The sequence below is a fragment of the Xanthomarina sp. genome (assembly GCF_035306705.1).
Classification (GTDB): domain Bacteria; phylum Bacteroidota; class Bacteroidia; order Flavobacteriales; family Flavobacteriaceae; genus Xanthomarina.
Window position 1 is genome coordinate 1 of sequence record NZ_DATGNO010000084.1, and the last position, 44,309, is coordinate 44,309.

Below are 44,309 nucleotides of genomic sequence, written 5' to 3' on the forward strand. Positions count from 1 at the left end.
CTTTTAAAAAGAGGTTCAGCCGGATTTTTATAACTGTCCCAGAAATCTTGGGTTTCCTGATAGTTTTTTAAAATCCCTTTATTTATGGTTTTTAAAGTTTCGAAATATAGTTCGCTATCCCGTTTGTAAATTTCTATCAAACAGTGTTTCAATAAAAATGTGTATCCACTATAATTAAAATAAATGTTTGGGTGATTAATGGCTGCTAATCCACCTATAAAATTAGCTTCATTTTCTTTGGCATAACCTAATTGATGTGCCACTTCATGCGATCCAACCACAGGAAATCTATAAGGGACAATCAAACTATTAATTTGAGCTTCGTTGGTTAAAGGATTTAAATAACCACTAAAACCCATAAAGGTTAATGGTAAGCTAAATAACGATTTTTTAATGCTTTTTGGATGGTATTTTAAATGTGGAAATTCTTGTTCTAAAGCTTTAAAACCAATTGGAATTAAAGATATAATCTCGTTCTTGGTAAATGGTATATCTATTTTAATGGAATCGTTTTTAGCCAATTCGGAATGCAGTGCATTCGATTTTTCTATCAAATTTTCAGTCACCAACATTAATTGTTCCGTGGAATAATCTGCTTCTAAATGTAAACTTTCATGTAAAGGCAGTCTGTGGTAGTTCATGGCCCAAAACAAATGGAAGGCAAAATAAATAATTGAAATGGCTGCAAAAACATCCATTAACCAATGCTTGGTGTCTTTTATAATGCGTCTTCTGTTTAAAATTAGCCATCTTAGTATGTATATTATAGCAATTCCATACAACAGATCTCCAAACGAAAATGGAATCCATCCTAAGGTATAACGAAACAATCTGGAAAAAAACGGATAAATGCCAAGGCTGTAGTAGGTTTCAACAACTTCAGGGAATTGCTTTAAGAGTTTCACTATTAGAAATAATGGAACTATGGAAAAGGCTATGTATGGTTTTGGGTTTTTAAGCATCCTTCAAAAATAATCAAATGTTTGTAATTCTTCCCTGTAGGCTTTAAAAACCTGCAAGGTATTTGTATCTTTGCGTTTTCAAAAAACAATTAGATGAATTCAGAAATTAGAAACCTAGAGCCAAAAGAACTTTGGAATAAATTTGCCGACTTAAATGCTGTGCCAAGAGCTTCAAAAAAAGAAGAGCAGGTTATTGCCTTTATGAAAGATTTTGGTAAAAAATTAAACCTTGAAACTATTGAAGATGAGGTTGGAAACGTAATTATCAAAAAACCTGCAACATCGGGAATGGAAGATCGTGTAACTATTGTTATGCAGTCGCATTTAGATATGGTTCACCAAAAAAATTCTGACACTAATTTCGATTTTGCTACCCAAGGAATCGACATGTATGTAGATGGAGATTGGGTTCGTGCAAAAGGAACAACTTTAGGGGCCGATAATGGTTTAGGAGTGGCAACTATTATGGCCATTTTAGAAAGCACCACTATTCCTCATCCAGCTATTGAGGCTTTGTTTACTATAGATGAAGAAACAGGAATGACAGGTGCCATGGGTTTAAAAGGAGGTTTGCTTGAAGGCGAAATTCTTTTGAATTTAGATACGGAAGAAGATGATGAGATTGGTGTAGGTTGTGCTGGAGGTATTGATGTAACAGCAACTAGAACTTATACCGAAGAAGAAACTCCTGAATTTAAAACAGGCTTTTCTATTGTAGTACAAGGATTGCAGGGAGGACATTCAGGGATGCAAATTCACGAAGGTTTAGGTAATGCCAATAAAATAATGAACCGTTTGTTATTTGATGGTTTTGAGAATTTTGGCTTGCGTATTTCTGAAATTGATGGAGGTAGTTTAAGAAATGCTATTCCAAGAGAAAGTAAGGCCATTGTTGCTATAGATGCGGTGCACGAAGAAGCTTTTGAAGCGGAAATGGCCGACTATGCCAATGAGATAAAAACTGAGCTAAAAACCATGGAGCCCGATTTGGACATTGTGGTAACTAAAATAGAAACTCCTAAAAACATTATGGATTTAGGTGTTCAGGAAGGTTTAACTAGAGCGTTGTATGCCGCATTAAATGGGGTATATAGAATGAGTGCAGATATCCCGAATTTGGTAGAAACATCTAACAACATTGCTAGAGTAATTGTAAAAGATGGCGAAATTACAATAGGTTGTTTAACACGCTCATCGGTAGAAAGTTCTAAATGGGATTTAGCCAACATGCTTCGTGCAACTTTTGAATTAACCGGATGCGAAGTGGAGTTTTCAGGAGATTACCCAGGATGGAAACCAAATATGGATTCAGCTATTTTAAAAGTCTTGGATAATTTATACGAAAAAATGAATGGACATAAAGCACATGTTGCTGCTTGCCATGCAGGATTGGAATGTGGTATTTTAGGACAGAATTATCCAGACATGGACATGATTAGTTTTGGTCCTAACATTAAAGGAGCACATTCTCCAGATGAAAGAGCTCAAATATCTTCAGCTCAAAAATATTGGAAGTTTGTTTTAGAGATTTTGAAACAGATTCCTAAGAAATAAAGGTAGATTTCCTTTTAAGAATTTAGCCACGATTGCACGAATGTTCTTGTATTTGTGGCTTTTTTATTTTTTGATGTCCAGTCGGTGTTTTCAGAGAATCAATCTCGATTGAGATTTTAGGAGTTCAGCGCTGAATGGACGAGTGCCTAATTATTCGAGTATTTGTGGCTTTTCATTTTATAATAAAACTTATAATAATTATTTCAAAACTCTATCCACAAAAAAACCACAAACCCACAAATGTATTTTTATTTGTGGGTTTGTGGCTTATTACTTATGGTTTATAAGCTTACAGCTTATAAAATATTATTCAGCTATTCCAACAATTTCCAATACAAAAACCAGATTGGTGTTTGGAGGAATTGGACCCATTCCATTTGCTCCATATCCTAAGTAACTTGGAATAAACACACGTGCTTTATCTCCAACATTCATATTAAGCATAGCTTCTCTAAAACCAGGAACAAGACTAGCTGTTTCGTTATAAATCATAGGAAACGGTTTGTAACCTCCTTGTGTATCACGTTGCTCGTTGTATTGGTTGTTTTCTTTTGCTACATCAGCCCATGAAGTATCAAATAAACGTCCATCCTCAAAAAATCCAGCATAATCCACAAGAACTCTCTGGGTAGAATTAGGTTTTACTGCAGCAGCATCTTCCTTTGTGAAAATCATAACAACTCCAGTATCCAATTTCTTAACTGTTCCAGTTAAATCGGCATTTTTGGTTAAAAAAGATTCAGCAGCTACTTTAGCACTTTCCTTAATTTTTTGGTTTTCTTCCTCTTTTAATTGGTTTTGTCTTTCTTCAACTTTAGAAAGGTCTTCCGTATAAACTTTGGCAGCATCAAAAGCTTCAGCATCTTTTCCTTTTCTAATAATGTTGATAGTTTCTATAATTACTGGATCAACCGGTTTGTTGTCAGATCTGTTAACTTCTACATTAGAAATACTGTCTTGAACATCCAATCCAATTACCAACTCTCCAAAAACAGCGTGTTTGTTGTCTAGGTTAGGCGTAGGGATTTCGGTAATAAAAAATTGACTTCCATTAGTAGCAGGACCAGCATTGGCCATAGATAAAATACCAGGTTTGTCGTGTTTTAAACTTGGGTGAAATTCATCTAAGAACTTATACCCAGGACTTCCAGCGCCTGTTCCTGTTGGATCACCACCTTGAATCATAAATTGATCAATAACTCTATGGAAGGTCGTTCCATCGTAATATCTTTTCCCTTTTAAAGAATCTGGAAGGTTAGGATGGGTTCCTTCAACTAAAGCTACAAAATTAGCTACAGTAACAGGAACTTCTTTGTAATGTAATTTAGCTACCATAATACCTTTGTTGGTAACAAATTCAGCGTATAATCCGTCTTCTAAATCAGGATATTTTTGCTGTTCGCAAGATGTGAAACTTACTAAAAGCGCAAGAAATAAAATTTTCATAGTATGTTTTAAAATGTTCATTTGTAAAAAGTTTTTCGGTTGTAAAAATAGTGTTTTATTAAAAATATAATTGAAATTATTTGTCAATAATTGAATTTACAGAAACTTCGCATAGTAAGGGCACATTGATGCCAATTCTATTTTCGTCTCCATAATACCCATAAGCTTTTTGTGAAGGAAACATGAAAGTGACGGTTTCTCCTGTTTTCATAAGTTTTAAGCCCTCCCTTAAACCCGAAAAAAGTTCTTGCTTATCCATAACGTAGGTTTGGTTTTTAAGATCTTCTTGGGAGTAGATAAGTTCGTTGTTTAAGGTTTTTATATTGTAATTGAAGTTGACAATATCACCAAAATCTGGAGATATCAAGCTGTCTGCTTGTTTTACATTGTAGTAATACCAAAATCCATTTTCTGAAGCGATGTAGTTTTGCTCAGGGTTTTCGGACATAATTTTTTTAATATAGGCTTCTTCCCGCTCTTTTAATTTAATGTTCCTTTCAACAGATTCGTCGATAAACGATCCGGATTTTGACGAAACTGGTCGTCTGGCTTCGGGCGATTTGCAAGCTACCAGAAGCAGGGTGCCTATTAATATGGTAAGAATTCTACTCATTGTTTAGGGCATTTTTATAGCGGGACAAGATACTAATAAAATTTTCAACTGTAGATTTTAAATTTAAATTGCTTTTTCCACCTGCGGCATTTGTGTGACCTCCACCTTCAAAATGGGTTCTAGAAAACTCGTTAACAGAGAAATTTCCTTTAGAACGTAACGAAATTTTTACAATGTTATTTTGTGAATCTTCAATAAAAATAGCAGCAAAAATGATGTTGTTTAAGGAAAGGGCATAGTTAACAAAGCCTTCTGTGTCACCTTTTTTATAGTTGAATTGGTTCAGTTCCTCTTGAGATAATGTTATGTAAGCAGTTCTATATTCTGGCAAGATTTTTAAGTTGCTTAAAGCACAACCTAGAAGCTGCATGCGTTCATAACTATTATTATCGAAAATCTGATTGTAAATTTCTGAGTGATTAGCTCCTTTTTTTATTAAATTTCCAGCAATTTGATGGGTTTTGCTCGTGGTTGAAGGAAATCTAAACGAACCTGTATCCGTTAAAATTCCTGCATATAAACAACTTGCTATGTCTTGGTCTATGAGGTTTTTGTCTCCAAGCATTTCAATGAAATTGTAAACCATTTCACAAGTGGAACTCATGCTAACATCCGAGTACATATAAGTAGCATAATTGTCTGGTTGTTGATGATGGTCTATCATGATTTTTAAAGCTTTACTCGAGGTTAAAGCTTCTTCCATGTCTCCTGTTCTGTTTAGCGCATTAAAATCTAAAGTAAAAATCACTTCTGCTTGTGAAATTAAGATATCACTTACTTCTTTTTGAAATTCATATTTTAGAATTTTAGACTCTCCAGGCATCCATTTTAAAAAATCTGGATAATCGTTAGGAGCAATAACCGTTACGTTTTGCTTATGCTTTAAAAGATATAAATACAAGCCTAAAGTAGAACCAATAGCGTCTCCATCTGGGTTTTTATGAGGAACAATAACTATTTGTTTAGGTGTTTTTAACAGCTGGTTTATCTTGATGATATCGTCTTTTTTCATAGGAAACAAAGATACAATTATTTAATATGAGATTTTAAGGTTTTTTTATAGAAAAGCATTACTTTTGCAGCCACATTAAAAAAAAATAAAATGGCAACTAACAGAACATTTACAATGCTTAAGCCAGATGCAGTTGAAAAAGGGCACATTGGCGCAATTTTAGAGAAAATCAATGCTTCAGGTTTTAGAATCGTAGCAATGAAATTAACACAAATGACAAAAGCTGATGCTGAAGCATTTTATGCAATCCACAACGAAAGACCTTTCTTTGGAGAATTGATAGAATACATGACTCGTGGTCCAATTGTAGCTGCAATTTTAGAAAAAGACAATGCTGTTGAAGATTTTAGAACTTTAATTGGTGCTACTAATCCTGCAGATGCAGCTGAAGGTACCATAAGAAAATTATACGCTGCTTCTATTGGAGAAAACGCTGCTCACGGAAGTGATAGTGATGAAAACGCCGCTATTGAAAGCGCTTTTCATTTTTCTGGAAGAGAGATGTTTTAAATAAAACAAACTTAACATAAGTTACAGATTAAGCCTGAAAAATTTATTTTTCAGGCTTTTTTTTATTTTTTTATTTTACATTCGCCCATCTAAAAAAAAATCCCATGAAAAAAACAACCATGCTTTTGGTTGGTTTTGTGTTAGTTGGCTCTATGGCTTTTGCGCAAAATATGCAAAAAGCTATTAAGAAACTTGAAGCGCAAACCCAAGCTTCAATTACTGTAAATACCAATGGAGTTGCCGAATTTGTTAAATTTCCAAGAAACAAACCTTTGGAATTGCAAGGCTCAAGCCTTCAAGCTAAAGTTATTTTCTTTTTGGAAAGTAATAAAGAATTGTTTCCTTTTCAAACAGTAGAAAGCACATTTAAATTTGGAACTGTTAAAACGGATAATTATGCTTTTAAGCAGATTACTTTAACTCAACATAAAAATAATATACCGGTTTTCGATGGGCAATTACGCTTTCATTTTAACACGAATAACCAATTGACTGCTATTAATGGAAACTATATTCCTAACATCAAAAACAGTACAGAGCCTTCCATTAGTGCTTCACAAGCAAATGCTACCGCTATTGATATTGTAAATAAACAAGATATTAATTATTCTGGAATTTCATTATTCGCTTTTGAAACCACCTTGTATTTATTTCAAAAAGGATTAGTTAATAATGCTTTTGGTGCTACTTCTTTGGTTTATAAAGTGGAAGTTAGAAACGATGCAGATGTTCGGGAGTACGTTTTTATAAATGCACATTCAGGTGAAATTACAGAGCAATTTACAGGAATGGCTCATGCAATAGATAGGATTGTCTACGAAAACAATACCTCAAATATTGTTTGGCAGGAAGGTGATGCTTTTCCAGGACCTTTAAATATCTGGCAACAAAACGAAGTTATGGCATCTGGACATGTGTATAATTTTTTTAATAATGCTTTTGGTTATGTGTCTTACGATGGTGCAGATGCACAAATGCGAACGATAAATAATAACCCAAATATTTCTTGTCCTAATGCCAACTGGAATGGTGTTACGGCAAATTATTGTAATGGAACAGCTTCTGATGATGTGATTGCCCACGAATGGGGCCACGCCTATACAGAATATACAAGTGGCTTAATTTATGCCTACGAATCTGGCGCCATGAACGAATCCTTTTCTGATATCTGGGGAGAAACGGTGGATTTATTAAATAATTATGAAGATGAAGATGAAGACTTCTCACTTAGAACTGGATGTTACAGTTCGGATAGATGGCGAATGGGAGAGGATGCTACCGCTTTTGGTGGTGCTATTAGAGATATGTGGAATCCAAATTGTAATGGCGATCCTGGAAAAGTAACCGATGGTCAATATTATTGTGGCACTGGAGATGGCGGAGGAGTTCACTCTAATTCGGGAATTCCTAACCATGCCTATGCACTTTTAGTGGATGGTGGGACGTATAACGGTCAAACTATTTCAGGGATCGGCTTTACTAAAGCTGCACATATTTTTTGGAGAGCTCAAAGTAGCTACTTAACTGCAACAAGCGATTTTTATTCATTGGCAGATGCTTTAGAAGCTTCATGTTCGGATTTATTAGGGATTAATTTAGAAGGTTTAAGTACTTCTGCGCCAATTGGACTCTCGGGTGAAATAATTACAACATCAGATTACAACCAATTGGTAAACACCTTATTGGCTGTGGAGTTGCGTACGGAGAATAATTGTGGATATCAGCCACTTTTGTCCGCTACTGTAGATCCATGTAATTCTGCTTTAAATGCTCCTATATTTTTTGAAGATTGGGAGTCTGGAATGTCGGGTTGGAATGTTTCGCAAATCCCAACGGATCCTGCAACTTGGGAAGAAAGAGATTGGATAGTTGCTTCTGGTTTACCAAATGATAGAGCGGGGCACGCTATTTTTGCAATAGATCCTATTAATGGAGATTGTTATACGTCACTTCAAAATGGTATTATTAGATTAGAAAGCCCTGTTATAACGATTCCAAACCAATTAACAGGAACTTTCGAGATGACCTTTGTTCACTATGTTTCTACTGAACGTACTTGGGATGGTGGTAATATTAAATACAGTTTGGATGGGAATGCATGGATGTTTTTGCCAGCAAGCGCTTTTACAGCAAATCCGTATAATACCTTCTTAAGCATTGATGGAAGCGATAACCCCATGCAAGGACAAATGGCTTTTACAGGTTCTGACGAAGGTTCAACTTCTGGAAGCTGGGGAAGAAGTTATATAGATTTGTCGTCTATAGGAGTGGTGGCAAATTCAACAATCCAACTGAGATGGGAGCTTGGAACAGATGGATGTAACGGTAGAGAAGGTTGGTATGTAGATGATATTTCTATTTACAATTGCGATATGTTTCTTTCAGTTTCAGAATTTGAAAGTTTGAAGAATAACATTAAAATATTTCCAAATCCATCAAACGGAAAGTTTACCCTTAAAAACACCAATAATATAGACTTACTAAAAGCTGATATTTTTGATATTAATGGAAGGATAATTAAAACAATCGATCTCTCTAATAGTGAAAATCTTCAAGTTATAGACCTTACACAGGTTATGTCTGGAATCTATTTTATGAATGTGCACACTAAAAATGCAACTCAGGTTATTAAGCTAATTAAACAGTAAAACAGAGTTAAATACATTTAAAAAGCCTTGTAATTTAGATATTACAAGGCTTTTCATTTTATGTGGTTCAAAATGCTCTTAGGTACAGAAACGAATTGAAGGTTGGGCTTGTGTGTTGTATAAACCTTGGTTATTACTAATTTTATCGCAGGACTAATTTCTTAATAATGTCTTTTCCAAGAGATTCATTGAGCATGTTGATTATTTTGTCTTTACCATAACTAAGCTCTTCTCTTAAAACACTGGAACTTAATTGCACAAAGAGGGTGTTGTTTTTTAGTTGGATGTCTGTTGTGTAATTATTTACACCATTCCCCATCATATCTCTCCATGTTTCCTGTACCTTAACTACATCCAAACCGTATTCAAGCTTGTTGGTTTCAACAAATTCTTTTAAGGCATCTCCTATGCTAATATGTTCGTTGTTTCGTTTTGCCATGTTTTATGAGAATTTTATTTAGTAACATTTATAGGTGTAAATTTCTTATATAAAAATACCGCTTTATTCTTATTAGTAACTTTAAGTTGCTCATTAGTTGCTAACAAAACGGTTTCTTTCCAAGTGTCGTAAGGGGTTTCGTAATATAAGTTTAAACTGTCGTTTTCAATCTTAATGGTAAATTGCTCCGTGTCGTGAGAGGTTTCATAAGTACCATCGAAACCAGGTTTTAATTTAATTCTGAAACCAACCAAACTATCTGAAATGTTAATATAATCTACCGTATCGTTATAGGTGTATTTTTTCTTGGTACCGTCGGGTAAAGTTACTTCTTCAATTTCCCAATAACCTTCAAGATGTTCAATATAAGTTTCTGGATTTTTAGAGCAGCTACTCAAAACGAGCATGCTTAGAATTAAGATGAGGTATTTTGAATTCATGGTATTTGTTTTTATGGTTTTGAGTGTAAGATTCAAGGATTAAGAAAATAGTTTAGATTATTTTTTAGTCTTGTTTCTCTTTTCTATTCTTTTAGCTTAAAGTTTAAAAATCTCATAAGACTGATGTACTTGTTTTATGGCTTTTTCTGTTCTATCTGCATGTGTATCGCTAATAAACAACTGACCAAAATTTTCATCATCCACTAATTTTATTATTTGCGACACCCGATTTTCATCTAATTTATCAAAAATATCATCAAGTAACAAAATAGGATTTTCACCACTTTGAGCTTTTATAAAGTCGAATTGAGCCAGTTTTAAAGCAATTAAAAAGGATTTTTGTTGCCCCTGACTTCCAAATTTCTTGATGGGATGCTGTTCGATTTCAAAAACTAAATCGTCTTTATGGGTTCCAACACTTGTATAGTGCAAAGCCTTGTCTTTATTGATGGATTCCCTTAAAAGAGTCTCTAATTGTCCGTTTAGCAAATCGCTGGTGTAAATTAAGTTAACATCCTCATTTCCATTGCTTATGGCTTTGTATCGTTCTTTAAAAATTGGAATAAAAGTCTCTAAAAAGGCCCGTCTTTTTTCAAAAATAACATGTCCATAATTGTCCAATTGTTTGTTGTAAATATCTAAAGTATCGGCATTAAAAGTGTTATTTAAAGCGAAATATTTTAACAGTGAATTTCTTTGAACAAGAATCTTATTGTAATTTATTAACGTGTCTAGATAGAGTTTATCGCTTTGCGAAATCACACTATCTATAAATTTCCTTCTAGTAGTACTGCCTTCGATAATTAAATCTCGGTCTGCTGGCGAAATAATAACAAGAGGTAAAAATCCGATATGATCGCTAAATCTATCGTAATTTTTCCCATTGCGTTTAATAATCTTTTTCTGGCCTTTTTTTAGGCTGACTACAATTTTTTCGGTTTTATCAGCTTTTTCATAATCGCCATTAATCACAAAAAAACTTTCATTATGTTTGATGTTTTGTGAAGAAATGGGATTGAAATAACTTTTTCCAAAGGACAAATGATAAATGGCATCCAGAATATTGGTTTTTCCGACACCATTGTTTCCAACAAAACAATTGATCTTGTGATTGAACTCAAAAGATTGACTTTCAAAATTTTTATAATTGAGTAATGAAAGTGATTTTAAAATCATAAAAAAGCGGCTTAAATACAGTTTTAAATTATTAAATGTATATGTTGCGCAAATTATTGAAAAATAACAAATAATAGGCTTTTAAATATGAAGAAAAATCATATTTTTGCCACGCATTAATTAAAAAAATATGGCGACTTACAAGAAAAGAGGTTACAAACCAGCTACGAAAGAAGAGAAAGAGCATGAGATTGTTGATAATTCAACAACTGCTGAAGTTTTTAACACCTTAGATGAGACTGCTTCTAAAGCAGAAGATTGGGTAATTACAAACCAAAAATACATTTTTGTAATCATTGGTTTGGTTGCTGCTGTGGTGTTAGGCTATTTAGGCTTTAACGAATTTGTGGCAAAACCAAAACAAAATGAAGCTATGAACGAAATGTTCCAAGCTCAAAAATATTTTAGTCAAGCTGTTACTGGCACACAAAAAGACTCGCTTTATACTTTAGCCTTAAATGGTGGTGAAGGAAAGTTGGGAATGCTTGATATTACTTCGGAGTACAGTGGAACTCCTGCAGCTAATTTAGCTAATTATTATGCTGGAATGGCTTATTTAAACTTGAAGGACTACAAAAATGCTGTCACTTACTTAAGCGATTTTTCTAGTAAAGACTTAATCTTGGCTCCAGTGGCGAAGGGAAGTATTGGCGATGCGTTTGTACAATTAAATCAACCAGAAGATGCGTTGGATTATTATACACAAGCTGCTAAATTAAGAACCAATAGTTTTACAACTCCATTATACTTGTATAAAGCTGGAATTATAGCTATGGATTTAGGAAAGGCTGATAAAGCACTTACTTATTTTACAGATATTAAGGAAAACTATGCATCTTCTACCGAAGCAGAAAATATTGATGTATTTATAGGTAAAGCGCAAGCCTTGTCAAACAAATAATTTCCCCGATTTCTCGGAAAAACACATGGCAACAGAAAATAAAAATTTATCGGAATACGATAAAGCTACAATCCCAAGCGTGAAGAATTTTCGGTTTGGGATTGTTGTTTCAGAATGGAACGACAAGATTACAGAAGGTTTGTTTGAAGGCGCACATAGCGCTTTAATAGACAACAAGGTTTTACCAGAAAATATTTTACGATGGAATGTTCCTGGTAGTTACGAGCTTATTTTTGGCTCTAAAAAAATGCAAGAACAAGGTGTAGACGCTGTTATTGCCATAGGAAGTGTTATTCAAGGCGAAACAAAACATTTCGATTTTGTATGTGAAGCAGTTTCACAAGGCATTAAGGACTTAAATATACTGTATGATGTTCCAGTTATTTTCTGTGTTTTAACAGATAATAATTTACAACAAGCTATTGATCGTTCTGGCGGAAAACATGGTAACAAAGGAACTGAAGCTGCTATTGCTGCCATAAAAATGGCGGCCTTGAATAAGTAGTAAATAAACAATTTTCCCGACTGAACGCGTGCTTGACTGATGAAGTTGGGTAGGTTCCATCGGCAAATTTCAAACTCCAAATTCCAATAATCTTATTTTGAGGAAATAGTTAAAGCTAGATGATAGCTTATAATGTTAACAATTTTTGGCACTTCAAAGCCTGTTTTTCTATGTTTTTTGAGTATTTTTGAAAGATATCAAAGGATAGCGATTTTGGCATTATTCAAGAAACACAGACAATTTAATATCAAACCTAAGCATTCAATTGAAATTGATGAAAATAGGGAGGAGCATATTCAGTCAAAATGGCACGAATTAAAGCAAGGTAGAAAGCGAAAGAGTAGCATTTTAACCTCTCCATGGTATATGGTCTTGTTTTTGATAGCTATTTTAGTGCTTTGGTATTATTTAAGCGGATATGAATAGAAGATATTATGGGGATTTTTAAAACGAGAAAAAATAAAAAATACAGCTACACACCTAGATTCTATAAAGGTGAAGGCAGCCCATTTGAAATAAAACACCCATTCGACGACTTTAGAAGTACTGTTGGAAGTAATAAAGGACTAAAAAACAAGCTAGTTTCAGCACTTAACGATTATAAACACAATCAGAATCATACCGCAAATAAACGTGTTTTAATAATTATTGGAATATTAATTTTAATCTTCCTCTTTATTATTGAATTCGATTTATCCATTTTCTTTTAAAAAGGCTCATGTCAGATATTATTCAGTTATTACCAGATCATGTAGCGAATCAGATTGCGGCAGGAGAAGTTGTTCAACGACCGGCTTCCGTAGTTAAAGAACTTATGGAAAATGCCATAGATGCCAAGTCAAGTATTATAAAACTTTTAATTAAGGATGCTGGAAAAACCTTGGTTCAGGTAATCGATAATGGCTCTGGAATGAGCGTTACCGATGCTAGATTAAGTTTTTCGCGTCATGCTACTTCTAAAATACGTTCTGCAGAAGACTTATTTCAAATACATACCAAAGGTTTTCGAGGGGAAGCTTTAGCAAGTATTGCTGCTATTGCCCATGTAGAATTAAAATCTAAACAAGAAGAAGATGAAGTTGGCATCCAATTAATTATTGAAGGAAGCGACGTGATTTCTCAAGAAGTTGTGGTAACGCCAAAAGGAACTTCTATATCAGTTAAAAATTTATTTTTTAATATTCCGGCCAGACGAAATTTCTTGAAATCGAATCAAGTAGAAACGCGCCATATTATTGACGAATTTCACAGAGTAGCCTTAGCGCATCCAAGCATTCAATTTGTTATGTACCACAATGGAAGTGAGATTTTTAATCTTCCAGAAAGTAATTATAGACAACGTATTGTTAATATTTTTGGAACAAAGACCAATGAGAAACTAGTTCCTGTAAACGAAGAAACCGAAGTGGTTAAAATTTCAGGTTTTGTTGGAAAACCAGAATATGCTAAGAAAACCAGAGGCGAACAATTCTTTTTTGTAAACGATAGATTTATAAAAAGCGCTTATTTAAATCATGCCATTACTTCGGCATTTGAAGGACTTTTAAAAGATAATACACATGCCAGTTATTTTTTAAATCTAACGGTAGATCCACAAACTATTGATATAAACATTCATCCCACTAAAACAGAAATTAAGTTCGACGACGAGCATACGCTTTATGCCATCTTAAGAGCGTCGGTTAAACACAGTTTGGGACAATTTAATATTGCGCCTGTTTTAGACTTTGATAGGGATGCTAATTTAGATACGCCGTATAATTATAAAGACATTCAAAATCCAAGTGTGCCAAATATAGAAGTGGACAGAAGTTTTAATCCCTTTCAAGAACGACAGTTTTCTGGAAAGCAAACTACCGCATTTAGAAAGCAAACACCTTCAAATTGGGATAGTTTGTATGTGGGATTAGAATCTAAAGGAACCCAAACCCAACAAGATTTTACGAGTCTCCAATTTGAAAGTGAAGAACAAACAAGTTCTGTTTTTAAAGATCAATCTCAAGTTGAAACTAAACAATCAACATTTCAAATTCAGAATAAATACGTAATTAGTACCATTAAATCCGGGATCTTGGTTATTGATCAACATCGGGCACATCAACGGGTTTTATATGAGGATTTTCTGAAAAACATGACGGTTAAGCAAAGTATGAGCCAACAGTTATTGTTTCCTATAAAACTGCATTTTTCACCTCAAGAAATAGATATTTTAAAACAAGTAAAAGATGATTTGGAATACACAGGATTTTTATTTTCAGAAATTTTAAAAGATAGTATTGAAATTTCTGGTGTACCTATTCATGTTCCCGGAAGTGAGGTTTCTGTTATTTTAGAGCAGTTAATCAACGATATTGAAAATGAAGTTCCAGATAGCAATTTTAGTCCAACAGATTTATTGGCAAAGTCCATGGCAAAAAGTTTAGCTGTAAAATCTGGGCAATCGCTTTCCGTACCAGAACAAGAGCATTTGGTGAATAGCTTGTTTGGTTGTAAAGAACCAAATATGTCGCCAACAAATAAAACGACGTTCGTAACGTTAAGTGTGGACGAATTAGAAAGAAAATTTATATAAATATTTTATGTTAAATAGAATTACAGATACCGTAAAACATTTGATTATTATAAACGTGATTATGTTTATAGGAACCATAGCCATTGGCGGTCAGGCTCTTGGAGATAATACGTTATTTTACGATTGGTTTGCTTTGCATTTTCCTAAAAACGAAGCCTTTCAACCTTGGCAAATTATTACACATATGTTTATGCATGGAGGTTTTATGCATATTCTTTTCAACATGTTTGCCCTTTGGATGTTTGGGACGGCTGTAGAACAACAGTTTGGAGCTAAGAAATTTTTATTTTTTTATATTTCATCTGGATTGGGTGCCGCTCTTTGTATGATTGGATTTTATTATTTCCGTTTTTACACAGGGATGTCAATTTTAAACGAATCCGGTTTCGATGAAGCTCAAACGCTACAAACTCTAAAATCTGGTTATAGCATGTACGATAGACGATGGAGCGAATTCTTAAATCAGGAACAATTACAACACTTTGTGGGTGTTTTTAATAGCACAATGGTGGGAGCTTCTGGCGCTATTATGGGTGTTTTAGTAGCTTTTGGAATGTTGTATCCAGAGTCTAAACTCATGCTTATCTTTTTGCCTGTGCCTATTAAAGCAAAATATTTTATTCCTGGAATAATTGCCTTGGATTTAATTTCGGCTGTTACTGGTCAATCATTCTTTAGTCCAAGCAACACGGCATACATAGCCCACGTTGGAGGTGCTTTAACAGGTTTCTTGATTATGTGGTATTGGAAAAAAACACAATTTAATAAAAACCGTTGGAACTAAATATGACCTCTTTAAATAAAGACATACAAGAAAAACTTCAAAACCTGAATGTGTTTGAAAAAATAATAGGAGTCAACCTTATTATCTTTTTCATTGGCTTGTTTATTCGAGTTGTTTTTAATTTTAGTGCAAGTTTATCTTGGTTAGAATTGCCAAGTGGTTTTTTGGACGCTATTTTGCAACCATGGGGCATTATTAGTTACGGATTTACACATTACGATTTTTGGCATATTCTGTTTAATATGCTTTGGCTTTATTTTATAGGCAAAATGTTTATGAACCTGTTTTCCGTGAAAATTGGTTTAAATGTATATTTTTTAGGAATTATATCTGGAGGTCTCTTGTTTCTATTAGCTTATAATGTACTTCCAGATTTATTTGAAGGGAAAACCCGTTTGGTTGGGGCTTCGGCAGGAGTTCGCGCTTTACTTATTTTTTTATGTGCATATATGCCACATACGGAAGTGCGTTTTTTCACGTTTAACTTAAAACTATGGTATCTTGGTGTTGCCATTGTAATTATAGATGTTTTGGGGCTTTTTGGAGTAAATTCCGGAGGTAATCTAGCTCATATTGGAGGTTCTTTGTTGGGGTATTTTTATGCGGTGCAATTAAAGAAAGGTACAGATATAGGAAAAGGTTTTGAAAGTTTATTGGATAGAATAGCGCGCATATTTAAAAAGTCTGGTAAATCACCATTAAAAACAGTTCATAGAAAAAAAGCTGAAAAATTTGCAGGCTACTCCAAATCGGAGTTTAACGAATTGAACAAACAGAAAAAGATTGATGTTATTTTAGATAAAATAAGTAAAAGTGGTTACGATAGTTTAACTAAAGAAGAAAAGGAGTTTTTATTTAAAGTGGGTAAATAGTAGCTTATATATGAAAAATCTAAAGCTTATCGATAAATTAATCTATGTTGTTAATGCTTTGGTGGCTACAATGCTTTTACTATCTTATATACTTCCCTATTTTCCGCCTAAAAACTTCGCATTGCTTTCAGTTTTAAGTTTAGGGGTGCCTTTTTTAATATTAACCAATGTCCTTTTCTTTATTTATTGGCTGATAAAGTTGAAAAAACAACTCATTTTGTCGTTTGTCGTTTTAACTATCGGATATTTTACCTTGGGGTCGTTTTATAAGTTTACCTCATCGGATGTTGAACCAGATAAAAGCGATCTTTCTGTAATGAATTATAACGTCCGGTTATTTAATATTTACAACTGGATTCCAGAAAAAGGCATAGAAATACAAGCAGTAGATTTTATAAAAGCCAAGGCTCCCGATGTTTTAAGTTTGCAGGAATATCATCCACACAAAAACGTAGACTTATCTTTTTTTAAGTATAAATACGAAAAGCTTTCTGGAAACAAAATAAAGTACGGACAAGCTATATTTTCACAATATCCCATAATTAATTCTGGTTCAATAGAATTTCCAAAGTCTTCTAACAATGCTATTTTTGTAGATATAGTTAAAGAAAAAGATACGCTTCGTATTTATAATGTGCATTTACAATCTCATAGAATAGATGCAAATTTCAATAAATTAACAAAAGAAGACTCTAAATGGATATTTAAACGTGTAGAAGAAACCTTTAAGATGCAACAAATCCAAGCTGAAATTTTCTTGAAACATAAAGCGGCTAGCCCTTATAAAATGATTATTTGTGGCGATTTCAACAACTCGGCTTTTTCTTATGTCTATAAAGAAATTAAAGGTAATTTAAAAGATGCATTTAAAATGGGAGGAAATGGTTTTGGTAGAACTTACGATTTTAAATTTTTCCCCGTGAGAATCGATTTTATCTTTGCCGAAAAGGAGTTTGAAGTTACCGATTTTAAAACCTTTGACAATTTGTACTCAGACCATTATCCACTTTTAGCAAGCTTTAAGCTTCATCCATAACTTTTATAAAATGAATTGGATTTTATTAATTATTGCAGGTTTATTTGAAGTGGCTTTTGCTGCTTGTCTTGGCAAGGCGAAGGAAACCACAGGAAATGAAATGATTTCTTGGTACGCAGGCTTTTTAATTTGCTTAACCATTAGCATGTATTTACTAGTTAAAGTTACTCAACAATTACCTATTGGAACTGCTTATGCTGTTTGGACGGGAATAGGAGCAGTAGGCACGGTGCTTGTTGGCATTTTTGTATTTAAAGAACCAGCTAGTTTTTGGAGAGTTTTCTTTTTGTTTACTTTAATTGCCTCTATTATTGGTTTGAAATTTGTTTCAAACTAAAATACTACATCAAAATACAATCTACAGTATCTGCCACAATATGAATGACCAAGCCTAAGCCAATTAATCTGGTTTTTTTTGAAAGTAGTAATAATACATAAAGGCCTATGGCGTAATAACTATGCAAGGGATGAAAATTGATACTACATCTATTTGGGTCAAACATGGGGTTAGCTAGTAGATGGTCTAAATCTATCAACATACCACAAATCATGATAAAGTATGCTATTTTCCATTGCGTTTTGAAAAATAAAAGTGCAACAGCTAATGGTAATAAAAAATGTATGCCATAATGTAAAATAGGCTGTAGCATTATAAGTGTTTGTATTGGTTTTTCAAGTAATTTAGAGCATTTGGACCTTCATTAAACAGTAAATCCAGAATACTTAAATTAGGAATAAAACCATGTTTGCTGTTAAACACTTGCATATAATTGTCAAAGTTATAAGCGGGTTCTTTTCTAGCGTTTGCCAAATACCTATAATCTAATTGGTCTTCTACTTTTTTTTGATAGATTTTAGTTTTGGAACTATTTAGGTTCCATTGTAAACAATCTAATACAGTTTCTAAACATTTTAAGTTAAAATCTAAAAGATACTCTGCTTTTTCTGTAAATAAAGGCTGAAGCTCGTCTTCATAAAACTCGAAATAGGGTGAAGTTCTATAGGCTGTTTCTAAAGATTTCCAATGGATGTCTTGCCAGTTTTCGGCGTGATAAATTTTAATATCGCGATATTTTTGTCTTTCTTTTTGCGTATGAATAATAGGAATACTCAACTGTAATTTCCCATTGGCTCCATAGATATAAGTTCTATTTCTATAGGTTTGCTTCTGATAATTATCGTCCATTTCAAACGTAACTTCGTTTGCATAAAGCATGGCCGATGCATGCGCTATGTTTGGAAAATAGGTTGGATGAATAAGGACGTTCATTTGTTTGGTTGTTTGTTCCTCCTTCGCAAATGCTACGGATCTATAAATGTTAAGTAGACAAAATTGTTTTAACTAAACCACTTTACGATTTTACAACTAACTATTTTGCTTTTTTACGTTTTCTCCATTGGCTAAACCCAAACAATCCAGCAATTACTATTAGAAATGGAATAAAATAAGAAACAGGTTCTCCACTTCCATGAACTGTTGTAAAGAAACGTTCCCAACGTGGTTTTCCAAATCTATCCCAACTCATCCAGATAAGTACTGGTTTTCCTACTACGTGATCGAAGGGTACAAACCCCCATGTTCTTGCATCTTGGGAGTTATGACGGTTATCTCCCATCATCCAGTAGTAATCATTTTTAAACGTGTAGGTATTCGCAACTTCTCCATTAATATAGATTTGATTGCCTTTTATTTTAAGCGTATTATTTTCATATTCAGAAATAACACGTTTATATAATGGTAGCACATTTAAATTCAAATCGATAGTTGCTCCAGCTTTTGGAATGTAAAGAGGACCAAAAAAGTCGTTGTTCCATGGGTAATTTGGATCGTGAGGAAATACGCTAGATTCGCGCTCTCCTTTTTCACGTTTTAAAGATTCTACACTTGCAACATTTGGATGATCTTTAAACTGATTCAAGGTTTCGTCTGTTATTCCTGGAAAATAGCTTAAAGAATAATCTTGATTGTATTGTGGCAAATCGGTAATATCATATCTTTTGGTTAACTGATCGTTGTTGAAGGGCCCACTTTTGGTTTCAATTTTATATGAAAACTGAAGTTTTGCTCTATCTGGCAATTCGTTTTGTTTGCCATTAATATATACAAAGCCGTTACGAACTTCCAGAGAATCTCCTGGTATACCTACGGCACGTTTTACATAATTGGTTTTCTTATCGATGGGTTTGTAGTGGTTTCTATCAGTAAAACGCATGTTTAACATGGTATCTACTGGCCAGTTAAAAACAACAATATCGTTGCGCTTTATGTTTTGAAAACCAGGAATTCGTATATAAGGCAACGACAATTTATTTATAAAGGCTGTATTTTTTTTCTCTAAATGATCGTTGTACAAATAGGATTTCTTATTAATAAAAGGAATGGTATCATGAACCATTGGCGCGGCAATAGTAGTCATTGGTACCCGAGGTCCATAATGGAATTTACTTACAAATAAAAAGTCTCCAACCAATAATGATTTCTCTAAAGAAGAGGTTGGAATGGTATAAGGTTGAATAAAATACGTGTGAACAATGGTAGCCGCAACAATAGCAAAAAGAATGGAACTTATCCAATCTCCAGCAGCAGTTCTTGGATGTAAACTCCTGTCTTTTATATGTTCTAAATCCAATCCGTAATTAAGATAGTAATTGTAGAATCCTAGACTTACTATAGCTAAAATGGTATCTGTAGTTGCATGTTTTCCAAAACTTCTAGCTGTTTCCACCCAAACTACAGGAAACATAATAAGGTTCACAATTGGCAGGAAAAGTAAAATAGTCCACCACCAAGGTCTATTGATTATTTTCATTAAAATAACAGCATTGTACACAGGAACAAATGCTTCCCAAGCTTGTCTGCCAGCTTTAATGTATAGTTTCCAAGTTCCTAATCCATGAATTATTTGAATAACTATAAGGAAAATAAACAATTGTGTTAAGGTCATAATCTTGTCTTTTGTTTTTTTATTAGTGCAAAATCACTAAAAAATGTTACTTGTTTTATACGTGTTAACCAATATTTAACACATCTTTCATGGTGTAAACACCTGTTTTGCCCAGGATCCATTCGGCAGCGATTACGGCTCCAAGAGCAAAGCCTTCTCTGTTATTGGCTGTATGGGTTATGGTAATGCTGTCTGCGTCGCTTTTATAAGTTATCTCGTGTGTGCCAGGAACTGTATCAATGCGTTTGGCAGTAATAGGTATGGCCTTTTCTTCATCTTTGTTTAAAAGCCATTTATTATAATTTGGATGCAGGTTAATTATTCCCTCGGCTAAACTAATAGCTGTTCCGCTTGGAGCATCGAGTTTTTCGGTATGATGGACTTCTTCCATGGAGACGTCGTATTGGCTTAGTTTACTCATCATTTTTGCTAAGCTTTTATTTAGTTCAAAAAAGATGTTTACGCCCAAACTATAATTTGGAGCATAAATAAAAGCGCCCTTATTCTCCTCACAAATTTTTACAGCACTATCATAATTTTCAAGCCAACCTGTGGTTCCCGATATAACTGGAACTCCTAATTTTAAACATTTCGCAATATTAAAAAATGCTGCTTTTGGAACACTAAAGTCAATAGCAACATCTGCCGAGTTGAGGTCGTAACCATCTTCCTCATTTGTTTTTATAACTATTTCATGTCCGCGTTGTAGGGCAACTTGCTCTATGGTTTTTCCCATTTTTCCGTAACCAAGTAATGCTATTTTCATATTAAAACTTAAAATTAAGAGTTAGTCCTAGATCTCCTTTATTATCCATCTCATTAATTTTATAATGTGGTGTTATCGATAATTTATCATCGACATTATATTGTAATAAATGTGCGTCTACGTTAGCGTCTATAATGTTTAATGCATAAATACCAATAATTACCAACATGGAGATTTCTCGGTTTCTACCATAGGTTTTTTGTGCTTGTTGAAGTCCGGAGGTAGTTACTGTTCCAAAAAACTCGTCGTCTTCAAAGCCAGCTAAACGGCTTTTGTAAGCATCTCGATATCTATGGTATTCGTTGTTGTTGTTGATATAAAAATATAGACCTACACCTAAACCGGCGTAAACAATTGGAATTTTCCAGTATTTTTTATTGTAAGCTTGACCTAATCCGGGAAGTACGGCAGAGTAAAAAGCAGCTCGAGCTGGAGCCAAAGGATCGATAGGATCTTGAATAATAGCGCCTGCTTCAACCACCAACTCTTCAGTTGGAATATTGTTTTCGTTCTTTTTTTTGTCTTCGTTTTTGTCTTCTTGAGCCAGGGTCGATAAACAAAATGCAAGTAAAAAAACAGTTAATATGACCTGTTTATTTGGCACCCTTAATAAGTTTTAACATGCGATTAAAGTCTTCTTCCGAATGAAATGGAATAGATATATTCCCTTTCCCATTCTTAGAAACCTTAACGTTAATTTTTTGTCCAAAGTATTCTGAAAAGTCTTTAACTCCATTTTCTATATAATTTGGAATTTCTACTTTTTCAGGAACTTTTACTGATTTTTTTTCTTGGTAGGATTTAACCAAAGCTTCTGTATCTCTAACAGAAAGTTTGTTACTTATTATTTTTTCGTAAATATCCAACTGAATGCCTTGGTCTTCAATGGTTATTATGGCTCTTCCATGGCCCATGGAAATAAACCCATCGCGCATACCTGTTTGAATAATTGGATCTAGTTTTAATAAACGCAAGTAGTTGGCAATTGTAGAACGTTTTTTTCCTACACGGTCGCTCATTTGCTCTTGGGTTAAATTAATTTCGTCTATTAATCTCTGGTATGATAGAGCAATTTCTATAGGATCTAAATCTTGACGTTGAATGTTCTCAACCAAGGCCATCTCTAAAGATTCTTGATCGTTAGCAATACGAATGTATGCTGGAATCGTTGTTAGTCCTATTAATTTTGAAGCTCTAAAACGTCGTTCTCCAGAAACCAATTGAAATTTATTGAATTCTAATTTTCTAACGGTTATAGGTTGAATAACGCCAAGCTCTCTTATTGATGAGGCAAGTTCTAAAAGGGTTTCTTCGTTGAAATTGGTTCTAGGTTGAAATGGATTGATATCTATGGTATCAATATCTAATTCAACAATACTACCAATAACTTTATCTGCATTTTTATCTTGTACCGACGAAATGTCGTTTGATGGATCTTTTAAAAGAGCCGATAATCCTCTGCCTAAAGCCTGTTTTTTTATTGCCTTCGCCATTTTTAGGAGTTTTTAATAATAAGTTCTTTAGCCAAACTTAAGTAATTACTTGCGCCTTTACTACTAGCATCGTAGTTTATTATGTTTTCGCCATAGCTAGGAGCTTCGCTTAATCTAACATTTCTTTGAATGATGGTTTGAAACACCATATCGTTAAAATGTTTTTGAACTTCCTCTACCACTTGATTGGATAAGCGCAAACGCGAATCGTACATAGTTAGTAATAAGCCTTCAATATCCAAGTTTTGGTTATGTACTTTTTGCACACTTTTAATGGTGTTTAAAAGTTTTCCTAAACCTTCCAAAGCAAAGTATTCGCATTGAATAGGAATAATTACAGAATCGGCAGCTGTTAAAGCATTTAACGTTAAAAGTCCTAGAGATGGTGCACAATCGATTAAAATAAAATCGTAATCGTCTTTTATGTCCTGCAAGGCTTTTTTAAGCATATACTCGCGTTCCTCTTTGTCAACTAATTCAATTTCTATAGCTACTAAATCTATATGAGAAGGAATTATATCTAGATTTGGAGTGCTTGTTTTTAAAACGGCTTCTCTTGCTTTTATTGTATGCTCTACAAGTTGGTAGGTTCCAATTTCTATAGTATCCAGATCCAAACCTAAACCAGAAGTTGCATTGGCTTGTGGATCTGCATCTATTAAAAGCACTTTTTTTTCAAGTACGCCAAGAGAAGCAGCTAGATTAATTGATGTGGTCGTTTTTCCAACACCTCCCTTTTGGTTAGCAATTGCTATGATTTTACCCATTAATGATTTGGTTTTTTGTAGCTGTAAAAATACAATTATTTGTGAGTTTAAAAAACGGAACTTGTTAACAAAAATAACCCATTTATTTAATAGGTCTTTTTTGTTAAGGGTTTTGACTAATAATTAAAAAACGTAAGTAGCTTTTAATTGAAAACCAGAACTTTTGTAGTAATTATTATCTTTGTGTAAAATATTGGTGCTTAGAAGTAGAAATTTGACTTCTGGTTGATAGGTTAGATTAAAATCTATTTTTTGTTTTCCAATGTGAACATAAGTTCCTGCACCAAAACTACAGGTTGGTTTATTGGTAGATTCAAAATTGTATAATTCAGAATCTGGAGAGTTTTGCTGATTTGAAACTGAAGACATACTATTAACTATAATACCTCCATTAAAACCTAAGTAGGGAGTTAATGTTTTATTGATGTTGTTAAAAGTGTATCGCGCACCAATCATGGTGGTTAAATAAGATAAATCTGTTTTTAAAATCGTCGAATTTTGTGTGGATTTAAATTCGTTAGGAAAAGAGTAATCGACTAAAAGCACAAAGACGATATTCTTTTTTAACATATTTGTGTTAAAATATACCTGAGCTCCAATAACAGGTGTGCCATAACTATTAGTAACTCCCGATGATAAGTTATCAAAGGAATTATTTAAAAAGTTGTATCCCACGCTTACACCTACTTCAATAACTTCTTTGGGTGCATTTGAAAGTTCAATAACGTTTGATGCAAATTGAACATCATCACTTAAATTACAAGAATTATAAGCTTCTACAATGGATTTTAAGACACTATATGAGATGGATTCACTCTTATTGTAAGTCTGCTCTTGTGCTGCCTTACATTTATTAACAAAAATAGATAGCGTAGCATGGTCAAATTTATTCAATTTCTTTCCGTTGTTTACAACCTCTAAAATCTCTCTAAAACCATGTTCTTCATTTTCTAAAAAATAATGCGATCCACTTTTATAAACAGATAAAGATCCTTTTATAACTTCTTCAAAAAGGTAGGTGTTGCTTTTGTATTGTTTGATTATATAATTTGTACCATCATTTTTAAAACTAGAAATTTCCGATATATTATAACTGGAATTATCATTATTCGATGTTTTTGTTTTTATTCCAATAATATAGTTTTCATTATTATAATTAAAGCTGGCTCTTTTAAATTGCTTTTGGGAGCTATCTTTAAAAGTAATTGTAGGAAGGTTGTTCTGGGCGGAAATAAATGTTGCAAAAAAAACAAATATCAGAAAGATTGGGAATTTCATGTTTTCTTTTTTAGTTTTAGCTCTCAAAGATATTATTTTTAAAAACTATTTTACTGACTAAAGTCATGTTTTTGTTTTAATAGGAATTATATATTTGCATTGTAACATAGAGGATAGATTAGTCCGAATTATAGTATCTAAAATAGAAAACCAAAAAAAATCACTAAAAAATTTATTCATGAAATCAAACCAAAAATCAAAAAGAACCTTAGTAAAAAGCCTTGCCTTACTAATAGCGCCTGTATTTTTTATAGCGTGTTTTAACGACAAAAAGGAAGTGGCAAGCACAGCCGACATTTCGGTAAATCAAGAAATGATTGCAGAATTAACTTCTCCGCCCCACGTACCAACTCCAATTGGTAAAAGAAAAGCAAAAAAATTAATTGTTAAAATGGAAATCCTTGAAAAAGAGGGTGAATTAACAAGTGGCGTAAGATACAATTACTGGACATTTGGTGGTTCTGTTCCAGGAAGTTTTATTAGAGCGCGAGTGGGAGATGAGATAGAGTTTACACTATCTAACCACCCAGACAATAAATTACCACACAACATCGATTTACATGCTGTAACTGGACCAGGAGGTGGAGCAGAGTCTTCTTTTGTTGCACCAGGCTTTGAAAAGACTTTTTCATTTAAAGCGTTACACCCAGGACTATTTGTTTACCATTGTGCTACAGCACCTGTTGGAATGCACATTGCAAATGGTATGTATGGTTTGATTTTGATAGAACCAGAGGGAGGTTTATCGCCAGTAGATAAAGAATACTACATCATGCAAGGAGATTTTTATACCAAAGGGAAGAATGGTGAAAGAGGATTACAACCTTTTGATATGCAAAAAGCAGTTGATGAAAATGCAGATTACGTTGTGTTTAACGGAAGTGTTGATGGTTTAACAGGAGATAATGCTCTTAGTGCTAAAGTTGGAGAAACTATAAGACTTTTTGTTGGTAACGGTGGACCAAATCTGGTATCATCTTTCCATGTTATTGGTGAAATATTTGATAAAGTACATGTAGAAGGTGGAGATTTAATTAATGAAAACATTCAAACAACACTCATACCTGCTGGTGGAGCCGTTATTGTTGAGTTTCGTGTAGATGTACCAGGATCGCTTGTATTAGTAGATCACTCCATTTTTAGAGCGTTTAACAAAGGAGCTTTAGGTATATTAAATGTTGAAGGCCCAGAGGATAAGAAAATTTATTCTGGAGAAATTCGTGAAGGTATTTATTTACCAGAAGGACCAGGAATACAAAGCATGCCTACTGTTGATGAAATTGTAGAATCGGATATCCCTGCGAAATCTTTTGAAGAACAAATGAAATTTGGTAAGCAAGTATATATGCAAACCTGCTTTGCTTGTCACCAAGGAGAAGGTCAAGGTATTCCAAATGCCTTTCCTCCGTTGGCAAAATCAGATTATTTAAATGCTGATGTAGAACGTGCAATTAGTGCTGTAGTACATGGACTTAGTGGTGAGATTACAGTAAATGGAAATAAATACAATAGTGTTATGACCAGACAGATGATTTCGTCTGAAGAGGTTGCCAATGTATTGACTTACGTTTATAATAGTTGGGGCAACAATAAGCAAGTTGTTACAACAGAGATGGTTAATAAAGTAAAAAAGAAATAAATTATGAAAACCAGAGTCTTTAGCTTGTTTTTAATGTGTTTAGTGTTTCAAACTTTTATGTTTGGGCAAGCTAAAGACATGGTTCTTATAGAAGGAAGTCGCTATTTACCTTTATACGGTCGAGACTCTACAGTAGTTGCCGTAAAGGATTTTAAAATGGATGTTTATCCAGTAAGTATTGCAGACTATCAGAAGTTTCTAGGAGAAAATCCTAAATGGAGACGATCTAATGTCAAAGGATTATTTGCAGACAAAAGCTATTTGTCTAATTGGGAATCGGATTTAAAAATGAACAATTCTTTTAATCCTAACAGTCCAATTACAAATGTATCCTGGTTTGCAGCAAAAGCCTATTGCGAATGTCAAGACAAACGTTTACCAACTATAGACGAATGGGAATATGCAGCAATGGCAGACGAAACCACAAAAGATGCAAGAATTAAACCCGAGTATAACGCGCAAATTTTAGCATGGTACGAAGCACCACGTAAAGAACCAATTATTGGGGAAAGCCCGAAAAACATTTGGGGAGTGTACGATTTACATGGTTTGGTTTGGGAGTGGACTCTAGATTTTAACTCAGTTTTAATTACTGGAGAATCTAGAAAAGATACCGATAAGGATAGCAATTTATTTTGTGGCAGTGCTTCTATTAATGCAACCGATTTAATGAATTATGCTGCCTTTATGCGCTATGCCATTAGAGGAAGTTTACAAGCAAAGAATTCTATGAAAAACCTAGGTTTTCGCTGTGTACAGGATATTAAAGAAAATATGTAAATGAAATATTTAAAAACAATAGTGTCAGTAATGATGTTGCTTATAGTAGTGACATCCTGTAATTCAGATAAATCTAAAAATTCTGAAAATGAATTAGCTGTTTATCAATGCCCTATGCAATGCGAAGGAGATAAAACTTATGATACAAACGTAAGTTGTCCTGTGTGTAAAATGGACTTGGAACTAGTTGAAAGCCAAAAGTCTAAAACTGAAGCTAGTGGAGAGATTTCAGACGAGTCTATTTTTAACCTTACCAGCAAATGGAATACAGAAGAAGGTGAAAATATTGAGCTTAAAGAATTAAAAGGAAAAACCTTAGTAATGGTTATGATCTATACTTCATGTAAAGCAGCATGCCCTAGACTTGTTGCAGATATGCGAAATATTGAAGCTAAAATCCCTAAAGAAAGATTACAGGATTTAAACTTTGTACTAGTTAGTATAGATCCCAATATAGACACGGCAGAACGGTTAAAAGCTTTTGCCATAGAAAATGCTATGGACGACGAACATTGGACGTTTTTACAAGGTACTGAAAGTGGTGTAAGAGAATTTGCCAATGTACTATCTGTAAAATACAAAGAGATTTCGCCTATAGATTTTTCGCATTCAAATATCATTAGCGTTTTTAATGCTGAAGGAGAATTAATGCACCAACAAGAAGGTTTAGGCGTAGATAATAAAGAAACCATAGCAGCTATCTTAGACTTAACACAATAAAAATTGTTGTCAATATAAGTTTTAAAAGCCTTTTGTAAGGCTAAAAAATCCTTAATAATATCTTTATGAAAAAAACACTAGCAATCCTATGTATAGGACTTGGCATGGCAACCTATGCTCAAGAATTTGAAATTTCGGCCGAGTTAAGGCCAAGGTTTGAATACAGACATGGTTACAAAACTTTAGCCGACGACTCTTTAGATCCAGCGGTTTTTGTATCTCAAAGAACACGTTTAAACTTTGGTTATAAAAGTGAAAAACTAAATGCATATTTTAGTGTTCAAAACGTTAGAGTGTGGGGAGATGTAGCAACATCTGCCATATCGGATAAAAATGGAACAGCCATTCATGAAGCCTGGGCAGAAATCTTGTTAAACCAACAGTTTTCATTAAAATTTGGACGTCAAGAAATTATTTATGACGATCAACGTATGTTTGGAAATGTAGGTTGGGCTCAACAAGCCAGAAGTCATGATGCTTTAATAGCCACTTTTAAACCTAACGAAAACAACAGACTGGATTTAGGTTTGGCCATTAGCGCAGAAAGCGAATCTCTTTTTGAAATAGATTATAATGTGAATAATTATAAATCGTTTCAATATCTATGGTATCATACCAATTTAAATGCCGTTGGATTAAGCTTTTTAGCCTTAAATAATGGCTATGCTTTTGAAGATGTAAATAATGAGCAGCAAGTGGATTACAACCAAACTTTTGGAACACATGCCACTTATGGTGAGAACAAATTAAAGGCAGATGCTTCAGTTTATTTTCAAACGGGAAAGATTGCCGACACAAAGGTAAACGCTTATAATTTGGCTTTAAATGCACATTATACCATAAACCAAGATTTTAGTATTGGTTTAGGAGGGGAGTATTTGTCGGGAACAGACATGAATACTACTAGCAATAAATTAGAATCATTTAATCCTTGGTACGGAACCAATCATAAATTTAATGGATGGATGGATTATTTCTATGTTGGAAATCACATCAACTCTGTAGGATTAATGGATTTTAATGCCACATTGGCTTATAAAAAAGATAAGTTTTCAGTTCAATTGGTTCCACATTTCTTCTCTTCAGCTGCAACAATAGTTGATGGTTTGGGGAATGAAATGAGCAATACTTTGGGTACGGAAATCGATTTAATGCTTGGTTATAATCTTTCCAAAGACATTCAGTTTCAAGTAGGTTACTCTCAAATGTTTGCAACAGAAAGTATGGAAATTATAAGAGGAGGAGATAAAAATGCTACCAACAATTGGGCTTGGGCCATGATTACTGTTAAGCCATCCTTATTTAAAACATCCTTTAAGAAAGAGGAAACTAAAGAATAGTTTAATTGCATCTAACCATCTTGAGCTTCAGGAATTAAAACCTGGTAGGTTTAAATATTCTATTAAAAATTATTTCCAAAATTCATCTTCCAGATTGTCTTCAAAAGGCTCTGATTGATGAATTTTTTCTATTTGTACTAATTGTTCTTCGGTTGCTGCTTTTTGAATCTCAGGAAAAAGAACACGTTCTTCAAAACGAATGTGTTGTTCTAATTCTTCTTCTATTTTACTTAAGGTTTTGGGTTCAGCGTCGGTTTCAGAAAATAGGCGCTTAAGCCGTCTGTGTTCTGCTAAAGCACGTTTTATTAGTTCATTGTTTTCATCTAAAATAGAAAAAATATGGGCTTCTTCCATTTCAAAATGTGGTATTAAATGAGTTTCAAAAAACCAATCGGCATAAATTTTTATGCGTTTTGGATCGATGTTTTTATTAAAACCACTCCTTATTTTCCATGATAAAAGCAAGCCATGATGATGTTCTCTACTTAAAGGTTGTAAGGCTTTATGGCGTTTTTGAGGTTTGGTTTTCATACTAATTTGGTTTTATAAATATTAAAAATAAGACTAAAAACTCCTAAAGGAAGTAAGATACTACTTAAAAACAGCAAGACATAATAGTTGGGTAACATTCCTATTCCAAAGTAAAATAAACAACCTTGAACTATAATAATAACTTCTGTTAAAATAAAACCTAAAATAAAAACATACATGCCTGAAGTTAAAATCCTGCTAGGAGAGACAAGTTTGCTTTGCAAAATATAAGCAAACAAAAACCCACTAATAACACCAAGCATGGTTAAATGGATAAATCCGATGACTAGATTTCTATGATGAAATGCCATATTAGAAATTTCTGGGATTAGGGACATTGTTTGTAAACCTATTTTTAGAATAAAGCACAACATGGAAAAGTGATACAAGAACTTTGTAAGTTTAGAACTTGTATTGAGCAGTTCGTTAAATGGTTTTTTTATTAATTTTAAGAACAAGTATAAACTTACAATTTGAAGTAGAACTCCTAGCGCGTTAATCCATAATAATGAGATGTGTGGGGCAAACCAATTTACCGGTAAGGCAAATGTTAGGATAGTTGAAATAATCAATAAGTTGAAAAATCTTCTAAAATCCTTGGAGTCTTTAATTTGTAATTTATGAAATAAAACAGCTAGAACGGCAATTAAAAACCAACCATTAAACTGAAAATGCAAAAAGAATTGAATAGCAATTTGAAAAAAGGCAGAAGCTTGCCCAAGGACACTAACGGCTGGACCTAAACACCAAACTCCAGCAGTGGAAATAGCCATAAAAATTAGCGAAGCTTTTAACAAATAACCAGAAACTACGGAATCTGTTTTATGGTTTTTCCAAATAAGTCGTACAAAATAATAACTACAAAATATATGAAGGGTGGAGAAGCTTATGGAAAGTGCAGCATAACCTTGAAATGGAAAACTAAGCATCATGCCTACCACAGACAGTTCTGTTATCCAAAACAGCTTGTTGTAAACAGGTTTTTTCTCGGGAATAAAATAGTGGACAATAAGTACATAAAGCATTAAATATACCCAACCCAACATGGCTACATGCGAATGAGCATGAGTTAAAAATCTAAAATTAAAAGGAATGGGGAAGATGTAAGTATAACGTAACGCCAAGCCCATAAGAGCGGCAATAAAGAAATTTAATAAGCAGGTGAGTACAAGCTTTTTGGGCATAGATTATAATAAATAGCTGAGTTGTAAAAGTAAAGAAATAATTAAAAAAAACACTCCTCTTGTATGACAAACTAAAGAAATCATAAATTTACTCCTCAACAAATTTAAACTATTATTAGTAACAGGAGAAGTGTTTTTATTGAACAACTATTATTAACATTAAATTTTATAAAACCTGGAAGCTTTTGGGGAAACTCCCAGATTTAGTTTAGAAAATATCATTTGCTATTAATTCTTACTGAATAAGTTTTTCTAACTTTTCAGCTTCAGGGAATAAGATGTTATTTTCTAGGTGTATATGTAAATGTAAATCTTTTTCAAATTCGTCCAACATGGCGAAAGTAACTCGGTATGTGTTACAGCCATCTGCTGGTGGGGTGTAGTTATCCGATAATTTTGCAATTTCTTCAAATCGATCCCCTTCATTTTCATGTTCTTGCATCATCATGGCAATTGGGTTTTTAACGGTACCAAATTGTGGTGAAGACACAGTGGTTTTATCTATTTGTGCTTTAACCATTTTTTTAATGAAAGGGAAGAGCATTAGTTCTTCTTTTTTCATGTGCGCAGCTAGTTCTCCGGCCGACGCAATAAACAATTCGTTGATTTTGAATAATTCTGGATGTCTTCCACCATGAACTTTGCATAGTTTATCTAAAAACTGACGAATTACCGGTGTTTTTTCTTCCACATATCTGTGGTGTTTTTTCTCGACATATTCAGCTAACAAATCTAATGGCCAAGATCTGTAATCGATAGATTGACCCGCAGAAGTCGATACAACTTTTTCTAAATCGTTTAATAACAAGTTGCTATCAATGTTCTGTTTAGTGCAAACCTCGTCAATGGTTCTGTTTCCTTTACAGCAAAAGTCTATTCCGTATTTAGAGAAAACCGATGCGGTTCTGTAATCTTCGGCAACAAATTGCCCTATTTGTTTTTGTGTTACTTTACTTAATGTTTCCATATGCTTCTCCCAACTTCTTCTTACTTTAATTTAACATAAGCAAGATTTGGTTTTTTTAAGGATGTTTTAATAATTAATATTTGTTTTTATTTATTCGGATGATTATGTCCTATTTATATTCAAATTTTTTTTATGTTTTCAAAAAGGCTGCACCAGACTTAATGTCTAAGGCCAACTCTTCCAAATTGGTATGTTCAAGCATTTGTTTTAATTCGTCTCTCACGCTTTTAAACTTATCGTGAACAGGACAAGGATGATTCTCATCACAAGTGTTTAATCCTAGACCACAACCTTTATAAATGCTGTCGCCGTCAATGGCGTTTACAATTTGGGCTAGTTTAATGCTGGAAATAGCATGTTTATCTATCTCAAAACCTCCATAAGCACCTTTTACCGAATTTATAATGCCATGTCTTACTAGATCTTGAAGAATTTTGGCAGTAAAAGCTTCTGGGGAATTAATTTCCTTAGCAATAGCTTTAAGGCTTACTCGTTTACTTTCGTAAGAGTTTAACGCTATAAAAATAGACGCTTTAATTCCGTATTCGCATGCTTTAGAAAACATAGTTTTGTTTTAATTTCGGTACAAATGTAAATATAAATTTTAATACGGACAAATTTATCCGAATTAAATTATGTTAATTTTTGTATTGTTAAATTCGTTTTGCTTTTTACGGATTAAGAAATTATTTAGTGCTGTATAATCCTCTTTATTTCCATCTTACTTGATATGGATATCTTTCATAAATGGCATTGTCTTCATTAAATGAGAAGCCTTGTTTTCCATTTGTTTCAGCTATTTCCATGAGTTTTTGAGCTTCGTCAAAGGCTTCAAGTTTCACTAAACACAATGCTTTATAGTATTGAACATCTGAAAATTTAGGATGAATTTCAAGCGATAAATTAAATAATTCTATGGCTTCTTCGTATTTTCCTTGTTCGTATTTACTTATGCCATAATAAAATAAATCTACAGGATGCAACCAGTCTTTTCCATGATTCAAAAGTTGTTTTTCATTATCTTTTTTAAAGATTTCTTCAGCTTTTTCGAATTCGTTGAGTTGTAAATAGGAAAGAGCTATATGAAAGTTGTAGGTATGATCCATAACATAACCATCTCCATATCGGTTTTTATAATCTGCAAAATCTAAAATGGCTTCTCTATAGGTTTTAGCAAAAATACATTTTATAAAGGCACGATAATCTTGCCAACGTTGCCTGTCGTAAGTCACTGCTTTGTCCAAATAATCCATACCTTTTTCATACTTGCCTTTTTTAAATAAAGGCATGGCTTTTTGTTGCCATAAATAGGCAATGGTAGAATCTTTGGCTAAACCCTTGTCAATTTCAACTTGCCATTCCTTGGAGTTGTACGAATAGTTCCAAGCACCATTTTTTAAGTGTTCCTCGATAATTATAGCTTGTGTTTCCTTTATGGTTTTTAGTTCATAATCCGTATTGGCAATGCCATTGTTTTCTGCATCGATAGCTTTATTGCAAGTGAGCAAAAGTAAACAAAAGGCTAAAATGAAAAATAGTTGAATTGATCGTATCATTGTTTCTATAGTTGATTGAATGATTTTAATTGTTTTCATTCCAATAATAACTATCAGGATGTTCTCGTTTTCCAAATATAGCCGTTCCAACTCGAACCATGGTAGAGCCTTCTTCAATGGCAGTTTCCAGATCGCCACTCATTCCCATAGATAATTCATTAACTGGTATTCCCTTGTCTAAAAGTTGTGATTGGATATTTTTTAGTAGTTTAAAACACTTACGAACTTTTTCAGTTTCGGCCGAAAATAAACCAATCGTCATAAGTCCTTTTACGTTAATTCGGTCAAATTGTTGAACTTCCATAGCAAACTTTACAGCATGTTCGGGTTTCATTCCAAATTTACTTTCTTCGTAAGATGTGTTGAATTGTAGAAAGGCATCCATGGTTTTATCTTCATATTCCAAACGGTTTTGTAATTTTTCAGCTAAACGGATTCTATCTAAAGACTGAATGCAATCGACATCGTATTTTAAAAGATCTTTTACTTTATTTGTTTGAAGATGACCAATGAAGTGTTTTTGATGAGTCATACTTTTTAAAGAATCGTATTTTTCTATAATCTCTTGTATTTTATTCTCACCAATTAACGTTTGATGATTTCTAAATGCTATTTTGATGTTTTCGGCAGAAACCGTTTTAGTGGCCATAAGAAGTTTAACTTCCTCTGGCTTACGATTAGCATGAATACAGGCAGATTCAATTCTTCCCAAGATGTTTGTAAGGTTATTTTGAATGCTTTTTTCCATATTAATAGGAATTATGGGCTACATAAATCCAGACTTCTTTTCCTAAATCTGTGGTTTCCTTAACTCGTTTGTAATTTGAAATCCCATATCTATCTGTTTGCACAAGTTCTTCGCCAGTTATTTCAAACACAAAACCTTCAATGTTATCCGTTTCCTCTCTAGATTTTATGGCAATGGAGAGAATATCTGTTTTATCTATTTTTATGACAGTTGTATCCTTTATTTCTAAATCTGTTAATTTGTATCCGGATAGGCTGTCTCCAGTTCCCTTAAGTTCTCTTCCAAAATGTTCTAGTTGCACTTGTTTCGATTTCAGCGAACCATAAGAAAACAGCAAATGTTTTCTTTGTTTTTCCAACTGAATAACATGTGCCTTAATTTGTTGATTTGCTATGTCTTTAGCTTCAGCAAAAGAAACTCCATAGCTTCTTTTTATGTTGCTAATATTTTTCGGGAAAGTAGAGAGAATGCCATCGTAATAAATATCTAACGCCTCTTTGGTAGGTAATTGATATTCCAGTTTTATTTGAAACCTTCTCAATAAAGCCGTGTCAATAATATCCATGTGATTGGTAGCACAAATAAGCAAGGACGTATCCGATAAGTTATCGATTAACTGAATGAGCGCATTGACTAATCTTTTAATTTCGCCCGAATCCTTATGGTCGTAATCTCTTATTTTTCCGATAAAATCAAATTCATCTATAAATAAGATGGCGTTGTCGTTTGCGGCAGTTTTAAAAATATCGGAAAGATTTTTTCCTGTTTCACCCAATCTAGATGATACAAAACCGCTTAAATTTAAGGTGATGACCTTTTTGTTTAATGCTATACCAATGGCATGAGCTGTAGCAGTTTTTCCACAACCTGTATGTCCGTGCAGTAAAATTTTATTATCGACAGGAATATTCAGGTTATTTAGAGCCTCTATATAAGTGAATTCTTCTATAAGCTGATTTATCCGACTTCTATTTTCTTCAGTTAGATGAAGTTCATCAAGTGTTAAAGGTGTGTTTTTTGATTTTAAAGTGCTGTTATGGATAGCCATAGTTTCATGATATTCTGAAGATTCCGATATGTTATTTGTTTATAAGATTAGTTTCGTTCTTGTAAAACCAATCTTAGTAATGAATTTATACAAGGATTTTACCTCAATGTTTTAGGGTTTTAAAAAAATGGTAAAACAATAAGCTTAATCCATCAAAATTTCCAAAATCTGAATGGCAGCATCACTAATTCTGGTTCCAGGTCCAAAAACGGCCATGGCTCCAGCATCAAATAAATACTGATAATCTTGTTTTGGGATAACGCCACCAACAACCACCATAATATCGTCGCGACCGTACTTTTTTAGCTCTTCGATAACTTGTGGAACTAAGGTTTTATGTCCAGCGGCCAAAGAGGAAACACCAAGTACATGTACATCGTTTTCTACGGCTTGTTTAGCCGCTTCTTGTGGGGTTTGGAACAATGGACCAATATCTACATCAAAACCAACATCAGCATAGCCTGTAGCTACTACTTTGGCGCCTCTATCATGGCCGTCTTGTCCCATTTTAGCAATCATAATACGTGGTCTCCTACCATCTTGTTCGGCAAAAGCATCTGCCATTTGCTTGGCTTTGCTAAAAGATTTATCGTTTTTTATTTCTTTACTATACACACCAGAAAAGGATTTAATTTGTGCTTTATAGCGGCCAAAAACAACTTCTAAAGCATCGCTTATTTCTCCAAGAGTTGCTCTTTCTCGAGCAGCTTCTACAGCTAAAGATAAAAGATTTTCTTGTCCAGATCGTGCAGCTTCAGTTAAATTAGCTAAAGCTTTTTTTACTTTTTCGGTATTTCGTTCGGCTTTAAGCTTGTTTAATTGTTCTATTTGTTGGGTTCTAACCGTTTGGTTATCCACTTCCAAAGTGGTAATTGGATCTTCTTGATCTAATTTGTATTTGTTAACCCCAACAATAATATCTTGTCCAGAATCTATTCGAGCTTGCTTTCTTGCAGCAGCTTCTTCAATCCGTAACTTTGGAATCCCAGCTTCAATGGCTTTGGTCATTCCTCCAAGTTCCTCTACTTCTTCAATAAGTTCCCAAGCTTTTTGGGCAATATCATGTGTGAGTTTTTCAACATAAAAGCTACCTGCCCAAGGATCGACCGTTTTGGTGATTTTGGTTTCTTCTTGAAGAAATATTTGGGTGTTTCTAGCTATTCTTGCTGAAAAATCTGTAGGTAATGCGATGGCTTCGTCTAAAGCATTGGTGTGTAAGGATTGTGTGCCACCAAATGCAGCGGCAGCAGCTTCAATACAAGTTCTTGCAACATTATTAAACGGATCTTGTTCTGTTAAACTCCAACCACTGGTTTGACTATGGGTTCTTAAGGCTAAAGATTTTTTGTCTTTTGGATGGAATTGTGTCACTATTTTTGCCCATAACATTCTAGCAGCTCTCATTTTGGCAATTTCCATAAAATGGTTCATGCCAATGGCCCAAAAGAAAGACAATCTAGGAGCAAAGGTGTCGATGTCCATGCCCGCATCCAAGCCTTTTCTTATGTATTCCAACCCATCAGCCAAAGTGTAAGCCAATTCAATATCGCAAGTAGCTCCGGCTTCCTGCATGTGATATCCTGAAATACTGATACTGTTGAATTTCGGCATATTCTTGCTGGCATATTCAAAAATATCTGAAATAATTTTCATGGATGGTGTAGGAGGGTAGATGTAGGTATTTCGCACCATAAACTCCTTTAATATATCGTTTTGAATGGTTCCAGCCAATTGGTCTGGAGTTACTCCTTGTTCTTCAGCAGCTACAATATAAAAAGCCATAATAGGTAAAACAGCGCCATTCATGGTCATGGAAACACTCATTTTATCTAGTGGAATCTGATTGAAAAGCACTTTCATGTCTTCTACAGAATCTATGGCTACTCCAGCTTTTCCAACGTCGCCAACCACACGTTCATGGTCGGAATCGTAACCTCTATGAGTTGCCAAATCGAAAGCAACAGATAATCCTTTTTGTCCGGCAGCTAAATTTCGTCTGTAAAAGGCGTTACTGTCTTCGGCGGTGGAAAATCCAGCATATTGTCGAATGGTCCATGGTCTACGAACATACATGGTACTGTATGGCCCACGAAGATATGGCGAAATACCGGCTACAAAATTTAAGTGTTCTATTTCGCTTAAATCTTCTTTAGAATAGGTGGATTTAACATCCATATTTTCAGCGGTATTAAAAACGGTGGTAGCCAAAGGCTTTTTGTTTTTTACATCTGATTTCAGGGTGATATGTTGAATGTTTTTTCTTGACATTTTATTTTTTTATCAATTCCTTAACCTTTTCTGGGTCGTTTAAAATGTTGTTGTTTGGGTTGCTTTTTGCAGCCTCATTAGTTTGTGGTTTTTCGGTAACCTTTGTTGGATCCACATCAAACAAGTTAGCATAAAATAAATCGAAAGCTACAAAAGCAGCCATATATCTATCTTCATGGGCATTTTTTACAAATTTAATAAGAGGTACTCCAAAAATTTCAGATCGCATGCTGTTTGTTGAAACTAAAGCGTGGAACGTGGTTTTTAAATCGTTGTTTCTAAAATTGTTGCCAATACAAGTTAAGAGTTTGGAATTGTAATTAATAGTGTTGTCTTTATTCCAAAGATCCGTATCGTTTTTTAAAGCTTTAAAAACTTCCATGGTATGAGGCGATACTATTTCTTGATAATCTGCTTTTCCAGCGAGCGCTTCTCTTGTAAAAAAAGAATAACCTCTTCTAAGGTTTTTATTTGTTGGGTCGTATTTATCAGTCATGTCATCTTCAAAAGAAAGTAATGCTTCAAAATATAATTTAGTGTCTAAATTATCGCAAACTAAAATATTTTCTTGATCTGCATACTTATAATTATTAAACGTAGCCGATTCATTTTTACAGTTAAAAAGTGTCAAGGATACTACAAAAAATGTAAGTTTTAATAATGTTTTACTCATGGTTTTAAATTTAAATTTTATTCGGTTTTTAATCTGTTTTGCTCTATAATTTCCGCCAATCGTTTTTCTATTATTGGTTCGATAAGTGTTTTTCTAGGATTGGTTTTTACAAAGGGATAAAGTTCCAATTCATGTTTCATTTTATCGTCGGGATTTGGGTGTTTATTGGTTCCAAGCAACACTTCCTCACCAGTATTAAATTGCGTTTGTTCTTTATCGTCACTTTCTTTAATTTTTCTTTGAATAATGCCTTCTTTTAATTGTTTTAAAAAGCCGCCTCCAGTTTCTATGCCTTTAAATAATTCTAAGGCTTTTTCTGCCAATTGTTGGGTTAAACTTTCAATATAATATGCGCCATCTGCAGGATTATTCACTTTATCGAAATAGCTTTCGTGTTTTAAAATCAAGAGCTGATTTCTGGAAATTCTGATACCAAATTCGTTGTCCTTATGGTAAATAGCATCATAAGCTAAATTGTTTATGGTATTTGCTCCCCCAAGAACAGCACTCATACATTCAGTTGTGGTACGAAGTAAATTGTTGTTGTAATCGTAAAGTGTTTTGTTGCGTTTGGTTGGTGTTACAAAAATATGGCATTCAGAACTGATGTTGTATTCTGAAGCTAAGGTATTCCATAAAATTCTTAAGGCTCTAAGTTTTGCTATTTCAAAGAAATAATTGGTGCCAACAGAGACATTGAAAATTACTTGAAGGGATTCTTTATTGCTTAAGTGATTTAAATATTCATTTACATGGGCTAGAGCATAAGCCAATTGTTGGACCATATTAGCACCAGCATTTTGATATAAAGTCGCATCTATACTCATGGTTGAGGTTTTAGCAACTATGGTTTCAAATTGTTTATGGTCATCCTGTAAATTTGTACACCAATTTCCACTTCTACTAAGATTTCCAATAATATCTGTTAGAATAATAGTGTTTTCTTTTGAAGTGGCTTTTAGAATTTGTTGAATAAAAGCGGAAGATAAAAATTGAAGCTCAAAAAATACTTGCGTTTTACTTAGATTAATATCCTTTAAAAGTGATTCTACTGAAATGTCTTCGGAAGGAATAATAAACCTTAAGCTTTCAGCTCCTTTGGTTAAAAGTTCTTTAGCGCGAGCATTTGATTTTTCCAGATCGGCTACAAAAATGGTTTCGCAAATTTGCCATTGGGTCGCTTGTGAAGATGATATGCTTGGTGTTGACAGGAATTCATCTGCATGATAAAACGGTTTTACATCAATTCCTTCGTTTGTTTTCCAAATAAGTGTCTCGTTATAATCGGCTCCTTTTAAATCTGCTTGTATTTTTTGCTTCCATTCTTTCGATGAAACTTTACTAAAATCGTTAAACAACTTTTTACTCATTTTTCTTTATTTTTAGGAAGACTATCTTGATATTCAATAATAAATATTTCTTCATTTTCCTGCTTCATATAATATTTTTCACGAGCCAATTTTTCCACACCTTCCTCTGTACTAAGTTCTTTTATGGCTTTTTTGTCTTTAATAATTTCATTTTTATAAAACTCTTTCTCGGCTTCTAAATCTTCAATGTCTGAGTTTAACTCATGATGTATTAACCAAGAATTGGCATCGAAAAATAACATCCAAACAACAAACATTAGTAGTATAAAAACAAAAATGTTTTTAAAGGGTTTTATGTATTTATTCGTTTTTTTAGCCATTATATGAGGCGTTGATTGATAATAGATTTCACAATATCTACAGCCACTGTATTGTACTTGTTGTTTGGAATAATAATATCTGCATATTCCTTCATTGGCTCAATAAACTGTTGATGCATGGGTTTTAAGGTGTTTTGATACCTTGCCAATACTTCTTCAATATCTCTGCCTCGTTCTGTGATGTCTCGTTTTAAACGACGGATTAATCGCTCGTCGCTATCGGTATGCACAAATATTTTAATATCGAACATCTCTCTTAATTCTGGATTTGTAAGAATTAAAATACCTTCAACAATCATTACTTTTCTGGGATGAGTTAAAATAATATCGCCAGTTCTGTTGTGTTTTATAAATGAATAAATAGGTTGTTGGATGTCGTTTCCTTTTTTTAATTCTTTTAAATGTTCTTCCAACAATTCAAAATCGATAGATCTGGGATGGTCGAAATTAATTTTAACACGTTCATCCAAACTTAGGTGAGACGTATCTTTGTAATAAGAATCTTGCGAAATTACGCCAACTTCTCCTTCTGGTAATTGATCTAATATTTGATTTACTACGGTTGTTTTTCCACAACCTGTTCCTCCGGCAATTCCTATAATGAGCATGAATACGTGTTTTTTTTAAAGCACAAATTTAGTTATTTACATTTAAAATATAGGAGCTAATCCTTAAACTTACTTGGGCATGGAATTTTTAGTCTTCAGGCAAAAGTTTTACAATTCCTAAATTCTCAATTCCCACATAAATATAACCATCTGGGCCTTGCACTAAAGTACGAACTCTTCCAAGGCCTTCAAGTATTTTTTCTTCACTTAAAACTTTTTTATCTTTTAAAATACATCTGCTTACATACTGAAATTTTAATGAGCCAACTAGTAAATTTCCTTTCCAACCTGGATATTTATCGCTAGAAATAAAAGCCATCCCACTAGGTGCGATAGATGGTACCCAGTAATGAATAGGAGGTTCCATTCCCGGAAGCTCGGTGTAGTCTGTAATTTTTGTCCCAATATAATTTACGCCATATGACACTTTTGGCCAACCATAATTTTTACCGGGTTTTATAATATTTATTTCGTCGCCTCCTTTTGGACCGTGTTCATGGGTCCAGATCTCGCCAGTTTCAGGATGGATTTTCATGCCCTGAGGATTTCTGTTCCCATAGGTGTAAATGGCTTTTTTAGCATTTGGTGTGTTATAAAAGGGATTGTCTTCTGGTATACGGCCATCGTCGTGCAATCTGTAAACTTTGCCACAATCTCTTGTTAAGTCTTGTGGATTTGTGTCTTTATCCCCTCTGTCGCCAATTGTAAAAAACAAATAACCGTTATTATCAAAAACAATTCTAGATCCAAAATGTTCTGCTCTCGTGCTGTTTGGATTTGCTTTATAAAGCAATTCTTTGTCAATTAATTTGTTGTTTTCAAGCCGAGCTCTCATTATGGCGGTATTGCTGCCTTCGCCTTCACCTTCAGGAGAAGCATAGGAAAAGTAAATCCAACCATTGTTTATATAATCTGGATGCAGTTTAAGATCCATAAATCCACCCTGACCTCTTAGTTCTATTTCTGGTAAATCTGTAATAAGCGTTTTTTTGCCATCTTTAAAATGAATGAGTTCACCTTTCTTTTCGGTAATTAACATGGAATTATCTGGTAGAAATACAAAGCCCCATGGAATATGTAATTCAGGAACAACAACCTGATATGTCTCTTTTGAAGCTTTTTCTTTTTTTGCCTGTGCACAGGACAAAAAACTTATAAAGCAAATAAGGAAATAAGTAGAATAATGTAATTTCATCTTTTAAGTCTTTAATCTCTAAATTTAAAGATAAAACTTGTTAGTTAAAAAAGAAAAGCTATATATTTGCAGCTCGAAATAAGATAACCGCTTATAAAACGACTTTCTAACTCTTATTAATCTGAAAGCCTTATAAGAAAAACATTTCGGGGTGTAGCGTAGCCCGGTTATCGCGCCGCGTTTGGGACGCGGAGGTCGCAGGTTCGAATCCTGCCACCCCGACCATTAAAAGCCTACAAAATCTTTGATTTTGTAGGCTTTTTTCATTTGTTGCGTCGCCAACGGAGTTGAGCATAAGCAAACAAATGAAAAAAGCCGTGAAAAACCGCTTTTTTCGGTTTTGGTTTTTGGTGAGCAACTACCCCAATTCAGGATCAACAAAGTTAAACCTGCCACCCCGACTTTAAAAGCTGAACATTTATTTGTTCAACTTTTTTATTTTATAGAGAGATCATTGAGGTTTCTCCGACTCCTCGCAGCTGCCATCTCGACCAATTAAGCCTAAAAGTTCAAGGTTTTTTTTATTTCCTATGCAGTCCAATCAATTTTAAATATGAGATTATTTCAAAAGTAGTGGGTTTCTATAAAACGTTTTTAAACTTATACGGTATTTGTAACCAATTAATAAAAAATGCATCCAACTTAAAAGCTAATTAAATTTTAAAAAGATGGGTTTTATATTTCCTCATAAAGCAAAAGTTATAAGAGTTTCCGCTATAAATTACAATGTTATATTACTACAAATAACTAAACCATGGAGTTTTGATTTTAACATTGGGCAAGCCGTTGAATTAAGTATCGATAAACCTGGTTATGAACTTGCCGTAGCTCCCTTTACCATAGCGAACATTCCTACTGACAATTATTTAGAATTTATTATAAAAGTTTATCCTAGTAAAAATGGGTTAACGAAAGGCATTGCCGAATTACTCCCGAACGATACTATCCAATTGTCTAAAGCTTGGGATTCATACAAATACAATGGGAGTGGTACTTTTATTGCAGCAGGAACAGGTATAACATCGTTTTTACCCATATTTAAAGACATGCAAGAAAAGGGAATTGATATTAAAGAAGAGCATAGACTTATTTATGCCAATAAGACTAAAAACGATATTTTATTTTATAAAAATTTGAGACAGTTATTTCGTTCCAAATTATCAGTAACCTTAAGTAGAACCAAATCTAGAAATCTTCACTTTGGTAAAATCGATAAAGATTATTTGTTGCAGCTTGTTCAAAGTACCGAACAACATTTTTATATCTGCGGTCCAAAACAATTTGAGGAAGATATACAAACATATTTAGTTACCATGGGTGTGAAACAAGACCATATACAAATAGGTTATAAGTTTTGAGTGTTTTTTATAGAAATTAAATTTAATACTTCTTTCATGGCTTTAGGTTCGAATTAAAATACTACAATTGCAATGCGCTAAACAAAATCATATTCGATGATATTCAAAAAAGACGTTCGGATTTTTATTTCTTCCATAGGTCTAGAGGATAAATGGATTTTGCGTACCGCATGCTTTCCTTTAGAACACATAAAAAAGAGATTGATTTGTTCCTCCATTTTCTGAAAAGAATGAAACGTCAATTAGATCTATAAAGTTGTTAGCTTTCGAGTTTTTGTTTCTTTTTTGCTTTGTTTCGAAAATAAGCTACCAAGGTTAATACGAGCATTCCTGCGGCAGTAATATAAATCCAAGCAGGAACGGGGATGGGGTCACCAGCGGCATAAGAATGTAATCCAGATAGATAGTAATTCACTCCAAAATAAGTGAATATAATCGACCATATCGCCCACAGACTGGCAATATTAAAAGTTAGTTTCCCTCTCAACATCGGAACCAATCTCAAATGAAGTACCACGGCATAAAATATAACCGAAATAAATGCCCAAGTTTCTTTCGGATCCCAGCTCCAATACCTTCCCCAACTCTCGTTTGCCCACATGCCTCCCAAAAAAGTGCCTACCGCAAGTGCAAAGATTCCTACCGTTAAAGCCATTTCGTTGACGATGGTCATTTCTTTGATAGATTTATCTATTTTATTGTTTGGTTTTACGCTGAACAAGATTAAAGAAATCGAGCTCAATACAGCCGACAAGCCGAAAAATCCGTAACTGGATGTGATAATGCCCACGTGAACCATCAGCCAATAGGATTTTAGTACCGGTTCCAAAGGTGTAATCTGAGGATCGAGCATGGAACCTCCGTGTGCAAACCCCATCATTATCATGGCGACCAGGGCGCCGGCTGCAGGAATAAAAGCATTCCGATTTCTGTAAAGAATTAGTCCCGCCAGCACGCCAATTCCCGAAATAAATATAATTGCTTCATAACCATTGCTCCAAGGTGCATGCCCCGAAAGATACCAACGAACGCCTAAAGCCAGTGCTTGAAAGGTTAATGCTATAATTATTAGTCCCAACAGTATCTTGGTCAGCGTGCGAATACTATAATTGTATTTTGATCCAGACGAAAGTACCTCTGCAAAACCAAGAATGATCATAGTCATTCCCAAAAAGCTGTAAATAATCATCAAATAAAAGAAAGTATTCAAATGATTATAGAGAATTTCCAAATTGACTTTTGATTTCGATGGAACAATATCTTTACCCCAAACCTGCTGATAGTC

General features: G+C 33.8%; 45 protein-coding genes and 1 tRNA gene. 17 read left to right on the plus strand and 29 right to left on the minus strand.

Annotated features, from left to right (window positions below; translation table 11 throughout):
• A partial coding sequence (locus VKY47_RS07585) for a DUF3810 domain-containing protein (protein ID WP_324311720.1) occupies window positions 1-905 on the minus strand: 905 nt, incomplete at its 3' end.
• Between the two features lie 150 nt (window positions 906-1,055).
• On the opposite strand from VKY47_RS07585, the gene VKY47_RS07590 reads away from it, so the two are divergent.
• A complete protein-coding gene (locus VKY47_RS07590) occupies window positions 1,056-2,516 on the plus strand; it encodes an aminoacyl-histidine dipeptidase (RefSeq protein ID WP_324311721.1) in 1,461 nt (486 codons plus the stop codon).
• A 306-nt stretch (window positions 2,517-2,822) separates the two neighbouring features.
• On the opposite strand, the gene VKY47_RS07595 is transcribed toward VKY47_RS07590, so the two are convergent.
• From VKY47_RS07595 to VKY47_RS07605, 3 genes are all read right to left on the minus strand, one after another.
• Window positions 2,823-3,962, minus strand: coding sequence for a peptidylprolyl isomerase (locus tag VKY47_RS07595; RefSeq protein ID WP_324311722.1), 1,140 nt, complete (start codon window positions 3,960-3,962; stop codon window positions 2,823-2,825).
• A gap of 76 nt (window positions 3,963-4,038) precedes the next feature.
• Entirely contained in the window at window positions 4,039-4,575 is a 537-nt protein-coding gene (gldI, locus tag VKY47_RS07600; RefSeq protein WP_324311723.1) for a gliding motility-associated peptidyl-prolyl isomerase GldI, read from the minus strand.
• Entirely contained in the window at window positions 4,568-5,587 is a 1,020-nt protein-coding gene (locus VKY47_RS07605) for a DHH family phosphoesterase (protein ID WP_324311724.1), read from the minus strand. The genes gldI and VKY47_RS07605 overlap by 8 nt, the downstream gene beginning before the upstream one ends.
• 90 nt (window positions 5,588-5,677) lie before the next feature.
• On the opposite strand from VKY47_RS07605, the gene VKY47_RS07610 reads away from it, so the two are divergent.
• Window positions 5,678-6,097, plus strand: a complete 420-nt coding sequence (locus VKY47_RS07610) for a nucleoside-diphosphate kinase (protein WP_324311725.1) — start codon at window positions 5,678-5,680, stop codon at window positions 6,095-6,097.
• A gap of 104 nt (window positions 6,098-6,201) precedes the next feature.
• Window positions 6,202-8,745 carry a M4 family metallopeptidase gene (locus tag VKY47_RS07615; RefSeq protein ID WP_324311726.1) on the plus strand — a complete coding sequence of 848 codons (2,544 nt, stop codon included), beginning with the start codon at window positions 6,202-6,204 and terminating at the stop codon, window positions 8,743-8,745.
• 142 nt (window positions 8,746-8,887) lie between these two features.
• Here the strand turns inward: VKY47_RS07615 and VKY47_RS07620 are convergent, their stop codons facing one another.
• The 3 genes from VKY47_RS07620 to recF form a co-directional block, all read right to left on the minus strand.
• Window positions 8,888-9,184, minus strand: a complete 297-nt coding sequence (locus tag VKY47_RS07620) for a DciA family protein (protein ID WP_324311728.1) — start codon at window positions 9,182-9,184, stop codon at window positions 8,888-8,890.
• 14 nt (window positions 9,185-9,198) lie between these two features.
• Window positions 9,199-9,624, minus strand: a complete 426-nt coding sequence (locus VKY47_RS07625) for a hypothetical protein (protein WP_324311729.1) — start codon at window positions 9,622-9,624, stop codon at window positions 9,199-9,201.
• A gap of 96 nt (window positions 9,625-9,720) precedes the next feature.
• Window positions 9,721-10,800: a DNA replication/repair protein RecF gene (gene recF, locus VKY47_RS07630; protein WP_324311731.1), complete on the minus strand. Its 1,080-nt coding sequence runs from the start codon at window positions 10,798-10,800 to the stop codon at window positions 9,721-9,723.
• Window positions 10,801-10,930: 130 nt separating this feature from the next.
• Between recF and VKY47_RS07635 the strand changes: the two genes are divergently transcribed.
• From VKY47_RS07635 to VKY47_RS07670, 8 genes are all read left to right on the plus strand, one after another.
• Entirely contained in the window at window positions 10,931-11,701 is a 771-nt protein-coding gene (locus tag VKY47_RS07635) for a tetratricopeptide repeat protein (RefSeq protein ID WP_324311733.1), read from the plus strand.
• Between the two features lie 25 nt (window positions 11,702-11,726).
• Window positions 11,727-12,206 (plus strand): 6,7-dimethyl-8-ribityllumazine synthase, encoded by a 480-nt coding sequence (gene ribH / locus VKY47_RS07640; protein WP_324311735.1) that lies wholly within the window; start codon window positions 11,727-11,729, stop codon window positions 12,204-12,206.
• A 434-nt stretch (window positions 12,207-12,640) separates the two neighbouring features.
• Window positions 12,641-12,916, plus strand: coding sequence for a riboflavin synthase subunit beta (locus VKY47_RS07645; RefSeq protein ID WP_324311737.1), 276 nt, complete (start codon window positions 12,641-12,643; stop codon window positions 12,914-12,916).
• Window positions 12,917-12,924: 8 nt separating this feature from the next.
• The gene (gene mutL, locus VKY47_RS07650) at window positions 12,925-14,778 is read left to right on the plus strand and encodes a DNA mismatch repair endonuclease MutL (RefSeq protein WP_324311738.1); all 1,854 of its coding nucleotides are present in this window, start codon (window positions 12,925-12,927) and stop codon (window positions 14,776-14,778) included.
• 7 nt (window positions 14,779-14,785) lie between these two features.
• Complete coding sequence (locus VKY47_RS07655) at window positions 14,786-15,562, plus strand: rhomboid family intramembrane serine protease (RefSeq protein WP_324311739.1); 777 nt, start codon at window positions 14,786-14,788, stop codon at window positions 15,560-15,562.
• A 2-nt stretch (window positions 15,563-15,564) separates the two neighbouring features.
• Window positions 15,565-16,434 (plus strand): rhomboid family intramembrane serine protease, encoded by an 870-nt coding sequence (locus VKY47_RS07660; RefSeq protein ID WP_324311741.1) that lies wholly within the window; start codon window positions 15,565-15,567, stop codon window positions 16,432-16,434.
• 10 nt (window positions 16,435-16,444) lie between these two features.
• Window positions 16,445-17,470, plus strand: a complete 1,026-nt coding sequence (locus VKY47_RS07665; RefSeq protein ID WP_324311742.1) for an endonuclease/exonuclease/phosphatase family protein — start codon at window positions 16,445-16,447, stop codon at window positions 17,468-17,470.
• Window positions 17,471-17,480: 10 nt separating this feature from the next.
• Window positions 17,481-17,807, plus strand: a complete 327-nt coding sequence (locus VKY47_RS07670) for a DMT family transporter (RefSeq protein ID WP_324311744.1) — start codon at window positions 17,481-17,483, stop codon at window positions 17,805-17,807.
• A gap of 4 nt (window positions 17,808-17,811) precedes the next feature.
• Here VKY47_RS07670 and VKY47_RS07675 read toward each other — a convergent pair whose 3' ends face one another.
• From VKY47_RS07675 to VKY47_RS07710, 8 genes are all read right to left on the minus strand, one after another.
• The gene (locus tag VKY47_RS07675; RefSeq protein ID WP_324311745.1) at window positions 17,812-18,120 is read right to left on the minus strand and encodes a DUF6122 family protein; all 309 of its coding nucleotides are present in this window, start codon (window positions 18,118-18,120) and stop codon (window positions 17,812-17,814) included.
• On the minus strand, window positions 18,120-18,740 hold the full coding sequence (locus tag VKY47_RS07680; protein ID WP_324311747.1) for a WbqC family protein: 621 nt from the start codon (window positions 18,738-18,740) through the stop codon (window positions 18,120-18,122). Before VKY47_RS07680 ends, VKY47_RS07675 begins: the two co-directional genes overlap by 1 nt.
• 100 nt (window positions 18,741-18,840) lie before the next feature.
• On the minus strand, window positions 18,841-20,415 hold the full coding sequence (gene lepB, locus VKY47_RS07685; protein ID WP_324311748.1) for a signal peptidase I: 1,575 nt from the start codon (window positions 20,413-20,415) through the stop codon (window positions 18,841-18,843).
• Window positions 20,416-20,479: 64 nt separating this feature from the next.
• Complete coding sequence (gene dapB, locus VKY47_RS07690; RefSeq protein WP_324311749.1) at window positions 20,480-21,181, minus strand: 4-hydroxy-tetrahydrodipicolinate reductase; 702 nt, start codon at window positions 21,179-21,181, stop codon at window positions 20,480-20,482.
• Between the two features lies 1 nt (window position 21,182).
• The gene (locus VKY47_RS07695) at window positions 21,183-21,785 is read right to left on the minus strand and encodes a DUF5683 domain-containing protein (protein WP_324311751.1); all 603 of its coding nucleotides are present in this window, start codon (window positions 21,783-21,785) and stop codon (window positions 21,183-21,185) included.
• A complete protein-coding gene (locus VKY47_RS07700; protein ID WP_324311753.1) occupies window positions 21,775-22,674 on the minus strand; it encodes a ParB/RepB/Spo0J family partition protein in 900 nt (299 codons plus the stop codon). The genes VKY47_RS07695 and VKY47_RS07700 overlap by 11 nt, the downstream gene beginning before the upstream one ends.
• A gap of 2 nt (window positions 22,675-22,676) precedes the next feature.
• Complete coding sequence (locus VKY47_RS07705; RefSeq protein WP_324311755.1) at window positions 22,677-23,441, minus strand: ParA family protein; 765 nt, start codon at window positions 23,439-23,441, stop codon at window positions 22,677-22,679.
• Between the two features lie 123 nt (window positions 23,442-23,564).
• The gene (locus tag VKY47_RS07710) at window positions 23,565-24,719 is read right to left on the minus strand and encodes a hypothetical protein (RefSeq protein WP_324311757.1); all 1,155 of its coding nucleotides are present in this window, start codon (window positions 24,717-24,719) and stop codon (window positions 23,565-23,567) included.
• A gap of 178 nt (window positions 24,720-24,897) precedes the next feature.
• Here VKY47_RS07710 and nirK point away from each other — a divergent pair, with 178 nt between their 5' ends.
• The 4 genes from nirK (at window position 24,898) to VKY47_RS07730 (ending at window position 29,198) form a co-directional block, all read left to right on the plus strand.
• A complete protein-coding gene (gene nirK, locus VKY47_RS07715) occupies window positions 24,898-26,358 on the plus strand; it encodes a copper-containing nitrite reductase (RefSeq protein WP_324311759.1) in 1,461 nt (486 codons plus the stop codon).
• A 3-nt stretch (window positions 26,359-26,361) separates the two neighbouring features.
• Window positions 26,362-27,138, plus strand: a complete 777-nt coding sequence (locus VKY47_RS07720; protein WP_324311760.1) for a formylglycine-generating enzyme family protein — start codon at window positions 26,362-26,364, stop codon at window positions 27,136-27,138.
• Between the two features lie 114 nt (window positions 27,139-27,252).
• On the plus strand, window positions 27,253-27,858 hold the full coding sequence (locus tag VKY47_RS07725) for an SCO family protein (RefSeq protein WP_414731218.1): 606 nt from the start codon (window positions 27,253-27,255) through the stop codon (window positions 27,856-27,858).
• Between the two features lie 65 nt (window positions 27,859-27,923).
• Window positions 27,924-29,198, plus strand: a complete 1,275-nt coding sequence (locus VKY47_RS07730) for an alginate export family protein (protein WP_324311762.1) — start codon at window positions 27,924-27,926, stop codon at window positions 29,196-29,198.
• 69 nt (window positions 29,199-29,267) lie between these two features.
• On the opposite strand, the gene VKY47_RS07735 is transcribed toward VKY47_RS07730, so the two are convergent.
• From VKY47_RS07735 to VKY47_RS07795, 13 genes are all read right to left on the minus strand, one after another.
• Window positions 29,268-29,729, minus strand: a complete 462-nt coding sequence (locus VKY47_RS07735; RefSeq protein ID WP_324311764.1) for a hemerythrin domain-containing protein — start codon at window positions 29,727-29,729, stop codon at window positions 29,268-29,270.
• Entirely contained in the window at window positions 29,726-30,913 is a 1,188-nt protein-coding gene (locus VKY47_RS07740) for a hypothetical protein (protein WP_324311765.1), read from the minus strand. The genes VKY47_RS07735 and VKY47_RS07740 overlap by 4 nt, the downstream gene beginning before the upstream one ends.
• 235 nt (window positions 30,914-31,148) lie before the next feature.
• On the minus strand, window positions 31,149-31,880 hold the full coding sequence (gene ric, locus VKY47_RS07745; RefSeq protein WP_324311767.1) for an iron-sulfur cluster repair di-iron protein: 732 nt from the start codon (window positions 31,878-31,880) through the stop codon (window positions 31,149-31,151).
• Between the two features lie 130 nt (window positions 31,881-32,010).
• Window positions 32,011-32,445: an RrF2 family transcriptional regulator gene (locus VKY47_RS07750; protein WP_324311768.1), complete on the minus strand. Its 435-nt coding sequence runs from the start codon at window positions 32,443-32,445 to the stop codon at window positions 32,011-32,013.
• A 145-nt stretch (window positions 32,446-32,590) separates the two neighbouring features.
• Window positions 32,591-33,436 carry a tetratricopeptide repeat protein gene (locus VKY47_RS07755; RefSeq protein WP_324311770.1) on the minus strand — a complete coding sequence of 282 codons (846 nt, stop codon included), beginning with the start codon at window positions 33,434-33,436 and terminating at the stop codon, window positions 32,591-32,593.
• 25 nt (window positions 33,437-33,461) lie between these two features.
• The gene (locus tag VKY47_RS07760; RefSeq protein ID WP_324311772.1) at window positions 33,462-34,184 is read right to left on the minus strand and encodes a YggS family pyridoxal phosphate-dependent enzyme; all 723 of its coding nucleotides are present in this window, start codon (window positions 34,182-34,184) and stop codon (window positions 33,462-33,464) included.
• Window position 34,185: 1 nt separating this feature from the next.
• Window positions 34,186-35,232 (minus strand): AAA family ATPase, encoded by a 1,047-nt coding sequence (locus tag VKY47_RS07765; RefSeq protein ID WP_324311774.1) that lies wholly within the window; start codon window positions 35,230-35,232, stop codon window positions 34,186-34,188.
• Window positions 35,233-35,376: 144 nt separating this feature from the next.
• Window positions 35,377-37,500 (minus strand): methylmalonyl-CoA mutase, encoded by a 2,124-nt coding sequence (gene scpA / locus VKY47_RS07770; protein ID WP_324311776.1) that lies wholly within the window; start codon window positions 37,498-37,500, stop codon window positions 35,377-35,379.
• Between the two features lies 1 nt (window position 37,501).
• The gene (locus VKY47_RS07775) at window positions 37,502-38,173 is read right to left on the minus strand and encodes a hypothetical protein (protein ID WP_324311778.1); all 672 of its coding nucleotides are present in this window, start codon (window positions 38,171-38,173) and stop codon (window positions 37,502-37,504) included.
• Between the two features lie 17 nt (window positions 38,174-38,190).
• Window positions 38,191-39,543, minus strand: a complete 1,353-nt coding sequence (locus VKY47_RS07780) for a methylmalonyl-CoA mutase subunit beta (RefSeq protein ID WP_324311780.1) — start codon at window positions 39,541-39,543, stop codon at window positions 38,191-38,193.
• Entirely contained in the window at window positions 39,540-39,863 is a 324-nt protein-coding gene (locus VKY47_RS07785) for an FtsB family cell division protein (RefSeq protein ID WP_324311781.1), read from the minus strand. The genes VKY47_RS07780 and VKY47_RS07785 overlap by 4 nt, the downstream gene beginning before the upstream one ends.
• A complete protein-coding gene (udk, locus tag VKY47_RS07790) occupies window positions 39,863-40,471 on the minus strand; it encodes a uridine kinase (RefSeq protein WP_324311782.1) in 609 nt (202 codons plus the stop codon). The genes VKY47_RS07785 and udk overlap by 1 nt, the downstream gene beginning before the upstream one ends.
• Before the next feature lie 88 nt (window positions 40,472-40,559).
• Window positions 40,560-41,666, minus strand: a complete 1,107-nt coding sequence (locus VKY47_RS07795) for a PQQ-dependent sugar dehydrogenase (protein ID WP_324311784.1) — start codon at window positions 41,664-41,666, stop codon at window positions 40,560-40,562.
• Window positions 41,667-41,813: 147 nt separating this feature from the next.
• Here VKY47_RS07795 and VKY47_RS07800 point away from each other — a divergent pair.
• Window positions 41,814-41,891: transfer RNA gene (locus VKY47_RS07800), tRNA-Pro, on the plus strand.
• Between the two features lie 443 nt (window positions 41,892-42,334).
• On the plus strand, window positions 42,335-43,024 hold the full coding sequence (locus tag VKY47_RS07805; RefSeq protein WP_324311787.1) for a ferredoxin reductase domain-containing protein: 690 nt from the start codon (window positions 42,335-42,337) through the stop codon (window positions 43,022-43,024).
• Window positions 43,025-43,283: 259 nt separating this feature from the next.
• Here the strand turns inward: VKY47_RS07805 and VKY47_RS07810 are convergent.
• On the minus strand, window positions 43,284-44,309 hold a 1,026-nt coding region (locus VKY47_RS07810; protein ID WP_324311789.1), incomplete at its 5' end, for a cytochrome c biogenesis protein.

What these genes read in the sequence shown, in the direction of transcription:
- VKY47_RS07740 (WP_324311765.1), bottom strand. Translation starts at nt 30,913, where the DNA reads ATGCCCAAAAAGCTTGTACTCACCTGCTTATTAAATTTCTTTATTGCC.
- scpA (WP_324311776.1), bottom strand. Translation starts at nt 37,500, where the DNA reads ATGTCAAGAAAAAACATTCAACATATCACCCTGAAATCAGATGTAAAA.
- VKY47_RS07775 (WP_324311778.1), bottom strand. Translation starts at nt 38,173, where the DNA reads ATGAGTAAAACATTATTAAAACTTACATTTTTTGTAGTATCCTTGACA.
- VKY47_RS07780 (WP_324311780.1), bottom strand. Translation starts at nt 39,543, where the DNA reads ATGAGTAAAAAGTTGTTTAACGATTTTAGTAAAGTTTCATCGAAAGAA.
- VKY47_RS07750 (WP_324311768.1), bottom strand. Translation starts at nt 32,445, where the DNA reads ATGTTTTCTAAAGCATGCGAATACGGAATTAAAGCGTCTATTTTTATA.
- VKY47_RS07720 (WP_324311760.1), top strand. Translation starts at nt 26,362, where the DNA reads ATGAAAACCAGAGTCTTTAGCTTGTTTTTAATGTGTTTAGTGTTTCAA.
- VKY47_RS07760 (WP_324311772.1), bottom strand. Translation starts at nt 34,184, where the DNA reads ATGGAAAAAAGCATTCAAAATAACCTTACAAACATCTTGGGAAGAATT.
- dapB (WP_324311749.1), bottom strand. Translation starts at nt 21,181, where the DNA reads ATGAAAATAGCATTACTTGGTTACGGAAAAATGGGAAAAACCATAGAG.
- VKY47_RS07595 (WP_324311722.1), bottom strand. Translation starts at nt 3,962, where the DNA reads ATGAAAATTTTATTTCTTGCGCTTTTAGTAAGTTTCACATCTTGCGAA.
- VKY47_RS07805 (WP_324311787.1), top strand. Translation starts at nt 42,335, where the DNA reads ATGGGTTTTATATTTCCTCATAAAGCAAAAGTTATAAGAGTTTCCGCT.
- gldI (WP_324311723.1), bottom strand. Translation starts at nt 4,575, where the DNA reads ATGAGTAGAATTCTTACCATATTAATAGGCACCCTGCTTCTGGTAGCT.
- VKY47_RS07735 (WP_324311764.1), bottom strand. Translation starts at nt 29,729, where the DNA reads ATGAAAACCAAACCTCAAAAACGCCATAAAGCCTTACAACCTTTAAGT.
- VKY47_RS07670 (WP_324311744.1), top strand. Translation starts at nt 17,481, where the DNA reads ATGAATTGGATTTTATTAATTATTGCAGGTTTATTTGAAGTGGCTTTT.
- lepB (WP_324311748.1), bottom strand. Translation starts at nt 20,415, where the DNA reads ATGACCTTAACACAATTGTTTATTTTCCTTATAGTTATTCAAATAATT.
- VKY47_RS07590 (WP_324311721.1), top strand. Translation starts at nt 1,056, where the DNA reads ATGAATTCAGAAATTAGAAACCTAGAGCCAAAAGAACTTTGGAATAAA.
- VKY47_RS07645 (WP_324311737.1), top strand. Translation starts at nt 12,641, where the DNA reads ATGGGGATTTTTAAAACGAGAAAAAATAAAAAATACAGCTACACACCT.
- VKY47_RS07635 (WP_324311733.1), top strand. Translation starts at nt 10,931, where the DNA reads ATGGCGACTTACAAGAAAAGAGGTTACAAACCAGCTACGAAAGAAGAG.
- VKY47_RS07610 (WP_324311725.1), top strand. Translation starts at nt 5,678, where the DNA reads ATGGCAACTAACAGAACATTTACAATGCTTAAGCCAGATGCAGTTGAA.
- VKY47_RS07615 (WP_324311726.1), top strand. Translation starts at nt 6,202, where the DNA reads ATGAAAAAAACAACCATGCTTTTGGTTGGTTTTGTGTTAGTTGGCTCT.
- VKY47_RS07655 (WP_324311739.1), top strand. Translation starts at nt 14,786, where the DNA reads ATGTTAAATAGAATTACAGATACCGTAAAACATTTGATTATTATAAAC.
- nirK (WP_324311759.1), top strand. Translation starts at nt 24,898, where the DNA reads ATGAAATCAAACCAAAAATCAAAAAGAACCTTAGTAAAAAGCCTTGCC.
- ric (WP_324311767.1), bottom strand. Translation starts at nt 31,880, where the DNA reads ATGGAAACATTAAGTAAAGTAACACAAAAACAAATAGGGCAATTTGTT.
- VKY47_RS07700 (WP_324311753.1), bottom strand. Translation starts at nt 22,674, where the DNA reads ATGGCGAAGGCAATAAAAAAACAGGCTTTAGGCAGAGGATTATCGGCT.
- ribH (WP_324311735.1), top strand. Translation starts at nt 11,727, where the DNA reads ATGGCAACAGAAAATAAAAATTTATCGGAATACGATAAAGCTACAATC.
- VKY47_RS07765 (WP_324311774.1), bottom strand. Translation starts at nt 35,232, where the DNA reads ATGGCTATCCATAACAGCACTTTAAAATCAAAAAACACACCTTTAACA.
- mutL (WP_324311738.1), top strand. Translation starts at nt 12,925, where the DNA reads ATGTCAGATATTATTCAGTTATTACCAGATCATGTAGCGAATCAGATT.
- VKY47_RS07730 (WP_324311762.1), top strand. Translation starts at nt 27,924, where the DNA reads ATGAAAAAAACACTAGCAATCCTATGTATAGGACTTGGCATGGCAACC.
- VKY47_RS07625 (WP_324311729.1), bottom strand. Translation starts at nt 9,624, where the DNA reads ATGAATTCAAAATACCTCATCTTAATTCTAAGCATGCTCGTTTTGAGT.
- VKY47_RS07660 (WP_324311741.1), top strand. Translation starts at nt 15,565, where the DNA reads ATGACCTCTTTAAATAAAGACATACAAGAAAAACTTCAAAACCTGAAT.
- VKY47_RS07755 (WP_324311770.1), bottom strand. Translation starts at nt 33,436, where the DNA reads ATGATACGATCAATTCAACTATTTTTCATTTTAGCCTTTTGTTTACTT.
- VKY47_RS07705 (WP_324311755.1), bottom strand. Translation starts at nt 23,441, where the DNA reads ATGGGTAAAATCATAGCAATTGCTAACCAAAAGGGAGGTGTTGGAAAA.
- VKY47_RS07725 (WP_414731218.1), top strand. Translation starts at nt 27,253, where the DNA reads ATGCAATGCGAAGGAGATAAAACTTATGATACAAACGTAAGTTGTCCT.
- VKY47_RS07785 (WP_324311781.1), bottom strand. Translation starts at nt 39,863, where the DNA reads ATGGCTAAAAAAACGAATAAATACATAAAACCCTTTAAAAACATTTTT.
- udk (WP_324311782.1), bottom strand. Translation starts at nt 40,471, where the DNA reads ATGCTCATTATAGGAATTGCCGGAGGAACAGGTTGTGGAAAAACAACC.
- VKY47_RS07675 (WP_324311745.1), bottom strand. Translation starts at nt 18,120, where the DNA reads ATGCTACAGCCTATTTTACATTATGGCATACATTTTTTATTACCATTA.
- VKY47_RS07665 (WP_324311742.1), top strand. Translation starts at nt 16,445, where the DNA reads ATGAAAAATCTAAAGCTTATCGATAAATTAATCTATGTTGTTAATGCT.
- VKY47_RS07680 (WP_324311747.1), bottom strand. Translation starts at nt 18,740, where the DNA reads ATGAACGTCCTTATTCATCCAACCTATTTTCCAAACATAGCGCATGCA.
- VKY47_RS07795 (WP_324311784.1), bottom strand. Translation starts at nt 41,666, where the DNA reads ATGAAATTACATTATTCTACTTATTTCCTTATTTGCTTTATAAGTTTT.
- VKY47_RS07605 (WP_324311724.1), bottom strand. Translation starts at nt 5,587, where the DNA reads ATGAAAAAAGACGATATCATCAAGATAAACCAGCTGTTAAAAACACCT.
- recF (WP_324311731.1), bottom strand. Translation starts at nt 10,800, where the DNA reads ATGATTTTAAAATCACTTTCATTACTCAATTATAAAAATTTTGAAAGT.
- VKY47_RS07710 (WP_324311757.1), bottom strand. Translation starts at nt 24,719, where the DNA reads ATGAAATTCCCAATCTTTCTGATATTTGTTTTTTTTGCAACATTTATT.
- VKY47_RS07620 (WP_324311728.1), bottom strand. Translation starts at nt 9,184, where the DNA reads ATGGCAAAACGAAACAACGAACATATTAGCATAGGAGATGCCTTAAAA.